The following is a 42,906-nucleotide window of genomic DNA, read 5'->3' on the forward strand; positions in this document are numbered from 1 at the left end:
CCCCAAGCCGCCCCCCAGGAAGCCCTTGCGCCCCGTGCGCGCTGGGCCCTGGCCAGCCTGTCGCTGGCGATGCTGATGCCGTCCCTGGACACCAGCATCGCCAATGCCGCGCTGCCGAGCCTGGCCCAGACCCTTGAGGCGTCGTTCCAGCAGGTGCAATGGATTGTCCTGGCCTACCTGCTGGCCATTACCACCCTGATCGCCAGCGCCGGGCGCCTGGGGGACCAGTGGGGCCGGCGCCGGGCGCTGCTGGCGGGGATAGCCCTGTTCACCTTGGCCTCGCTGTGCTGCGGCCTGGCCCCTGGCCTGGGCTGGCTGCTGGCGGCCCGCACGCTGCAAGGCCTGGGGGCGGCGGTAATGCTGGCCCTGAGCATGGCCCTGGTGGGTGACGCGCTGCCCAAGGCCCGCACCGGGGCCGCGATGGGCTGGCTGGGCAGTATGTCGGCCCTGGGCACCACCCTGGGCCCGGCCCTCGGCGGCCTGATACTGGCCAGCGTCGGCTGGCGCTGGATGTTCCTGGTCAATGTGCCCCTGGGGTTGGTGGCGCTGTTACTGGCCTGGCGTTGCCTGCCGCCGGACCGGCCTGTGGCGTCGGCCAGTGCCTTCGATGTGCCGGGCAGCCTGCTGCTGGCCTTGAGCCTGGGCGCCTATGCCCTGGCCCTGACCCTGGGGCACAACTTGCTGGCGCCGTTGAACCTGGGCCTGCTGGTGGCCAGCGTGGTCGGGGTCGCGCTCTTGGTGCGTGTCGAGCGCCGGGCCGCCGCGCCGCTGTTCCAGCCGGCCCTGCTGCGCCGGCCACAACTGCGCAGCAGCCTGTGGCTGAGCCTGCTGGTGTCGACGGTGATCATGACCACCCTGGTGGTGGGGCCGTTCTACCTGGCCCGGGGGCTGGGGCTCGGGAGCCTGGCAGTGGGCCTGAGCCTGTCCCTGGGGCCGCTGGTGGCGACCCTGTGCGGCGCCCCCGCCGGGCGTCTGGTGGACCGTTATGGTGCCCGGCCGCTGTCCCGGCTCGGCCTGCTGGGGTTGTGTGGCGGCCTGGGCCTGCTGGCGCTGCTGCCCCGGAGCCTGGGGCTGGCAGGCTACCTGCTGCCGCTGGCCCTGGCCACCGCCAGCTACGCGCTGTTCCAGGCGGCCAACAACAGCCTGGTGATGCGTGATGTGGCGCCGCAGCAGCGCGGGCTGACGGCGGGGTTGCTGAGCCTGTCGCGCAACCTCGGGCTGATCAGTGGCGCGGCGGCCATGGGCGCACTGTTCGCCTGGGGCTCGGGGCCGCAGGCCGGCGTCGAGGCAGTGTCCCGTGGCATGCACTGGACCTTTGGCGTGGCGGCGCTGCTGATGCTGCTGGCCTTGCTCAGCGCCGGGCGCAACCGGCTGTCCGAGGACGCCGGCTCGCCCTTCATCAGTCGTCTGCTGGCGCACAAACCCACCTACATGATCCTCGACGACCACGAGATCGAGGACAACTGAACGCAGGACCGCATCGACAAGAACGGTAGCAAGCGCACCCTGTTCAACTGGGCGATGGGCGCCTACATGAGCTACCAGTGGAGCCATGGGCCGCGCTTCGAGGACAGCCATGTGCAGAACCGTGCGATGTCCGGCAACGATCAGTACCTCAAGCACCGTTCGGTCAAGCAGCTGTTCTACGACTTTTCCTGTTCCAACTACCCGTTCTTCGTGCTGGATACCCGTACCCAGCGCTTTGTCGATGATGTGCCCGGCGCCCTGCAGGACAACCACCTGCTGGGCCGACCCTCACTGCACCCGGCCGAACCCGGCCAGTTGGATCGCTTGTGCGCCTGGTTGCGGCATATGCAGGAGGACCGGGGCAACACCCCCAAGTTCGTGGTGACGTCCAGCGTCTTTGTACCCAATGGCGTGGATACCGCGGGCGAGGGCCCGCGCTACGAGCGGCGCAAGAACCAGAGCGACTCCTGGTCGGCGTTTCCCAGCACCCGCAGCACCGTGCTGGAAACCATCGCCCTGTACCAGGTGCAGAACGTGGTGTTCCTGTCCGGCGACATTCATTGCTCGAACATTTCCCGGTTGCAGTTCAGTGGCGGAGCCCAGGGCATCAAGGCTTATGCGGTCACCTCGTCAGCCTTCTATTGGCCGTTCCCCTTTGCCGACGGCGACCCTGCCGGCTACGTGCATGACTCGCGCGCCCCCCAGACCCCGGACAGCTTTGCCCTGAAAAATGTCCCGGGCACCATGGACTACCGCACCTGGGCCTTTACCCAGGCCGACAACTTCGCCCGTCTGGACCTGCACCCCGACACCGCCGAAATGCAGGTGCAGTTCTACGGCACCGACGGCGAGCCCCTGGTGACCCGCAAGCAGGACGATAGCGTCAACGACCAGACGGAGCGGCTGCAACTGATGCCCTGGTAGCGGGGCTGGCCCGGGTGCACCTGCTCTAGTGGCCTGTCACATGGAGTTGGTGCAGATGGCTCACCCGCCCGAGAAACATCATCTGGCGCATGTACATCGCCACGAGCAGGGCCAGGACGCTAAAGCCGTTGAACCCGGGATGCTGGGCCATGGACAGCGCCCCACAGGCGCTGAAGCCGATTTCGATCAGGGCCAGGGCGATACAGCCGGTCAACAGGTTTTGGCAGAGGCTGACCTCCGCCATCGCCTTGACCAGGGTCTTGCCGGCGCCGTCATCTGCCTGGATGACTTCATCCAGTTGCCTGGTCACCGCCTTCCACCTGGCGAAGCTGGAGGATGCCGGGGCATCTGCCAGGCCTACCAGCGCCGCCAGGAACCTGCAGCGGTTCAGCGTAGCGATGGATAGCCAGTCCCAGAGCGGGGCGAAGCCGGTGAAGACGATACCGGACACGTAGCTGAGGATGATCAACACGAACAACAGGGCGCCGCCGAGAATATCGGGGGTTTGCAGCTGTTCGTGGGGGTACTTGAAGGCCAGGACGATCCAGAACGCCATGCCCGGGCAGATCCGCGCAATCAGATCGTAATAGACGCTGGGAATGAGGTTGAGGATCGAGGTGAGCCCGCTGCCGCCCTCGCTCTTGCCAGGCTCTTTCTTGCCCTTGTCTGCTTCGCACATGGCGCTCTCCCTTGCCCAGGAACTCCTGGCTCCTAACTCTTAGTTCAAGGGGGGAGCGTTGTCCACGGAACGGGCTGGACAAGCACTTTCAGTGCTGCCAGGGCAGGGGGGCGCCTCGAACACGCGGTTGGGCGAACACAGGGCCTGGGTGCCCTGTGTCCCTTTGCCGGTCAGTACCCAGGGGCGGCTTACAGCCCCAGTTCCAGCGCCAGCAGGTCCGCCAGTGGCTGGCGGCGGCGGATCAGTTTCGGCTGGCCGTTCTCGAACAGCACCTCCGGCAGCAGCGGGCGGCTGTTGTAGTTGGAGGACATGCTGGCGCCATAGGCGCCGGTGTCGTGCAGTACCAGCAGGTCGCCGACCCGGGCCTGGGGCAGGGGGCGCGGGGTCAGGCATTCGTCGTCCTGGGTGAAGATGTCGCCGGACTCGCACAGCGGGCCGCCGACCACGGTCAGCTGTTGCGGGCGCTCCACCGGGTGGCCGGCGGCGTCCAGCAGGCTCATGCCGTGGTAGGCGCCGTACATGGCCGGGCGCATCAGGTCGTTGAACCCGGTGTCCACCAGCACGAAGTGATGCTGGCCGGCGGTCTTCACCACCCGCACTTCGCTGACCAGGCAGCCGGCCTCGGCCACCAGGAAGCGCCCCGGTTCGATCTCCATGCGCACGCCGTGGCCCAGGTAGGCCTCGATCTCCTGGCGCGCCACTTTCCAGGCATTGGCGTAACGCTGCACGTCCACCGGGGTGTCGCCCTCGCGGTAGGGGGTGGACAGGCCGCCGCCGATGGAGAAGGCCTCGAGGTCGTGGTCCAGGGATTTCACCGCCGCCACCATGGCTGCGCCCACCTGTTCCAGGTGGTCGTAGTCGACCCCGGAGCCGATGTGCATGTGCAGGCCCACCAGGTGCAGGCCATGCTGGCGGATCACCGCCAGGGCTTCGCTCATCTGGTCGTGCCAGATGCCGTGCTTGCTGTTTTCGCCACCGGTGTTGGTCTTGCGGCTGTGGCCGTGGCCGAAGCCCGGGTTGATCCGCAGCCAGACCCGGTGCCCCGGGGATTTCTCCCCCAACTGGCGGAGCATGTCGATGGAGCCGGCGTTGACTTCCACCTGCAGTTCCACCACCCGGGCCAGGGTGGCCTCGTCGAACAGGTCGCAGGTGAAGACGATGCCGGCATCCACCGGGCTGAAGCCGGCCAGCAGGGCGCGTTCGATTTCCCCCAGGGACACCGCATCGACCCGTACCCCAGCCTCGCGGATCAGGCGCAGCAGGTGCAGGTTGGACGAGGCCTTCTGGGCGTAGCGCACCACGTCGAACGCCTGCAACTGGGCGATGCGCGCCTGGATGGTGGCGGCGTCATAGCACCACAGTGGAGTGCCGTACTGGCGGGCGGCGGCGACAAGTTGAGCGGGGGAAAATGGAATGGCCATGGCGAATGCAATCTGTGATCAGTGGGAATGGAGGCAGCATGCCCGTTGGCGGCTATTCAAGAAAATATCTATTCTTTGCCAAGATATTCATATTTGATATGGGCTGGTTGATTAAGCGAGTTTCCCGCCATGGACATCTCCCTGCGGCACATCGAAGTGTTCCGCGCCATCATGCAGGCCGGCAGCGTCACCGGCGCCGCGCGCCTGCTGTTTACTTCGCAGCCCACCGTGAGTCGCGAGCTGGCCCGGCTGGAAACGCTTTCCGGCTTGCGCCTGTTCGATCGTGAAGGCGGGCGCCTGCTGCCCACGGCCCAGGCCCTGCTGTTGCTGGAGGAAGTCGAGCGGGCCTATGTGGGGCTGGAGCGGATCAACAGCGTGGCCCAGTCGATCCGCCGTTTCGAGCACGGCCAGTTGAGCCTGAGCTGCCTGCCGCTGTTCTCCCAGACCCTGCTGCCGCCGGTGTGCAAGCAGTTCCAGGCGCAGCACCCGGGCATCGGCCTGAGCATCACCGCCCAGGAATCGCCGCTGTTGGAAGAGGCCCTCAGTGCCCAGCGCCATGACCTGGGCCTGACCGAAAGCGAGCACCTGCCCCGGGGCACCCAGGGCGAACTGCTGTTCTGCGCCGACATGGTCTGCATCCTCGCGGACGACCATCCGCTGCTGGCCAGGCCACGGCTGGCGCTTGCGGATTTTCGCGGCCAGGACTTCATCAACCTCTCGGGCCTGGATATCTACCGCCAGACCCTGGATGAGCATTTTCGCCAGGCCGGGGTGGATCGCCGGATAGTGGTGGAAACCACCAACGCAGCTTCGGTGTGCGCCATGGTGCGCCAGCGGCTCGGGGTGGCGATCATCAACCCCTTGAGTGCCATGGAAGAGGCCGGGCGCGGTCTGGCGATCCGACCGTTGCAGCTGTCGGTGCCCTATCGGGTGATGCTGATCCGCCCGGATTACCGGCCCTCGTCGAGTTTTGTCGAGGGTTTCAGTGAAGCCCTGCGCACCCAGGCCAAGGCACTGCAAGAGCAGGTCGGGCGGATAGTGCAGGGAGGGCAAGGGGTGAATCGCTCAGGCTGATGGGGGCGTGGCCCAATGTTCAGCTTGTTGGTGAAGAGGGTGCGTTGGCGCTTCAGGGAAACATGTCCCTCTCGTATGGCGGCAGACAGTTACCGAGGATAGCCCTGCGGTCGGCTGATCTTGTGACAAGCCTCAGGTGCAGGCCCGGACCGTAGCGACTCAATCCCCTGACCAGTTCTGGAGTCAAATAAAATGCCTATTGCCATTCACGCACGCAACAACACCGCCGCTGCGCAGCAAGTCGCCATCAGGAATACCGCCCAGGGCAACAACCTGGCCAACGTCAACATACCTGCCCAGGGCAACGTGGTTCTTTATGTCCTGCAAGCGGATGCCAGTGCCGACCTGTATCTGATCTGCAATGCCAATGCTGCCCAGGCTGCCCAGTTGAGCGTCGTCTACCAGGGCCATAGCAGTGTGGTTCAAGACAGCGACTGGGCCCGCCAATGGACGGTCGATGGTGCCGTGGATGGCGTACAGCTGGACCTGGCATAGCGGGAAAAACTCGCTGGCAAAGACCATCCTGCGCACGCCTTGCCCGTAGGAGCCAGCTTGCTGGCGAAAGCGCTCTCACGGGCGCCTTCGCTGGCAAGCCAGCTCCTACAAGGAGGGCGGTTTGCGCGGAGGTTAGCGCTCGATCGCCAGGGCCACGCCCTGGCCGCCGCCGATGCACAGGGTGGCCAGGCCCTTTTTGGCATCACGCTTGATCATTTCATGCAGCAGGGTCACCAGCACCCGGCAGCCCGATGCACCAATCGGGTGGCCGATGGCGATCGCACCGCCGTTGACGTTGACCTTGCTGGCGTCCCATTCCAGTTCCTTGGCCACCGACAGCGACTGCGCGGCGAAGGCTTCGTTGGCTTCGATCAGGTCCAGCTGGTCCAGGGTCCAGCCGGCCTTGTCCAGGCAGCGGCGAGTGGCCGAGACCGGGCCGATGCCCATGATCGCCGGGTCGACGCCGGCGTTGGCGTAGGCAGCAATTTTTGCCAGCACCGGCAGGCCCAGGGCCCGGGCCTTGCTGGCGCTCATCAGCATCACCGCAGCGGCGCCGTCGTTCAGCGCCGAGGCGTTGCCGGCGGTGACGCTGCCGTCTTTCTTGAACGCCGGCTTGAGCTTGGCCAGGGCTTCGGCGGTGGTGCCGGGGCGTGGCTGCTCGTCGGTGGCGAAGGTCAGCGGCTCGCCCTTGCGTTGGGGAATCTGGATCGGGGTGATCTCGTCGACAAAGCGCCCGGCCTCGATGGCCGCCGCGGCTTTCTGTTGGGAAGCGGCGGCGAAGGCGTCCTGGGCTTCACGGCTGATGCCGTATTTCTCCACCAGGTTCTCGGCGGTGATGCCCATGTGGTAGTCGTTGAAGGCATCCCACAGGCCGTCGCTGATCATGGAGTCGACCATCTGGCTGTGGCCCATGCGCAGGCCGGTGCGGGCGCCGGGCAGCACGTAGTTGGACAGGCTCATGTTTTCCTGGCCGCCGGCGATGATCACCTCGGCATCGCCGCAGCGGATGGCCTGGGCGCCCAGGTGCAGGGCCTTGAGGCCGGAGCCGCAGACCTTGTTCAGGGTCATGGCGGGTACCGCGTGGGGCAGGCCGGCCTTGATCGCGGCCTGGCGGGCGGGGTTCTGCCCGGCGCCGGCGGTGAGCACCTGGCCCATGAGTACTTCGTCGACCTGGGCCGGGTCGATGCCGGTCTGGGCCAGCAATTGGCGGATGACCGCGGCGCCCAGGTCAACGGCGGGAATGTTCGCCAGGGAGCCCTGGAAACTGCCCACGGCGGTGCGGGTGGCGGCAACGATTACGACGTCTTGCATGATGGGGCTCCTCAGGCGAACTGCATTTCAGGCACGTGGTCCGGCACGATCAGCTTGCCGGCGGTCTTGCTGACGATTTCCTCGACGCTGACCCCGGGGGCGCGCTCCTTGAGGATGAAGGCGCCGTTCTCGATCTCCAGGTACGCAAGGTCGGTGAGCACGCGCTTGATGCACTGGGCGCCGGTCAGCGGCAGGCTGCAACGGCTGAGCAATTTGGATTCGCCGTCTTTCGAGGCGTGGGTCATGGTGACGATGATGTTCTCGGCACCGGCCACCAGGTCCATGGCGCCGCCCATGCCCTTGACCAGCTTGCCGGGGATCATCCACGAGGCGATGTTGCCCTGCACGTCCACTTCGAAGGCGCCGAGCACGGTCAGGTCGATATGGCCGCCGCGGATCATCGCGAAGGATTCGGCGGACGAGAAGATCGAGGCGCCGATGCGCGCGGTCACTGTCTGTTTGCCGGCGTTGATCATGTCGGCGTCGACTTCGTCCTCGGTGGGGAAGGCGCCCATGCCCAGGAGGCCGTTTTCCGATTGCAGCATGACTTCCATGCCGTCGGGGATGTAGTTGGCCACCAGGGTCGGGATGCCGATGCCGAGGTTGACGTAGAAGCCGTCCTGCAGTTCGCGGGCGACGCGCTGAGCCATTTGTTCGCGGGTAAGAGCCATGTTTGTTGTCCTTTTAGTCGGGCTGGGGAAGGGCGATCACTTGCGCACGGTGCGCTGTTCGATGCGCTTCTCGAAGGTGCCGCAGATGACCCGGTCGACGTAGATGCCGGGGGTGTGGATCTGCGTCGGGTCCAGCTCGCCCGGTTCGACGATTTCTTCCACTTCGACCACGGTGATCTTGCCGGCGGTGGCCGCCAGGGGGTTGAAGTTCTGTGCGGTGTGGCGGTAGACCACGTTGCCGAAGTGATCGGCCTTCCAGCCCTTGACGATGGCGAAGTCACCGGTGATGGACTCTTCCATCAGGTAGGTGCGGCCCTTGAATTCGCGGGTCTCCTTGCCGTCGGCCACCGGGGTGCCGACGCCGGTGGCGGTGAAGAAGGCCGGGATCCCGGCGCCGCCGGCGCGCATTTTTTCCGCCAGGGTGCCCTGGGGGGTCAGTACCACTTCGATCTCGCCGCTGAGCAACTGCTTCTCGAACAGGGCGTTTTCACCCACGTAGGAAGCGATCACCTTGCTGATCTGGCGGTCTTCCAGGAGCACGCCCAGGCCGAAACCGTCGACCCCGCAGTTGTTGGACACCACGGTCAGGTCGCGGGTACCGCGGCGCTTGATCTCGGCGATCAGGTTTTCGGGGATACCGCACAGGCCGAAGCCGCCGGCGATCACGGTCATGCCGTCTTGCAGACCTTCCAGGGCTTCCTCGTAGGACGCCACGCGCTTGTCGAAACCTGCCATTTGCACCTTCCTCTTTCTTGTTCGTTGGCGGCTGGCCAGCCGTTTGCGGGCCAGTGTTGCGCTGCGGGATTGATTTGTTAAGTTGATTTTTAAGGTTGATTGATTGGAAAAGCAGCATAATCCAGGGCGGCATACACCCAAGAGAATGGCAGATGACGGTTAAACAGATACGGGCATTTCTGGCCGTGGCCCACAGTTTGAGCTTTGCCCTGGCCTGCGAACGGCTGCACCTGTCGCAGTCGGCCCTGAGCCTGACGATCAAGGCGCTGGAGGAAGGTCTGGGTGGGCGCCTGTTCACGCGCAATACGCGCAATGTGGCCCTGACCCCGGAAGGCGAGGCCCTGCTGCCCCTGGCGCGGCGTCTGATCGCCGACTGGGACAACGCCGAGGACGAACTGCGCCAGCGTTTCACCCTGCAGCGAGGCCGGGTGACCCTGGCGGCGATGCCGTCCTTTGCCGGCAACCTGCTGCCGCCGATCCTCAAGCACTTTCGGGCCCGCTATCCCCAGGTCAACGTGACGGTCAACGATGTGGTCAACGAGCAGGTGCTGGAGATGGTCCGTGATCGCGAGGTGGAGCTGGGGGTGGCGTTCGAGCCCCAGGACAGCACCTCGCTGGTGTTCACCCCGCTGTACATCGACCGCTTTGTCGCCGTGGTGCCCCGGGATTCGCCCCTGGCCCGGCGCAGCGAGATCGACTGGCAGGCGCTGTTGCAGGAGCCCTTCATCACCTTGCAGCGGCCGTCCACGGTGCGGGTGATGCTCGAAGATCACCTGCGGGCACGGGGCGTGCAACTGCCGGTGGAGTTTGAAAGCCACCAGTTGGCGACCGTGGGGCGCATGGTCGCCAGCGGCCTGGGGGTGAGTGCGGTGCCGGCGTTGTGCGCCCAGCAGATGCGCGAGCTGGGCGGGCACTGCCTGACCCTGCATGATCCGGTGGTGGAGCGGGCCATTGGTGTACTGACCAAGCCGGGGGACGAGCTGTCCACCGCGGCCCAGGCGCTGTTCGACATCCTGCGCGAGGAAAACCTCGGCCAGCGCCTGGCGCTACTCTGAGGCTCAACGCAGCAGACGTTCGGCCAACTGGGGCAGCAACAGGTCACAGGGCTCGCCGAGCTTGAGGTCCAGCAGCTCGTCGGCGCGGGTCTTGCCGAAGTTGATGGCCAGCAGCGGCTTGCCTTGCTCGGCCACGGCGCGGCACAGGCGGAACGCCGAATAGGCCATCAGCGACGAACCCACCACCAGCAGGCCTGCGGCTTCGTGCACGGCGCTCAAGGCCCGGGCCGCGGTGGCCGCGGCCACGTTCTCGCCGAAGAACACCACATCGGGTTTCAATCGCGAGCCATTGCAGTAGGGGCAATGGGGCACCTGGAAGCGTTCCTCGAAGGCCGGGTCCAGCAGGGTGTCGCCGTCCGGCGCCTGCACCGCGTCAACGCCGGCCAGGTAAGGGTTGTGCGCCTCCAGTTGCTGCTGGATGGCCTCCCGCTGGCTGCGCTGGGCGCAGTCCAGGCACAAGACCCGCTGCAGGCTGCCGTGGAGCTCGATGACCTCCAGGCTGCCGGCCTCGTCGTGCAGCGCATCGACATTCTGAGTGATCACCCCGGCGATCCGGCCTGCGGCCTGCAATTGCGCCAACGCCTGGTGCGCGGCATTCGGCCGGGCCTGGCGAATGCGCGGCCAGCCGAGCATGGCCCGGGCCCAGTAGCGGCGACGGGCGTTGGCCTCGCTGACGAACTCCTGGTACATCATTGGCTGCTTGCCGCGGCGCACGCCTTCGCTGTCGCGATAGTCGGGGATCCCCGACGGGGTGCTGATACCGGCGCCGGTGAGGACCATGAAAGGCTTGTCGTGCATGGCGGTGGCGAGTTGTTCGAACGGAGGGGCAGTGGGGCGATCGATCATGGGCTGCGCTCGTTTCCAGTGGCCAGGGACGCTTACCAGAAATAGACGCAAAGCCCTCGTGGCGCCAGTGTTTTACCCAAGATTCAGCGCCGGGGGCTGAACACCGACTTGGGTGATTTGCCAAAGAACCGGGTAAAGGCCGCGCTGAAGTTGCCGGGAAAGCGGTAGCCCACCTGATACGCCGCCTGGGCCACCTGACACCCGCCTTCCAGCAGGCGGTGGGCATGGCCCATGCGGATTTCCAGGAGCATGCGCTGCGGCGTGGTGTGGTAGTGCTCGCGCAGGCCCTGCTTGAGCTTGAACTCGTTGAGACCCACAGCGGCGCACAGGTAGGCCACGGTCAAGGGCTGGTGCATCTGTTCGAACATCAGGTCGCGCACCCGCTGCAGCCGTTCAAGATCGGCGGCCTTCAGGCGCCGGCCCGGGACGGCAGGGGCGGGTGCCAGGGCCTGCAATTGCAAGGACAGCAGGCTCAGGGCGTGGATATGCAGCTCCAGCGTCGGTGGCTGCTGCAGGCCCAAGGGTTGGGCCAGTGCACTGAGATGGCCGGCACTGGCCCGGGAAGTGGGCCCGCAGGCCAACAGTTGCAAGGCGTCCTGGCCCAGCAACTGGTGAGCCCGGGCGGGGCCCAGGTACTGCTGGAGCAGGGCTTCGCCCACCAGCAGGCGCAGTTGCGCCACCGTTTCATTGGCGCCATAACGGCGTTCGCCTCGGCTGGCCTGGAAGGCGGTGACGGTGGTGTGTCCGGCGCGAAACGCCAGGCTCGAACCCTTGGCATCCAGGTAGCCCGAAGTACCTTGCAGGGCGCAGGTGATCACCAGTAAGCGGCCTGCGTGGCAACTGCTGGCCTCCTCGATCAAGGGGCGATTGGGGTGATAGCGCGAGCGCACCAGGGTCAGGCCCTGAGCCAAGGGCAGGCTCTCGAAATGGCAATCGCCCAGAATCTCGGGCAACTGCTGGCGTGACCCGCCGCCCGGGGCCTGGCTGTGCTCGCGTGGTGCGTGGCACGGCAAGCGATAGGACTGGGAAGAACCGGGTGCAACGGCCATGTTCGCGCTCCTGCAATGGATGTTCTGCGTTTGCCATGGGAATGGATCCGTTTCCCATATGAACACGCATGATAAGCATTCTCGCTAAAAAGTAAGCTGTTTCCCAAGCAGGGGCGAGCCTCGCAATCTTGCGGCGCCCCACCTGCAAAGGAGCAAGCAATGAACCTGCAGAACTTGAAAACCGCCGGTCCCCGGGGGCTCTGGCTGCGCACGGTACTGGTGTGTGCCATGGGTCTGCCGATGCTGATCTTCTACGCCATCGGCACCCTCGGGCCCTTGCTGATCGCTGATCTTGGGGTGGCGCCCCACTGGCTGGGCTGGCTGGTGATGAGCGCTTTTGGCCTGGCGGCATTGCTGTCTTTGTGGGCGGGGCCGCTGGTGAACCGGCTCGGCACTCGGCGGGCCCTGGCCTTGCTGTTCTGGGCGACCCTGGCGGGGTATGGCCTGCTGGTCAGCCTGCCGGGATTTGCCGGGGTGCTGCTGGCCCTGGCGATCTGCGGAGTGGCCCATGCCCTGGCCAACCCGGTGACCAATCTGCTGGTGTCCGAGTGTGTCGAGGCTCGTAGCAAGGCCGCGGTGGTGGGGCTGAAACAGTCTGGGGTGCAGCTGTCCGCGCTGATCGCCGGCCTGTTGCTGCCGCCTCTGGCCGGGTCTCTGGGTTGGCGCGCGGCCCTGGCCTGCCTGCTCCTGCCGACCTTGCTGCTGGCCCTGTGGGGGCCAAAGGTGGCGGCGGGCAGCGCAGCGGGCAAGACCATGAGCCTGAAGATTCCCCGGCCGAATTCACGGCTGGCGCTGCTGCTGAGCGTGCAGTTGTGTGTCGGCCTGGTGCTCTCGTCCTTCGTGACCTTTCTTGGGGTATTCGCGGCTCGCCAAGGGATGGCGGTCGGCGAGACCGGAGCCATGGTCGCCGGGTTCGGGGTCATGGGCATCCTGGCCCGGACCTTGTTGACGCCATTGGCGGCACGTATGGCCGAGGAATCCTGGCTGCTGCTGACGTTATTGCTCCTGGCCAGCCTGGCCCTGGCGGTGACTGCCCAGGCCATGCCCCAGGCGCACTGGCCCTTGTGGTTCGGCGCCCTGGGCATGGGCTTGACCGCCGTGGCCACCAATGCCATCGCCATGAGCATGCTGCTGCGCGATCCGGCCTTTGGCAGCCCGGCCGCGGCCTCGGGCCTACTTTCGGCGGGCTTCTTCGTCGGGTTCGCCCTCGGGCCAGTACTGTTCGGTACCGTGCAACAGGGCGCGGCGGGTTTTGCCAGCGCCTGGCTGATGCTGATTGCGGTCCTGCTGCTGGGGGCGGGGCTGAGCCTGATGCTGGTGCGTGCCCGAGCCCTTCAGCCGGCCAGCCCTAGAGCCTGAACACGTTCACCTGCTGCTCCAGGTTTTGCGCCAGTTGCTGCAGGGAGCGGGCGGTCTCGGTGGTTTCCTCCACGGCCTGGCTGTTCTGCTGGGACATCTGGGCAATGCGCTCGACGTTGCGCGCCACATCCTGGCTGGCGGCGGTCTGTTCCCGCAGGGCCAGGGAGATCTGGTCCACCACCCGCACCACATTGCCGGAGGAGGTGCGGATATTGACGATGGCCTCGCCGGCCTGCTGGGCCTGTTCGACGCCGCTTTTCACCTGATTGACTCCGACGTCCATGCTGCTCACCGCTTCCCGGGTGCCCAGCTGGATCTTGTCGACCATCTCGGTGATCTCCTGGGTCGAATTGGCCGTGCGCTGGGCCAGCAGGCGCACTTCATCGGCGACCACGGCAAAGCCACGGCCTTGCTCGCCGGCCCGGGCGGCCTCGATGGCCGCATTGAGGGCCAGCAGGTTGGTCTGCTCGGCAATGCCCTTGATCACACTGACAATGCTGGAGATCTGTTCGGCATGCTGGCCCAGTTCACCGATCTGGGTGGCCGAAGCCTGCACGGTCTCGGCGATCAGGCGCATGCTGCCCAGGGTGTCCTGGATCACGCTGCCGCCTTCCTCGGACTGGCGCCCGGATTCGCTGGACAGGGCATGAGCGTCCCCGGCGTTGTCCGCCACATGGTTGATGCTCACCGTCAGTTCTTCCACCGTGGCGGCCATGGATGAGGCCGAGTGGGACTGTTCCTGGGCCGATGCCGAGAGCTGCAGCGAGGCACTGGAAATGCTCTGGGAGGCGCTCACCAGTTGCTCGGCTCCCAGCTTGATCTGGCTGATCATCGACCGCAGGCGCTCCTGCATGGCGGCGAAAGCCTGCTGCAGCTCGCTGACTTCATCGCGCCCCTGGGTGCTGATGCGGTTGTCCAGGTGGCCGGCGGCGATGGCCTCGGCCACTTCCACGGACTGGCGGATGCGTCCCACCAGGTTGCTCGACAGCGACCAGGCAACGAGCATGGCCAGCAGTGCCGCCAGCATGCCGCCGCCGAGCAGGATCGCCAGGGCCGAAGCCTTGGCGTTGTCCATGGCCTGGCTGCGGGCGTCCTGCAGGCTTTTTTCCGCTTCGCGCAACTCACTGGTGAGCTGGCGCATGGCGTCCATCTTGGCTTTGTCGCGGCCGGCGCTGATCTGCGCCGCCATGGCTTCGGCAGGCCGGCTTCCGGCATTGATCGCCCGGCGCAGGGCCAGGTTGCCCTGGACGTCGTCTTGCAGCCACTGGTCGTGAAGGGCCTTGAGTCGCTCCAGGCGCGCCTGCTGTTCGGGGTTGTCAGCGGTGCTGCTCTTGATCCGGGCGTAGTAGTCGGTAAAGGCTTTTTCGCCTTGCTCCAGAGGTTCGAGGAAGCTGTCGCGGCCGGTCAGGGCATAACCGCGCATGCCGGTCTCGATATTGATCAGGCTGCGCAAGAGGGCGTCGGACTGGTTCAGCACTTCATGGCTGTGGATGGTGCTTTTGACGCTGCTGCTGACTTGATCGAAGCCGCGCAGGGCCGCCAGCACCAGCAGCAGGAGGATCAGCAGGACGACGCCGAAACCGGCATAGAGCTTTTGCGAAATGCTCAGATTGGAAAACATAGGAAGGACCGCTCCTAAACCGTTGACTGAATGCTTCACAGGGGCGTGCCTTGATGAGGCAGCGTGATAGCTCAATGATGTTTAAATGACATCAACGGTCCGACTTTTCCTGTACAAAAAAAGTTTCATGTACAGGAAAATATTTTTGCGGGGCATGCAGAAGGGCGCGCCGAGCATCGCCCCAAGCGGGGCGGCTCGGCGTGCGGCAGGGGTCAGCTGGAGTGGGCGTTGCTGTCTTCTTCGGGGTCGTCGCTTTCGGTCTGCCCCGGCAACTCGGTGATCACGCTGAAGTCGCTGACTTCCACTGCCCCCAGGCCATAGCCCAGCAGGTGGAAGGAGAAGGCCTTGCGGGTTTCCGGGTTGTCGAAGCTGAAGTCCATCTGCAACGGCTGGTCGGGTGTGACCAGCATTTCTTCCGGCAGGCCCAGGGGCACGTCCTGTTCCAGTTCCTTGCCCTTGAGCAGGATGTAGGCATTTTGCTGCGGGTCGGCGGAGCGCACGGTGAAGCGCACCCGGGTCTGGGAGCCCTTGGGCATTTCCAGGTACTGGGCGCCGATCAGGTTGTCGGCCCAGTCGTCCTTGATCTGTGCCTGCAGCGGGATGATCGCCGGGCTGCCGAACTGGTAGTGCTGGTTCAGCGGCGACTGCAGCAGGCTGCGGTCCAGGTTCGCCGCACGCGCGCTGATCTGCCGGGCCCGCAGGCCGCCGTACTGGCCTTGCAGGCTGGCGCTGTCGGCGATGAAACCGGGGCTGGCGTAGTAGCGGCAGCGCTGTTGGAAGTCGCACTCGGTGAAGGTGCCCTGGCCATCGTGGTAGCGCAGCTTGCCGTTGGTGTAGGACATGATTTCCCGGCCCTGGGCATAGTCGCGCAACAGCGAGCGGCCGCTGAGGCTGGCGGGCACCGGCAGGCCGAAGTAGTCCAGCACCGAGGCGCTGAGGTCGACGTGGCCGTAGGTGCCGGACTTGAGATGGGGCAGCAGGTCCTGGTCCGGGGCGAGCATCAGGTTGAAGCCCCAGGACGAAGCCAGGCGCACGCCGTCGATGCCGTGGGACTCATCGGAGGTAATGATCACCAGCGTGTCCTTGAGCACGCCCTTGCGCTCCAGGCCCGTGAGGAACTGGTCGATGGCGTCGTCCAGGTAGCCCACGGCGGCCTGCTTCGGCGTCTCATAGCGCTCCAGGTAGTCCTCGGGCGCCGAGTAGGGCTGGTGGGTGCCGACGGTCAGCAGGGTGAGCATCCACGGCTTCTTGTTCTTCTTCAGCTGGTCGACATAGCCCAGGGCGCCTTCGAAGAAGGCCTTGTCGTCCTTGCCCCAGGGGAACTCCAGGTAGTTGTCGTTCTTGAACCACTCCAGGCCGTGGGTCGAATCGAAGCCGATGTGCGGCATGATCTTGTCCTTGGCCATGAAGCGCAGGCCGGCGCCCTGCAGGTAGTGGGTGTTGAAGCCGAACTTGTGCATCTGCGCCGGCAGGCAGGCCTGGTTGCGCTGGCTCTGGGTGAGCATCTCGACGCCCTTGGGGGTGCCGTTGTCGAGCTTGTCGTAGTCGCCGCAGAGCATGGCGTACAGGCCGCGGATGGTCTGGTGGCTGTGCAGCACGTAGTCCGGGGTGTTCATGCCACGCTCGGCCCAGGCGCTGAGCTTGGGCATCAGGTCTTCCTGGTAGCGGCTGTTCAGGGCTTCGCGGTTGGTGCGGATATAGGCACCGGGAATGCCTTCGAGGGTGATCAGCAGCACGTTGCGCGCGCGGCCTGCGCTGGGCAACAGCGGCTGGCCTTCCAGGTCCAGGCGGGTGAGCCCGGCCATGGGTGGTGGGACATCGGCGACGTCGCCTTGCAGCCAGTCTTCCACCTGCATCTGCGCCTGGCCGGTGGCGGTGGCCAGGGCCTGGTGGGGCAGATTGAACAGTTGCCACTGGTCGGCTTCGCTGGGCTTGAGGTACTGGATGCCGCCGTGGGCCACCAGCAACAGCGCCGGCAGGCTCCAGCTATGGCGCGGCAGTGCCGGGGGGAGCACTCCGCGGTGGGCGCGCTGGACCACCAGCCACAGCACCAGCCCCAGCAACAGCGCCAGGCCCAGGTCCGGGTGGGTCAGGCCGCCGCCGGTGGAGTTGCCGACAAACTGCGGGTCCACCAGGTAGTGCAGGTCGGCGAGGTTGGGCATGCGCCCCACGGCGCTTACCAGCTCGGCGCTGACCAGGGTCAGCAGGGCCCAGACCAGCAGCACCGGCAGCGCCAGCCACCAGGGCCGGCGGTATAGGAGTACGGTCAGCAGGCTGGCGCTGGCCAGGTCCGACAGATAGCCCAGCGGGTTGGACCAGCCCAGGGCCAGGCGCGCGCCCATGGGCAGCAGCAACAGCAGGCCGAACAGGGCGCACAGGGGTGCAAGAGGGTGTTGTAGGCAACGACGGATCAACTTCACAAATAACCTGCCTGTCATCAAATCTTCACGCAAATGTGCGCGATCTTAACAAGAGCTGACGGCAAGACGTTTCTTAATCGTCAAGGAAAGACCTGGGGGCGGGCTTTGCGAATCGCCCTCACTAGACTGTGGAAACCGTGCAAAGCCCCAGCTTATAAGGCTGGCGGCGAACAGGGGCAGGTTTCACACCGCTTGGATTTACTATTTCAGGTTGTTAAAAAAATGTGCCTTGGGTGCTGATGCCGATCAATCAAGGGCAAGCGCTGTAGGGGGGGCAGGGGAGCTTGCTCCGGCACCTATCGCGACCACTTGATGATCAGCCGGGCGAAAAACGCGCCGCTGACAATCACCGCGAACAGGCGCAGGGTCTGCATCGCCAGCACCAGGCCGACATCCGAATGGGTGTCCACCGCGATGATCGCCATGGCGTCCAGGCCGCCGGGGCTGGTGGCCAGGTAGACTGAGAGAAAGTCCTTGCCCATCCACAGGGCCAGCCCCCAGGCAGAGAGGGCACAGAGGGCGATCAGCAGCAGGGCGCCGCCGATCATCGCCGGCAAGTGGCCGAACACATAGCTCAGGGTCGGGCGGTCGAAGCGCAGGCCGATATAGCCGCCGATGGCGCCGTAGGCACAGGCCAGCAGCCAGGATGGCAGGCTGATCTGCAACAGCCCGCTGACCTGCAGCGCGCCGCCCAGCAGCAGCGGCACCAGCAGGGCCCCGGCAGGCACCCGCGAACCCAGGAGCACACCGCAGACGATCGCCACGATGCTCAGGCCAACATTCGGCAGGCTCATGCCGTGCAGGGCCATCTGGCTGGCGTGGGCCTCGCTGCCGCTGGCCGGAGCGCCGATCCAGTGGCTGACCAGGGCCCCGACCATCACCACGCACACCACCCGCACGTACTGCATGGTGGCCACCACCCGTGAGTCGGCGCCGAACTCGTCGGCCATCGACACCATGGCCGAGGCCGCACCGGGCGCCGTGCCCCAGGCCGCGGTGCTGGCGGCAATCGCGCCGAAGCGCACCAGCACCAGGCCCACCAGGGCGCTGAGGCTGACGGTGAGCAGGGTGGCCACCAGCATCACGTGCCAGGACTGGAGCATGGCCGTGAGCACGGCGAGGGTCATGGAGTGGGCGGCGAGCATACCCACCGAGCCCTGGCCCAGGCGAAACGCCAGGCGCGGCACGCGGATGCTGGCACCGCACACGCCAAACAGGATCGCCGTGAGCATCGGCCCGAGAAACTGCCCGGCGGGAATCTCCAGGTACTTGAGCAACTGGCCGCTGATGCCGGCCAGCAACAGCCAGGCCGGCCATTGCAGCGCCTGGGGCCAGGTATTCAGGGATAGACGAAGCGATGGCGACAAGGGACGACTCTCCAAGACGCTGGCCACTCCTGTTGCGGGAGCGGTAAAACCTGCGCCGGAGCAAATTATTGATAGCGCGATTGATCAAGTCCAGTTTCTAATTGTGATCAACTCATAACTATTGTTGATCGATCATGGACCTGCGCGACCTGACCTATTTCGACACCATCGCCGAGCTCGGCCACCTGGGCCGGGCGGCGCAGAAGCTCAACCGCAGCCAGCCGGCGCTGACCAAGAGCATCCAGCGCCTGGAGGAGTCCTTCGGCACCAAGCTGTTCGAGCGTGAAGGCCGCGGCATCAAGCTCACCGCCGTGGGTGAGTTGCTGCAGCGGCGCAGCCGGCAACTGCAGCAGAACATCGCCGAGACCCACCGCGAGGTGCGGGACTTCGCCAGCGGCGTGCTCGGCAACATCCGCCTGGGCTGCGCCGCCAGCATGGCCGAACACCTGCTGCCGCAGATGACCGCCACCTTGCTGGAGCGGGCCCCGGACATCACCTTGAACCTGGTGATCGGCCAGGACGACCTGTTGCGCGAGTCCCTGCGCTCCGGGCGCCTGGACATGGTCATCTGCCCGATGTTCGAAGGCGACCCGCACCTGAGCCACCACACCCTGTTCGAAGACCGGGCGGTGGTGGTGGCCAGCCGCGACCACCCGATATTCGCCACGCCCATGCGCCTGCGCGACTTGTGCGCCTACCGCTGGGTGCTGCCGGGCACCCGGGTGTCGGCGCGACGCTGGATCGACAACGTGTTCCAGAGCCATGAACTGCCGCTGCCCTCGGTGCAGATAGAGACCAACACCATCTCCCTGTTGCCGCGGCTGATCGCCAAGACCGGGCTGCTGAGTTTTCTGGCCCGGGAAACCCTGGACGACTTCAAGGGCATCGCCCACCTGCGGGAAGTGCCCCTGGCGCAAACCTGCATGCGCCGCAGCATCGTGGTGCTGGTACGCGCCGAAGGCTACCTGTCGCCCGCAGCCCAGGCCCTGTTGGATCTGCTCAAGAGCGATGGGCGGCAATTCTTCACGGCGGGTGACGCCCTGTGAGCCAGGGCGGCGCAGAGCATGGGGTCATTCGCCGCGGATGTACTGCTCCAGCTGGCGGATCAGGTCGGCCTGTTCGGCGATTGCTTCCTTGACCAGGTCGCCGATGGACAGCAGGCCCAGCAACTGGCCGTTTTCCACCACCGGCAGGTGGCGCAGGTGGCTGTCGGTCATGATGTTCATGCAGGTGTCCACGCTCTGGTGCGAGTCCACGGTGATTACCGGCGAGCTCATGATCGCGCTGACCGGGGTGCCCACCGAGGAGCGCCCGTGGAGCACCAGCTTGCGCGCGTAGTCGCGCTCGCTGATGACCCCGACCACCACGCCATTCTCCAGCACCGGCAAGGCGCCGACGTTTTTCTCGGCCATCACCATCAGCGCCTCCAGGACCATCTGGTGCGGGGCGATGGTGTGCACTTGCTGGTTGTGCTTGGCCTTGAGTTTCAGCAGTTCTGCGACGCTCTTCATGGGGCGCTCCGGTTGTTCTACGTGGGGCGGCGATGCGCCGCCCTGAGGGGTTTCTAAAGAATCGTAGAGACTCGGCCAACCAGCAAGGCTGAAAACGGCAGATAAACGGCGAAAAACGTCACCCCGAGGATTTTTTTTCACCACGGCCCCGATAAAGGGGCCGTTGCCTTCAGTTGAAGCGGTGCAGAGAAAAACTTTCCAGGTCGATTTCGCTGCAGCCGTCCACGTGCTGCTGGGCCAGGGCTTCGCCAATCGCCGCCGAATGCTTGAAGCCATGGCCGGAGCAGGCGCTGACCACGGTGACATTGGCCAGGCGCGGGTGGCGGTCGATGATGAACCCCGAATCCGGGGTCACGGTGTAGGCACAGACGCTGGCCTTCACCAACTCGGGGGCCAGCCCGGCGATATGGGGGGCGATCAGTTTGTGGAACAGGCGCTGGGCGTCGGCGCTGCTGGGCTGGCGGTCGAGGCTGTCCGGCTGGCTGCTGGCGCTGTACTGCTCGGTGGCGATCTTCACGCTGCCTTCGCCGGGAATCGGCGGGAAGCCGTAGCAGGCGTCCACGTCATCGGCGCTGTGGAGAATGAAGCTCGGGGAGCGGGCCGGGTAGCGCTCGGGCTCATCCAGGCGGAACCAGTACAGCTGCTGGCGGCACACCTGCAACAGCGAATCGAAGGGCGCCCCCAGCAACTGCGCCGACCACATGCCGGCGCTGACGATGACCTGTCGGGCAAACAGCCGCGAGCCGTCGCTGATGATGTGCACCCCGTCATCCTGGGCGTCCAGCTCCAGCACTGTCTGGCCGGTGATCAGGGTTGCCCCCAGTTGCCGGGCCCGGGTCAGTTGCGCATCGATGCAGCGTTCCGGGCGGACAAAGCCGCCGCCGGGTTCGAAGTAGCCCCGGGCGCTGTCATCCAGCGGGGCGAACTGCGGGAAGCGCCGGCGGATCTCGGCGGCGTCCAGCTCCTGGTGCTCGATGCCATAGCGCCGGGCCAGCTCGATGCTGTTGTCGGTGAAGTCCCGGGCCTCTGCCGGGCGCTGCGGGTCGGTGCTGGCGGTCATCACCAGCACCCCGCATTGCTCGAACAACTGCACATCCAGCTCCGCCTCCAGTTCGCGCCAGATCTGCTGCGAACGGATCGCCAGGGGCACATAGGCCGCCCCTTCGCCCACCGCCTGGCGGGTGATGCGGGTGTCGCCGTGGCTGGAACCCAGGTCGTGGGGCGGGGCGAAGCGGTCGATGCCCGCCACCCTTACCCCGCGCTTGGCCAGTTGATAGAGGGTGGCGGCGCCCATGGCGCCCAGGCCTACGACTACAACATCGAAATCCGGTGTGTGCACGGCAAGATCCTTGGGATAGAAGGCTCAGCAGTTATTGATAGTGGCCAGGGTCATGGGCGCGATGATCCGGTGGAACGGCGCCACCGGCAGCATGTACAGGCGCCCCAGGCGGTTGTGCGGGTGGACCACGGTGGACAGCACCACCGGGCGCCGGCCCTCGGCGTCCAGCGGCAGGCGGTTGAGCGACAGGTGCACGTCCAGGTGCTTGTCGCGGTCCACCACCAGCACCTCGTCGGGGCTCTGGGAAATCAGGGTGAAGATACCCACCCGGTCGCCGGGCTGGTAATCCTCGTCGGGGCGCGACAGGTCGATGCGGGTCAGGCGCCCCAGGTCCTTGAGGCCGAACAGCTGCACCACGCGGTTGCGCAGGCCCATCAGGCGGTCGATCCAGGCCGGGGTCTGGCTCATCAGGCACAGCAGGTGACGCATGGCGCTGCGTTCGGGGTCCTCGGCCAGGGTGCGGCGGCAGTCGATGAAGGTGGCACCCGGGGCCAGGGCCGCGATGCTGGAGTCATGGGGCAACGGGCAAGGGTGTACGGCAGACTTCATCGGTGCAGCTCCCTGAAAGTTGGCGGCCTTGGCTTCATGCCGATCAGCCACGCCAGAAGCCGCAAAAAATACCACTTCCTGAGGCGAGGAACCTGCTGTTGTGTAGCGGCCAGTTGCCGCTGGGCAATGGCCGCGCCGGGATTCGGCTGTTATCAGCCCGAAGGGGGCCGGTGCGAGCAGGAACCCTCGGGACCCGCCGGGCTGCTCAGTCCTGGTCCGCGCTCCTGTGTTCCAGCCAGCCAATGCTCTGCTTGCCATAGCCGGTGCTGTCCAGCAGGCGCCGGGCATCGAACCATTGCTGGCCCTCGTGGTTCTGCCATTGCTCGCCCCAGCTGTTGAGCACCTTGAGCCCTTCCTGGCACTGGCCCTGGGGCGTACACAGACGGGCATGTGCGTAGGCCACCAGGCTGTGCCGGTACTGCTCGGGGCATTTTTTCTGCTTGGCGCCGCGATACAGGCAGACGTTGGCAATGATCACCGGGTTGTCGGCATTGATTGCCTGTTTCAGCGCCGGGTACAGGCCGGCGAAGTTGTTCTGCGCGGCCGTTTCCGGCAGGGCGCGGATCTGCAGCTTGTCCTGGAGTTCGAAGAGTGCCCGGCGGCTCAGGCGCCGGCATTCGGGGGGGATGATGATGGCCGAGAAAAAACCGCCGAAGTGCGGCTTGCCCAGGGCCTGGGCGATGCCCCGGGGATCGCGGGTGGTGGCGTAGATGGCCTGGAGTTCGGCCACCTGCGTCGCGCTGGCGACACACTCGGCACAGGGGGCCTTGAGCCGGTTCTGTTGATAGAAGTCCTCCAGCGCTTTGAGTACTGCGCGCTGGGCCTTGAGGTCCTCGGCGCTGATGGCGCCGCTGGGCACGAACTTGTCCTTGAACAGTTTCTCTTCGGAAAAGCACGCCTGGGACACCACGGAGCCCACCATCAGGGCCGCGGTTTCCAGGGTGTAGAGCGGGTCACCGCCCTCGTCGATGTCCTCGTAGGAGGCGACGCTGTCTACCTCGCCCGTGGGTTTGCGGCCAAAGCGCGCCATGTCCAGGGGCGCCGCCAGCTGGTTCTTGTCGATGCGGGTGCAGTCTTCCTTGGCCGCCTGGCACTGGTAGTAGTTGAATACCGCCGCCGCGCTGTGGCTGAAGCACAGGCCCAGGCCCTGTTGCGAGGTCGCCAGCGGCATGTTGCCGATGGAGTGTTCGCTGCCCGGCGCCGGCTTGGCCGTAGAGGGCAGGGCCACCAGCGCCAGCACCGGTGGTGCGGCGCTGGCGTACAGCGGTAACAAGGCAGAAGCCAGCAAGAGCGCACGTAAGGTTGCATGCATGTCGAAGGACCTATGCCGGTCATTGAACGAAGTGGGAGGGGAGCCGTGTCGGCTGAATCTAGCCAAAGTAATGGCTGTCTGCCAGCTGTAGCCGCTGCCGAGCGTTAGCGAGGCTGCGAAAGGGGCCGCAGGACCCTCTGTTGCCGGGATCGCCTATGTCGCTCCAGCCATTCGCGCCTGCGCCAGCGGCTGCAGGGAACGCAAAAAAGGCGCCCGAAGGCGCCAAGGATTCACCCCAACCGAGGGAGCCGGGTGAAGCCGTTCGCAGGAGTGTCGCGGTGGTAAGGCGCGACGTGAACGGAAAAAGGCGAGCGGTGCCCGCCAGCGGCGGGCAGCTTGAGTCATTTGCCCAGCTTGATCCTGGTCCAGCCGCGGTTCATCACGCGCTGGATGGCGATCGGCTGGTCCGGTACTGCGTAGAGGGTGGCCAGTACGGCCTGGGGCGGGTAGGACGCCGGGTCGTTGCGGATCGCTTCGTCCACCAGCGGCGTGGCCGCCGCGTTGGCGTTGCTGTAGCCCAGGCTGTTGGTGACCTCGGCGATGATGTCCGCGCGCATCAGGAAATTCATGAACAGGTAGGCGTTGTCGACGTTGGTGGCGTCCTTGGGGATGGCCATCATGTCGTAGAAGCTGCCGGCGCCTTCCTTGGGAATGCTGAACGCGACCTTCTCCTTGTTGCCGGCCTCTTCGGCGCGGGAACGGGCCTGCAGCACGTCGCCGGAATAACCCACGGCCACGCAGATGTTGCCGTTGGCCAGGTCCGAGATGTATTTGGAGGAGTGGAAGTAGGTCACCGAAGGACGGATCTTCATGAACAGGGCTTCGGCTTCGAGGATCTGCGCTTTGTCCTTGCTGGTCACCGGGTAGCCCAGGTAGTGCAGGGCGGCGGGGAGCATCTCGGTGGGCGAGTCGAGGAAGCTGATGCCGCAGGCCTTGAGCTTCTCGGCGTTCTCCGGCTTGAACAGCAGGTCCCAGGAGTTGGTCGGGGCGTCGGCGCCCAGGGCCGCCTTGACCTTGTCCGGGTTGTAGCCGATGCCGATCGAACCCCACATGTAGGGGAAGGCATGGGCGTTGTCCGGGTCGCTGGCGGAGGCGTTTTTCAGCAGCACCGGGTTGAGGTTCTTCCAGTTGGGCAAGCGGGACTTGTCCAGTTCCTGGTAGACCCCGGCCTTGATCTGCTTGGCCAGGAAGCTGTTGGACGGCACCACGATGTCGTAGCCGGACTTGCCGGTGAGCAGGCGCGCTTCCAGGGTTTCGTTGCTGTCGAAGACGTCGTAGGTGACGTGGATGCCGGTCTCGGCCTCGAACTTCTTCAGGGTGTCCGGGGCGATGTAGTCCGACCAGTTGTAGACGCGCAGCACTTTGTCGTTGGCTTGAGCGCCGGTAACCATTGCGCCCATCAAGGACAGTGAGAGCAGAGTCCTGCCAAGCATTTTCATCACTACAACTCCATTTCTTATTGTGCAGATTGCTGCGTGTGCAACTCGAGGGTTCGGGGTGAGCCTTTTTCGCTAGCAAGCTGGCTCCTACAGGTTTGGGTTATCCGTAGGAGCCAGCTTGCTGGCGAAGAGGCGGTTAGGCCGTCGCAGGTGTTCGTACCGCAGGTTTTTTCGCTGCCGGTGGCTGCCAGGATTCGTTGGCGGTGAAGTCCATGGCCTCCTGGATCGCCCGCTTGCGGGCCGCTTCGGCGCGACGGCCGAAGTACCAGACCAGGAAGGTCACCAGGGACACCGCCAGCAGGATCAGGCTGGCCACGGCGTTGATTTCCGGCTTGACCCCCAGGCGCACCGCCGAGAACACTTCCATCGGCAAGGTGGTGGAACCCGGGCCGGAAACGAAGCTGGCCAGTACCAGGTCATCCAGGGACAGGGCAAAGGACATCATGCCGCCGGCCGCCAGTGACGGCGCGATCATCGGGATGGTGATCAGGAAGAACACCTTGAACGGTCGCGCTCCCAGGTCCATGGCTGCTTCTTCGATGGACAGGTCCAGCTCCCGCAGGCGCGCGGAGACTACCACGGCTACATAGGCTGCGCAGAATGTGGTGTGGGCGATCCAGATGGTGACGATGCCGCGCTCCATGGGCCAGCCGATCAATTGCGCCATGGCCACGAACAGCAGCAGCAAGGACAGGCCGGTGATCACTTCCGGCATCACCAGCGGCGCGGTGACCAGGCCGCCGAACAGCGTGCGGCCCTTGAAGCGGGTGACCCGGGTCAGCACGAAGGCCGCCAGGGTGCCCAGGGCCACCGCGGCAATGGCGGTGTAGCAGGCGATCTCCAGGGAGCGCATTACCGAGCCCATCAGTTGCTGGTTGTCCAGCAGGCCGACGTACCACTTGATCGACCAGCCGCCCCACACTGTCACCAGCTTGGAGGCGTTGAACGAGTAGATCACCAGGATCAGCATCGGCAGGTAGATGAACAGCAGGCCCAGCACCAGCATCAGTTTGGAAAATTCGAAGCGTTTCATGCCCGTGCCTCCATCTCTTTGGCCTGGCTGCGGTTGAACAGCAAGATCGGGATAATCAGGATCGCCAGCATCACCACCGCCAGGGCGGAGGCCACCGGCCAGTCACGGTTGTTGAAGAACTCCTGCCACAGTACGCGGCCGATCATCAGGGTTTCCGGACCGCCCAAGAGTTCCGGAATCACGAACTCGCCCACCACCGGAATGAACACCAGCATGCAGCCAGCAATGATGCCGTTCTTGGCCAGGGGCACGGTGATTTTCCAGAAGTTGTTGAAGTTGCTCGAACCCAGGTCCGAAGCGGCTTCCAGCAGGCTCTGGTCGTGCTTGACCAGGTTGGCGTACAGCGGCAGCACCATGAACGGCAGGTAGGCGTAGACCACACCGATGTACACCGCGGTGTTGGTGTTGAGGATTTCCAGCGGCTGGCTGATCAGCCCGGTCCACATCAGGAAGCTGTTGAGCAGGCCGTTGTTGCTGAGGATGCCCATCCAGGCGTAGACGCGGATCAGGATCGCGGTCCAGGTCGGCATCATGATCAGCAGCAGCAAGACGTTCTGCGCCTCCTTGCTGGCCTTGGAGATGGCATAGGCCATGGGGAAACCCACCACCAGGCACATCAGGGTGCTCAGCAGGGCCACCTTCAGCGAACCCAGGTAGGCCGAGAAATACAGCTCGTCGCCGGCCAGCATGGCGTAGTTGCCGAGGTTCAGCAGCAGCTGGAATTTCTGTTCGGCGTAGCTGTAGATCTCCGAGTAGGGCGGAATCGCCAGGGCCGCTTCCGAGAAGCTGATCTTCATCACCAGGAAGAACGGCAGCATGAAGAACAGGAACAGCCAGAGGAAAGGAATGCCGATCACCAGCTTGCGACCGCTGGGCAGCATACGGAACAGCTTCTGATTGAAAGTGCTCATGGTCGATGTACTCATGCTCGCAGTACCACGCCGCTGTCGTCTTCCCACCAGACGTAGACTTGGTCATCCCAGGTTGGCCGCGAGCCGCGACGCTCGGCGTTGGCCATGAACGACTGGACAATCTTGCCGCCAGGCAGCTCGACGTAGAACACCGAGTGGCCGCCCAGGTAGGCGATGTCGTGCACCTTGCCCTTGGACCAGTTGTAGCGGGCATCGGGCTTGAGGGTGGTGACCAGCATCTTTTCCGGGCGGATGGCGTAGGTCACCGACTTGTCCTGCACCGAGGTGCTGACCCCGTGGCCGACGTAGATCTGCTGCTCGAGGTCCGCGCAGTCGATGATGGCGTAGCCTTCCAGGTCTTCGGTAACGGTGCCATCGAAGGCGTTGACGTTGCCGATGAATTCGCACACCAGGCGGCTCACCGGCGCTTCGTAGATGTCCACCGGGCTGCCGGTCTGGGCGATCCAGCCCAGGTGCATGATGGCGATGCGCTGGGCCATGGTCATGGCTTCTTCCTGGTCGTGGGTCACCATCACGCAGGTCACGCCTACGCGCTCGATGATCTCAACCAGTTCCAGCTGCATCTGCGAGCGCAGCTTCTTGTCCAGGGCGCCCATGGGCTCGTCCAGCAAGAGCAGCTTGGGGCGCTTGGCCAGGGAGCGGGCCAGGGCCACGCGCTGGCGCTGGCCACCGGAGAGCTGGTGCGGCTTGCGCTTGGCGTACTGGGTCATGTGCACCAGCTTGAGCATTTCCTCGACCCGGGCGTCGATCTCGCTGGCCGGCAGGCGATCCTGCTTGAGGCCGAAGGCGATGTTCTGGGCCACGGTCATGTGGGGGAACAGGGCGTAGGACTGGAACATCATGTTGATCGGCCGCTCGTAGGGCGGCATGTCGGTGATGTCCACGCCATCCAGCAGGATGCGGCCTTCGGTGGGGCGCTCGAAGCCGGCGAGCATGCGCAGCAGGGTGGATTTGCCGGAGCCGGAACCGCCCAGCAGGGCAAAGATCTCGCCTTGGTGGATCTCCAGGGACACATCGTCCACGGCCACGGTTTCATCGAACTTCTTGGTCACGCGGTCGATCTTGACCAGGACCTTCTGCGGGCTCGGAGTGCCTTCGAGGGCCTTGCGGTAAGTGCTGGAGGCGTTTGCCATGTGAAACTCCCAACAGGTGTCAGCAGCCCGATCAATTCGGCCGGGCCTAAAGGTTGATTGCCAGCCCGCAGTGAGTGCGGGCTGATTCGGCGCTGCCTCCCTGGCGGCCTGACGCTATTTGTTGTTGTGGTCTTGCCGTGTGTTGCTCACGCTGGACGACGGGCGCGCGCAGGCGCGCTCGCCGCGGGGCAGGGCGTGATGAATCGTCTGGGTTATGGCCGCGGCCGGTGGTTCAGCGCCGTTGTGCGGCCCGTTGCCGGCAGGCGTCGCCAAAGGCCTGGAAGATCCGCAGGTAGGCCGGGTTCGACAGCACCTGCCATTCCGGGTGCCACTGCACGCCGAAGGCGAAGGCCTTGCTGTGTTCCACCGACAGCGCCTCGATCAGGCCGTCCGGGGCCACGGCCTCGACCCGCAGGCCGGGGGCTAGGCGGTCGACGCCCTGGCTGTGGATCGAGTTGACCTGGATCTCGCCGCCCAGGCCCATGGCCTCGAACACACCGCCGGGCTGGATCGCCACCGGGTGCGCCGGGGCGTACTGCACTTCGATGCGCGGATCGTCGGCTTCGCGGTGGTCCATGTAGCCCGGCAGTTCATGCACCTTCTGGTGCAGGCTGCCGCCGAAGGCCACGTTCATTTCCTGGAAGCCGCGGCAGATGCCGAGCACCGGCACGCCGGCGGCAATCGCCGCGCGCAGCAGGGGCAGGGTGGTGGCATCGCGCTGCGGGTCGTGGGCGGTGCCCGGCTCGCTGGGAGTGCCCTGGTAATGGAAGGGTTCGACATTGGATGGCGAGCCGGTAAACAGCAGCCCATCCACTTGCCGCAGCAGATCGTCGATGTCGATCAGATCCGCCAGGGAAGGAATGATCAGGGGCAGGCCCTCGGCCGCGACGCTGACAGCACGCAAGTACTTGTCGCCGCTGACGTGGTAGGGGTGCAGGCCGATCTCTTTGACGCACGCAGTAACGCCGATCAATGGCTTGAATGCCATTTTTATCACCTCGAAATTCACGCTGGAACGAGTTTTTCCAGAGCTTATCCTCGTTGATTTTAATTAACAACTTCCATGTAAAAAATTCTAAACATTATCTGCTTGAAACCCGCAGGCGGCGCGGATTGCGCGGCGTATCGACCTTTGGTGAGGCAAAATAATTGACGAATGGTGGCTGCTGTTGGCTATTGACTCCGGTTTTTCTTTCGGGTTGACTGCTGGCGTGTCACAGCAGTGAACATAATAATTAACACAATAGGTGCATCATGTCGGTCCCCCCGCGTGCCATTCAACTCAATGAAGCCAATGCCTTCCTGAAAAAACACCCCGAGGTTCTCTACGTCGATCTGCTGATTGCAGACATGAACGGTGTGGTGCGCGGCAAGCGCATCGAGCGCACCGCGCTGCACAAGGTCTATGAGAAGGGCATCAACCTGCCCGCCTCGCTGTTTGCCCTGGATATCAACGGTTCCACGGTGGAAAGCACCGGCCTGGGCCTGGACATCGGCGATGCCGACCGCATCTGCTACCCGATCCCCGGCACCCTGAGCGTCGAGCCCTGGCAGAAGCGCCCCACCGCGCAACTGCTGATGACCATGCACGAGATCGAAGGCCAGCCATTCTTCGCCGACCCCCGCGAAGTGCTGCGCCAGGTGGTGAGCAAGTTCGACGAGATGGGCCTGACCATCTGCGCGGCCTTTGAACTGGAGTTCTACCTGATCGACCAGGACAACGTGAACGGCCGTCCGCAGTCGCCCCGTTCGCCGATCTCCGGCAAACGTCCGCATTCCACCCAGGTCTACCTGATCGACGACCTCGACGAGTACGTCGACTGCCTGCAAGACATCCTTGAAGGCGCGAAAGAGCAGGGCATTCCGGCCGACGCCATCGTCAAGGAAAGCGCCCCGGCGCAGTTCGAAGTCAACCTGCACCACGTCAGCGACCCGATCAAAGCCTGCGACTACGCAGTACTGCTCAAGCGCCTGGTGAAGAACATCGCCTACGACCATGAAATGGACACCACCTTCATGGCCAAGCCCTACCCGGGCCAGGCGGGTAACGGCCTGCACGTGCACATCTCGATCCTCGACAAGCAGGGCAACAACATCTTCGCCAGCGAAGACCCAGAGACCAACGAAGCCCTGCGCCACGCCATCGGCGGCGTGCTGGACACCCTGCCGCAGCAGATGGCCTTCCTGTGCCCCAACGTCAACTCCTATCGCCGTTTCGGTGCGCAGTTCTACGTGCCGAACTCGCCGACCTGGGGCATCGACAACCGCACCGTGGCCGTGCGCGTACCCACCGGTTCTGCCGATGCGGTGCGCATCGAGCACCGGGTGGCCGGCGCCGACGCCAACCCTTACCTGCTGATGGCTTCGGTACTGGCGGGCATTCACCACGGCCTGACCAACAAGATCGATCCGGGAGCGCCGGTTGAAGGCAACTCCTACGAACAGAACGAACAAAGCCTGCCCACCAACCTGCGGGACGCCTTGCGTGTACTGGACGACAGCGAAGTGATGGCCAAGTACATCGACCCGATGTACATCGACGTGTTCGTGGCCTGTAAGGAAAGCGAGTTGGCGGAGTTCGAAAACTCCATCTCCGACCTGGAATACAACTGGTACCTGCACACGGTCTGATGACCGTGTCACTTCCTGCGTTGAGTATTTGCCATGACTAAATCCCGCAGCGACTGGGAGCAGCACTTCCAGTCCCTCAGCCTCGAAGGCCGTGCCTTTATCGACGGCCAGTACTGCGCCGCCGCCAGCGGTGCCACCTTTGAATGCCTGAGCCCGGTGGACGGGCGCTTCCTGGCCAACGTTGCCAGCACCGATCAGGCCGATGCCGATCGTGCGGTGGCGGTGGCGCGCCAGGCGTTCAACAGTGGCGTCTGGTCGGGCAAGGCCCCGGCCGAGCGCAAGCGCATCCTCACGCGCTTTGCCGAACTGATCCTTGAGCACCAGGAAGAACTGGCGCTCCTGGAAACCCTGGACATGGGCAAGCCGATTGGCGACTCCATGGCCATCGACATTCCGGCCACGGCCAACGCCATCCGCTGGAACGCCGAAGCCATCGACAAGCTCTACGACGAAGTGGCGGCCACGCCCCACGACCAGCTGGGCCTGGTGACCCGGGAACCGGCAGGCGTGGTAGCGGCCATCGTGCCGTGGAATTTCCCGCTGATCATGGCCAGCTGGAAATTCGCCCCGGCCCTGGCGGCGGGCAACTCGTTCATTCTCAAGCCGTCGGAAAAGTCGCCGTTGACCGCGATCCGCATCGCCCAGCTGGCCCTGGACGCCGGCATCCCCAAGGGCGTGTTCAACGTCCTGCCGGGTTACGGCCACACCGTCGGCAAGGCCCTGGCCCTGCACATGGATGTGGACGTGCTGGCCTTCACCGGCTCCACCGCCGTGGGCAAGCAACTGCTGGTGTACTCCGGCGAAAGCAACATGAAGCGGGTGTGGCTGGAAGCCGGTGGCAAGAGCCCCAACGTGGTGTTTGCCGATGCCCCGGACCTGCGCGAAGCCGCCGAGGCGGCGGCCGCAGCCATCGCCTTCAACCAGGGCGAAGTCTGCACCGCCGGCTCGCGCCTGCTGGTGCAGCGCTCGATCCGCGAGCAGTTCATCCCGCTGCTGGTGGAGGCCCTCAAGGGCTGGAAACCGGGCCACGCCCTCGACCCCGAGACCCGGGTCGGCGCGGTAGTGGACCAGCGCCAGCTGGAGAACGTGCTGCGCTACATCGACATCGGCAAGGAGCAGGGCGGCCAACTGTTGGCCGGCGGTGTCCGCACCCTGGAAAGCACTGGCGGCCTGTATGTCGAGCCGACGATCTTCGACGGCGTGACCAACGCCATGACCATCGCCCGGGAAGAGATCTTCGGCCCGGTGCTGTCGGTCATCAGTTTCGATACCGAAGAAGAAGCGCTGCAGATCGCCAACGACAGCATCTTCGGCCTGGCGGCCGGGGTCTGGACCGCCAACCTCAGCCGCGCCCACCGTTTTGCCCGTGGCCTGCGGGCCGGCAGTGTGTGGGTCAACCAGTACGACGGCGGCGACATGACCGCGCCGTTCGGCGGCTTCAAGCAGTCTGGCAATGGCCGCGACAAGTCGTTGCACGCCTTCGACAAATACACCGAGCTCAAAGCGACCTGGATCAAGCTCTAACTCTTATAACAACAGCGGCGGCGGGCCTGGGCCCGTACCCGCTGGGGAATTTCTCATGCAAACCTACGTGAACAGCTACTACGCGGCGACCCGCAACCAGACCACCGACTACCCGCAACTCGAAGAGTTGGTGGAGTGCGACGTCTGCGTGATCGGCGCCGGCTACACCGGCCTGTCCTCGGCCTTGTTCCTGGCGGAAGCCGGCTACAGCGTCACCGTGCTGGAAGCGGCCAAGGTCGGCTTCGGCGCCAGCGGGCGCAACGGCGGGCAACTGGTCAACTCCTACAGCCGCGACGTGGACGTGATCGAAGAACGCTACGGCGAAAAAAGCGCCGAAGTGCTCGGCAGCATGATCTTCGAAGGCGCCGACATCATCCGCCAGCGCATCCAGCACTACGACATCCAGTGCGACTACCGCCCCGGTGGCATCTTCGCCGCCCTGAACAACAAGCAGCTCAAGGGCCTGGCGGAACAGAAGCGCAACTGGGAGCGCCTGGGCAATAACAACCTGAAGATGCTCGACAAGGCGCAGATCGACCGCGAAGTCGGCACCAAGAACTACATCGGCGGCCTGCTGGACATGCAGGGCGGCCACATCCACCCGCTGAACCTGGCCCTGGGCGAAGCCAGCGCCATCATCGGCCTGGGCGGCAAGATCTTCGAACAGTCGGCGGCGGTGGAAATCACCTACGGCGAACCCAACGTGGTGCGCACCGCCAAGGGCGTGGTCCGCGCCAAATACCTGCTGATCGCCGGCAACGCCTACCTGCAGCAGGACCTCGACCCCCGCGTGACCCGCAAGAGCATGCCCTGCGGTTCGCAGATCGTGGTTACCGAGCAACTGCCTGAGCAACTGGCCCGCAGCCTGATCAGCAACAACTACTGCGTGGAAGACTGCAACTACCTGCTGGACTACTTCCGCCTGACCGGCGACAACCGCCTGCTGTACGGCGGTGGCGTGGTCTACGGCGCCCGGGAACCGGACGACATCGAGCAACTGATCCGGCCGAAGATCCTCAAGACCTTCCCCCAGCTCAAGGACGTGAAGATCGACTACCGCTGGACCGGCAATTTCCTGCTGACCATGTCGCGCATGCCGCAATTCGGCCGTATCGAAAAGAACGCCTACTACATGCAGGGCTACAGCGGCCACGGTGTTACCTGTTCACACCTGGCGGGCAAGCTGATTGCCGAAATGATCCGCGGCGACGCCGAGCGCTTCAACGCCTTCGCCTCCCTGCCGCACATGCCGATGATCGGCGGGCGCACCTTCCAGGCCCCGTTGACCGCCATGGGCGCCGCGTACTACGCCCTGCGCGACCGCTTCGGCATCTGACGCCACCTCGCTCCTACAGCCCCCACTCCTGTAGGAGCGAGCTTGCTCGCGAAGCTCCGGCCCTTGACCCACTCCAGGAAAAGCCCCGCAAAGCCCCAGAAAACCGGCACTCCATCACCCGGCCTTCACGCCCATCGCCAGTCTTTACAGCTTGCCTGTCAAACATGTTTAAATAGCCGCCTTTTCAGGCTCCAGGGCAGCCAAATCGCGACGTTCGCGACCCAACCGCCGCAAAAATACCCTTAAGTACTTCTCACATAAGGCTGTTATGGACACGGGCACCCGACTCAAACTCGTTCGCGAAAGCTACAAACTCTCCCAGCGCGAGCTGGCCCGTCGTAGCGGCGTAACCAATGCCACCATCTCCCTGATCGAACAGAACCGCGTCAGCCCCTCCGTCAGCTCCCTGAAAAAGCTGCTGGAAGGCATCCCCATGTCCCTGGCCGACTTCTTCACCTTCGACCAGCCGCCCCGTGAGCACCAATACGTGTTCCGCGCCAACGAACAGCCCGACCTGGGCCGCGACGGCCTGCGCCTGTTGATGATCGGCGCCCCGGTGGCCAACCGGCAGATGCGCTTTCTGCGCGAGCAGTACGCCCCCGGCGCCAGCTCCGGCGAAGAAGCCATCGTGCATGCCGAAGGCGAGGAGTGCGGCCTGGTGACCCGCGGCACCGTGGAGTTGACCGTGGACGGGCAAGTCAGCGTGCTCAACCCGGGGGATGGCTATTACTTCCCCACCACCTTGCCCCACAGCTTTCGCAACATTGGCCAGGATGAGGCGGAAATCATCAGCGCCAACACCCCGGCGAACTTCTAAGGGGCCGGGTAACTGATCCGGCTCGACCTGCTGCAACCCTATCCAGCCTGCGCCTTGTGTCGCGGGCTTTGTTTTTTAGACCGGTGACTGCGCGTTGCCGGCAATGCCTGGAGCGGGCGCCGTTCAGGTAAGGAAGACCCATGATCAAGGACAGACGACAAGCATTCCTCAGCGCAGCGCGCCTTGCGAACTTCTTCAGCAACTACCAGCACAGCGTGGAGTTCTTTGCCGAAAACACCTTTGAGTCCGACTCCGAAGCCCAGGAAAAGTCCCTCAGGGCCCGGCATTTCCAGAAGTGGATCTTCAAGGAAATCCTCATCCGCTACACCGCCGGCCACAGCATCGACCTGCTGATTCCCCTGCTGGAAACCCTGGTGGACAGTTACGAACACCTGCAAAGACAACTGGCCCAGTACAACCAGATTCCGAACATCACCCCCTTGGCGATCGACGACTGGCTCGACCAGTACCAAGAGTGCGTCCAGGTGTTCAGCCTGTGCATCCTGCTGCACCGCACCGACCTGCTCCAACGCTTCGTGGCCCTGATCGACCCCGCAGGCTACGCCGGGGACGACACCCTCTACGAAGACCTGCTGAGCAAACTGCTGCCCGACCGATATGACGTCGATGACTGGTACCACGACGTCTACACACCGCTGATACAGGCCATCTACGCCGACGACCCGACCGAGGCCAGCGACCTTCTGCAGCAGTACTGTGACGACTGGTACCCCGCGTTCGAACAGGCGCCCTGGCACGACAGCCACCTGCAAGGGGACGAGGGCAGCTATTGCGGGTATTGGGCGTTCGAGGCGGCAGCCATCGCCTTTCTGTATGGCCTTGATGACAGCGGGGTCGAGCATAGGGTCTATCCCAAGGATCTGGTGGCCTATGCGAGGAACCTCCGGCCGAGCCACCCGAAACGTGTAGCGCCGGTGGTGGCGGGGGAGACCTGTAGTAAGGCCGGTTATTGGTTTACCCCGGCGGAGCCGGAGTCGCGGCGCTACTTTGCGCAGGGGGAAGTGATGCCGGCGTTTGAGGGGGGAGCGGTTTGGTATTGGGTGGCGCAGGGGTAGGGGTGGGCTGCCATTCGTTGTAGCGTTTTCCAACGCTAGTTTCTGGTCGAGTGCAGAAGGGGCTGCTATCGACTCAATGGCATCCTGAGAGAAATCTCGGCCATCCGAGTAAGGCTTCAAATCGCAGGACAAAGAGCCTGCGGGCGGTTCAACTGCTGCTCGGCCATTCGACGCTGGAGAGCACCGTTCGATATCTGGGTATTGAGACCGATGACGCCCTGGAGAGGGCGAAGCAGACTGAGGTTTGACCATGCATAGCGACGGCCGAAGACGGGCCGTCGCTAACCGGTACCGATCAGTTATTTAATGAAACTTTGAAGAGACTCGGACTGTGAAACTCAAGAAAACGATAGCTGGTGACATCGTATTGATCCCTGTAGAAGGAGGATTTAAGCCAGCCAAGGTTTTGTATGTATCAGAGCGACACAAAGACACCATTTTGCTTGGAATATATAAATTTTTTTCTACTGAACAAAGACTTCCGGACGAGTTACCTGACAGATTTGATCTCCTGCTTTACACATCAAAAGCACCTATTCAAAACAAACGCTGGCACTACGTTGGGCACGAGGATTTAAGAAGCACTCAGACAGACCTAGATCTTAGAGTTGTAGCTGGGGAGCTGTGGAAAGGTGATGTTCATATCGGCGCTGCATCAGACGAAGATAGAAAAAGCTTGCCTGAAATGCTGGTAGTGGGAGCTGGGCTAGTTGAAAAAAAGGCCACTGCATTGAACTGAAGAACGCAAAAGGATCTACAGGCCGCGGTTCTACTGAACCGCCTCTTGATACTCAATGACTGCATTTGGCCGATTTCTACCGTTCGTGACAGGCCGCAATCGGCCAGGATCGGACATTTGGAGCGGGGAGATAATATCGTCGCATTTCTTCCCGACTTGGCAATTCGTCGACGCGCTTTTACACACTCAGATCTGGGAAACTAGGGTTTAAAAATCAACTAGCCTCTTTTTTCTAAGTAGGTGCCAATGGTTACTCCCCACGATCTTCAGGGCTTTGATGTTGGATGGATCGCCACTGATGCCATCGGGCAGGTTGCGCTTTTCACTACGGCTGGTCCGGGGCCGATTCCTGACTCCGCAATTCCCTCCGTCGAGCACTCCGAAGAATGGGTCTGTTCATTGCCGGAGGTGTCCGATGTAAGTCTGGTCACCTCCATGTCTAGCGCAAACGCTTTCGTTGCCTTTGCCAAACGTGGATTGTTTGCATACGACTGGTCGGACGTTCATCGCGATGCACACCAAGCCTTGAACGGATATGAGCTGCAATACCGTCCACTGAATCCATTAAGACTTTACGACTTGCCTGCCCCTTTGCGGGCATTGGCTGAGCTTACCCGGCTATCTAGCGTAACGTTCGGAGTATCTATCGTAGTGATAGGTGATCAGATTTCTTAGCGATTGTTCGACGGTTAACGCTGTTTTGTGTCGATTGCTATCGGCTAGAGCAGAGAAAGTCAATCTGCCCCTCTGTTCCAGTGCCTTTTTCTAAAAGTTGAAACGTTGGTCAAACACGGTCTGCTCGCCCACTGTCACGCTGCATTGGCGGGCCACTTCAACCGGCATCACCTTGCCCAGCATCGGCGCCAGCGACTTGTAGAACGCCTTGTCGCAGGCGTCGTCTTTGCTGAAGGCTTGGGAGTTGCCGGCCGCGTCTGCCGTAATCCGGCAGCCTGCCACCAATTCGGTGGGCAACTCGCTCAATGGCACTGTCTTCGAGCCGGAGCCCTGCAACTCGATCAGCTCCTTGCATGTGCCCTTGGCCGGACCTTCCTTGATGGTTTTGGCGAAGGCGACGCGTTGGTAGTCAGTACCGGTGAACAGCACCTGGTCGTTAACAGTGACTCGGTATTGTGAGGGTTTGAAGGCGATGGTCTTGATGCAGAACTGCGTAGTGACCGGTTTCCCATTGACCTCAGAGGTGGCCGCTTTGCAACCTGGGGTGGCCTGGGTGAAGGAGGTATCGGGCGAGCTGGCACAACCGGCCAGTGAAAGCAGACACACACCCAACAGCATTCTTTTCATGGGACTTCCTGTGCTCAAACACACCGCCTCCAGCAGGCGGCTCCGGACGCGGATCATACCAGCGACCTGTTGGCCAAAGGCGCAGAAAGGCAAGGAGGCCCTTTAACTCGGCTACCGAATCCCATCTCGACAGTTGTCTGCTTCCGGCCCAGGCGGTGTGAAGAGCCCAAGTAAAAATCGAAACCCGCGTTTCTACATGAAAGCTGAACTGGAGTGGTCGCCCCAAGAAACACGGACAGATTTGTTTCTCTACCCTAAACGTCCGCTATTGGCTGTTTTTAATTATGAGCGTGTCTCTTTATGTGGGTAAGCGCTGCAATCAGTCGTTCTTGAACCCCGGCAGCCCCTGGGCTTTCCGCCATTCCTTCACTGTCTTAGTAACACCCTCGGCGGAGTTATCCGCACCGGGTTCAGGGTGGAAAATCAGGTCATAGCCATCTGGATGGCCTGAGAGTTTGCTGAACTTTTCAAGCAACTCACCCAGCTCATCGTCCGTCCCGCCCTTGTTGACCACCCGTATGTTTCTGACGAAGGAAATGAATTCGGTTTCGGTAAAATCAGAAGTATCTTCCACGTTGTGCCTATTTTTTCTTGTGAAGATTAATGTGATTTTGTGGGTTTTTAACCCTCAAGCTTTCTGCGTCTTATACCGCCTCAACGTCCACAATGCGCTCGAGATGGTGTCTGAATGGCTCTCACTTTGTAGATTCTTTGATTGACCGCTTCTGGCTGCGGATGCAACCGGTCGATGCAACTTGCCTAGCGATGGCTGCAATCTGCTGCACGCCTTGGGTGAGAGAACCATGGGGCATGGCTGATCCTGCGTACACCCCGGCTGAGTTCTGAAAATACGAAAAAGGCGACGCAATGCGTCGCCTTTTTACTGGAGGGGGGCATGCCTTTGCCGAGGTCTCAACGACTTACCACCAGTCCGTAACCAAATCCCAGATGCTACTGACCACATAGGCCGCGCCTACTGCGACGGCTGCGGTTGCCACCGCCGGGGCAAGGGCTGTGCCTCCGACGATACCGACTGTGCTCAATCCCACAGCCGTCATGCTGGAAACTCCACCCGTAGCCGCGAAACCGGCAACGGTGCTGACTGCCCCCTTGGCCAGGGCCTGTCCAGCCAATGATCGGGCTACGTGATTGGCTGCGGTCTTGGTTGCCTGGCCGGCCAGTATTTTGCCTGCGGCCGAGGTCCCCGCTTTAGTGAGTAGAACCTTGGTCGTTTGTTCGGCCGTTTGCTTTGCTACTTGGCGCATCAGCAGATGGGTTACGAGGTTGCTACTCAGGCGTTCGGTCGCGGCGTTGATCTGTTCGCTGGAGTGCCGGTCGGTGGCGCACCAGGTGGCAAAATGCTCGCAATTGTTGAACAGAAGATTGTATTCATCCTCGCCCAGCCTGGAGCGCGCTCGACGACAGATTTCGGGCCCGCGGAAGTAGACCTTTTTGTAGGTCTTGATTCGCGCTTTCTTGTTTTGCAGGAAGGCTTCAAGAGAGGTCGACTCGATACATCCCTTATGAAGACCCGAGCCCATACCGGAATAGTGGATCACGCGATTTCTGCCGACAAAAATCCCGTGGTGGGTATAGAGACCTCGACCAACAATCAGATGAGTTCCAGTGGGGTACATGTCCAATCAGGCTCCAGTGATGTGCTTTTGAAGGCGGCACTCGCAAGCGTTCCGGTGATATCGAGGGGCTTGATCCGTGCCGCAATCTTCATGCAGGCATTTCCAGCTGTTCATGGGCGTATCGCCAAGATTGTCGCCCCGAGCATAGGTTGCATCATAAACATCGGGCCCCAGTGGTTGCCATCAAAATGCCGCTATTTACGTTGCGTCTTTTCGCGGGCTGGGCGCTTCGGGTATCACTGCGGTATGTGCGCTCGAAAGCACGGGTATTGGGTAGCGCAGGAGTAGGGCGTCCTAACCCTTGTCGCCATGCACCAATATCCGGCCGTCATACCCACAGCTGATCCAGCCACCGGAGCGGGTGGGGAGCACATCGGTTGCAAAGTTGTCGTGTGAGCCGATGCTCACCCCCTGTCGTGAGGGCAGGTTCCAGCGCTTGACGAATCCGTCCTCGCCGCAGGTCAGCAGCATGTGTCGCGCCTCGAAGCGCACGCGCCGCACAGGCCCGTCATGAGCGGCAAGGCAATCCAGGAGCGCGAGCATCGGTTCGGTCGCTAGCAGGTGCACCGCGCCGTCGAGATCACCAGCGGCCAAGGTGACGCTGCCATCGGCGTCGATCCAGCTCGCCAGCGTCCTCAGGGGGCGGCCCAGATCGAGCACTTGTACGCAGTCCTGCTCCTCGGGTTGCCACAGCCTGACGGTTCCGTCCTCCGATGCGCTGGCGAAACCACCGTTGGCCGTAGGCGCGATCGCCCAGACCCAGCAGGCGTGGGCCTGACGCTTGTCCGTGGCACCTGTCGCCAGGTTCCAGACTGTCACGCGACCGTCAGCAGCCCCGGTCACGAGGCGGTCAGCGCCTAACCTTGCCGAGGAAAGGACGGCCGAATCCGATGTGCCGATCAACCTTGACTTGCCGGTCGCCAAGGACCAATGCCGGACTGTTCGATCCCGCGAGTGAGAAACAAGCTCGCCAGGCGCCACGTCCACCAGACCCAGAATGGATTGTGTATGTCCGTCAAGCTGGCCCAGGCACCGGCCCTCGCGATCCCACAGCCGGATGGTTGCGTCACGCCCGGCGCTTGCCAAGCCCCTGTCGCCAAGGTCGGCAAGCGCCCATACGTAACCGCGGTGGCCCGGCTGGAAGGGGCCGTCGACGTGCAAGGATTGCTGTGGCTCGTACATCAGGTCACTGCGCATGACGTATTTTTGGCCAGCGTCCACTAAGGCGCCGGCGTGCCAGAGGGTGTGGTCGAATACGATCAGGCTGCCCTTTCGGGGGCGCAGCCTGAGCGTGGAATCCCGGTTCGACATGGCGGCGGACCGTCCCTCAAAGAACACGGTCTCTCCGCCGCTGAATGCATCGTCGTTAAGATAAATCATGAAAGTCAGGCGTGACTGTTGGTGCTGGCGATGGTGTACACCATCCTGATGGGCGCGGAACTGGGTGCCGGGCCGGTAGCGGCAGAAGCGCAGCCGCTCATTGATGCCGACCGGACGCCAGCCGTCCTCATCGATCACCGTCCCGAGCCTCGGCATCCGCAAGGCGCAGTGCTTCAAGCGTTCGAATAGCCGCCCGGCCAGAGCTGGGTCGTCTGCCACGATCCGGTCATTATCGCGGTAGGAGGACGGGTAGTCAGACCCTGCGCTGGCGAATCCGCACTGCTCCGTGGCTTCTATCAACGCTTCGCACTCGCTGGCTGAAAGAAACTCGTGCACCAGGACACACCGCACCCGGTCACCCAGCGGTAGCTCGACCGAGGCCGACGGAGCAGTGGCCCCCACCATCAGTTTTTCAGCGAAGGAATTCATCATGATCTCCAAAGTTGGTCTGATAACCAATATTTGGAAAGCTAGGGTGTGGCGAGGTCGATGTCAATGCTAAGCTGGTCGCGCAACCAACATTGGAAAGGTGACATGGCACGGCGCTCGAACACTGATGAAAGACGCGGTCAGATCGTGGCGGCACTCCAGGCCGTCATGGCCAAGGCCGGCTACGCTGGCGCAACCGTAGCGGCCATCGCCCGGCATGCGGAGCTAGCGCCTGGCCTCGTGCACTACCACTTCAAGGACAAGCGCGAGATCTTGGTGGCACTGGTCGACTCACTGGCCGGCTACGCCCATCAGCGCTACGAGTCCCGGGCCGCTGAGGCCCAGACCGCCGAGCAAAGGCTTCAGGCCTACATTGCAGCACACCTTGCCTACGGTTCGGACGCGCAGCCCGATGCGGTGGCGGCATGGGTGATGATCGGCGAGCAGTCGGCCCACGACCCAGACGTGCGTGAGGTCTATCAGGCCGTGCTAGCGGCGCAGATGAAGCTCCTCAAGGGCCTGCTCCGGCAGCGGTTCGCCGAACGCGGACGCCGCGTCCGAGGGCTCGACGCGCTGGTGGCGGGCATTACATGCTTTATCCAGGGGGCGTTCACGCTGTCCACCACGGCGCGGCCATTGCTGCCGACGGCCTTCGCCGCACCGACGTTGAGCGCCTGGGTCGAGCGTTACATTGATGGGGAGGAGGAGCGATGAGGGGAACACCTGAAGGGCGCAGCCTCTTCCCGGTCGGCGCGCACAGCGCCCCCGAGGTGCCTGACGGTGTGGATTTCGCCGCCTGGGCGCGCGTCTGGGCGGAGCTTGGCGTCGGATGCCCGGCGCGAGCAACCTATGAAGAGCTCCTTCGACGCTACCGCGAGCCCCATCGGGCATATCACAACTGCCAGCATTTGCAGGAATGTCTCCAGGTGCGCCGGCTCATCAACGCTGCTTGCCACGCCCCCGCTGAAGTCGACCTCGCACTCTGGTTTCATGACGCCCTATACGACCCCCTTCGCAGCGACAACGAGCTACGCAGTGCGCAATGGCTGGACGACGTGGCACGCGATAGCGGCCTGGGGGATGAAATCCGGCGCAGGCTTTACGGCCTGATCATGGTGACGCGACACGACGGCGCTCCTGCGTCGGCAGACGAGGCCGTGTTGGTGGACACGGATCTGGCGATTCTTGGGGCATCGGCCGCGCGGTTTGAGGAGTACGACCGCCAAGTCCGTCGCGAGTACCGATATGTGCCGCTGTTTGTCTACCGCCGAAAGCGGCGCCAGGTCCTGGAGGGCTTCCTGGCACGCGGACGCATCTATACGACCGGCCCATTCTTCGATGCATTCGAACAGCAAGCGCGCGCTAATCTTGCACGCGCCATCAACCGCCTCGACTGAGGAGCGCTCCCAGGTTGCCTTGGTGAGCGGCGGCAATCGGCCACCAGCGGTCAATCCAAGAGTCTACGAAATTGGGGGCTATCCGGACGCACTGTCGAGGCGGCGTCCGACGCATAAACATTCAGGGTTAACACCCCGCGAAATCACAATGACCTTCACAAGGAAAAATAAGCACAGCATGGAAGATATCTCTGATTTTACCGAGGCCGAATTCATTTCCTTCGTCAAAGACATCCGGGTCGTCAACAAGGGCGGGACGGCAGATGAGCTAGGTGAGTTGCTTGAAAGGTTCAGTAATCTCGCAGGCCATCCAGATGGCTACGACCTGATTTTCCACCCTGAGCCCGGTGCGGATCATTCCGCCGAGGGTGTTACTGAGACAGTGAAGCAGTGGCGCAAAGCCCAGGGACTGCCGGGATTCAAGAACGACTGATTGAGGCGCCAGTGATATCAATCTAAGGCTTGGCTCGATCCCACCGACAGGCTGCCAACCGGCTGATATTCGTTGCACTTGTCTGACCTTGGTCGATGTCGCCGTCGGCGTTCAGGTAGATATCGGTAGTGGGCCATTGCGGGCTGATGCTGATGCAATGATTACGCCTGGTGATTTTGCTCCACCACGAAAACTCCATAAAGAACTCCTCGTCCGGGAACAGTGCGCCATGATCGGTTGCGCCGCCTCCGGGAAGCATTCCTCCTTTATCAATCCGATCCTGGACATTCCAGATGTACCTGAGCGCGTCCTGGCCTGAGGGCGAGTAGTGGACATTCACCCTTGGCAACGCGAAGTCCCAATGAGTAGCCAGCCACAACAGTAGCGCTATCCAGAGCAACGTTACGTACCAGGGCCGGCGCGTGCCTGCGTGGCGGGGCAAGAATTTCATCTCCATCCCTTG

The 42,906-nt window shown here is 63.5% G+C and carries 40 protein-coding genes and 1 pseudogene; 17 read left to right on the top strand and 24 right to left on the bottom strand.

Features of this window, described 5'->3' with window-relative positions; translation table 11 throughout:
• Both A9971_RS07285 and A9971_RS32775 read left to right on the top strand, forming a co-directional pair.
• Window positions 1-1,467: MFS transporter (locus A9971_RS07285; protein ID WP_183001968.1), on the top strand; the 1,467-nt coding region annotated here is incomplete at its 5' end.
• Window positions 1,468-1,533: 66 nt separating this feature from the next.
• Entirely contained in the window at window positions 1,534-2,391 is an 858-nt protein-coding gene (locus A9971_RS32775; RefSeq protein ID WP_220802912.1) for an alkaline phosphatase D family protein, read from the top strand.
• A 25-nt stretch (window positions 2,392-2,416) separates the two neighbouring features.
• Here the strand turns inward: A9971_RS32775 and A9971_RS07295 are convergent, their stop codons facing one another.
• Together A9971_RS07295 and lysA are read right to left on the bottom strand one after the other, a co-directional pair.
• A complete protein-coding gene (locus tag A9971_RS07295) occupies window positions 2,417-3,070 on the bottom strand; it encodes a hypothetical protein (RefSeq protein WP_183000402.1) in 654 nt (217 codons plus the stop codon).
• Window positions 3,071-3,258: 188 nt separating this feature from the next.
• Window positions 3,259-4,491 carry a diaminopimelate decarboxylase gene (lysA, locus tag A9971_RS07300; RefSeq protein ID WP_011060616.1) on the bottom strand — a complete coding sequence of 411 codons (1,233 nt, stop codon included), beginning with the start codon at window positions 4,489-4,491 and terminating at the stop codon, window positions 3,259-3,261.
• A 129-nt stretch (window positions 4,492-4,620) separates the two neighbouring features.
• Here lysA and A9971_RS07305 point away from each other — a divergent pair, with 129 nt between their 5' ends.
• Together A9971_RS07305 and A9971_RS07310 are read left to right on the top strand one after the other, a co-directional pair.
• Window positions 4,621-5,565: a LysR family transcriptional regulator gene (locus A9971_RS07305; protein WP_015635101.1), complete on the top strand. Its 945-nt coding sequence runs from the start codon at window positions 4,621-4,623 to the stop codon at window positions 5,563-5,565.
• Between the two features lie 192 nt (window positions 5,566-5,757).
• A complete protein-coding gene (locus A9971_RS07310) occupies window positions 5,758-6,060 on the top strand; it encodes a hypothetical protein (RefSeq protein WP_015635102.1) in 303 nt (100 codons plus the stop codon).
• 132 nt (window positions 6,061-6,192) lie between these two features.
• Here A9971_RS07310 and A9971_RS07315 read toward each other — a convergent pair whose 3' ends face one another.
• The 3 genes from A9971_RS07315 to A9971_RS07325 are packed head-to-tail and all read right to left on the bottom strand — an operon-like array spanning window position 6,193 to window position 8,777.
• Window positions 6,193-7,371 (bottom strand): acetyl-CoA C-acetyltransferase, encoded by a 1,179-nt coding sequence (locus tag A9971_RS07315; protein ID WP_077935048.1) that lies wholly within the window; start codon window positions 7,369-7,371, stop codon window positions 6,193-6,195.
• Between the two features lie 11 nt (window positions 7,372-7,382).
• On the bottom strand, window positions 7,383-8,042 hold the full coding sequence (locus A9971_RS07320; RefSeq protein ID WP_011060620.1) for a CoA transferase subunit B: 660 nt from the start codon (window positions 8,040-8,042) through the stop codon (window positions 7,383-7,385).
• Window positions 8,043-8,078: 36 nt separating this feature from the next.
• A complete protein-coding gene (locus A9971_RS07325; protein WP_011060621.1) occupies window positions 8,079-8,777 on the bottom strand; it encodes a CoA transferase subunit A in 699 nt (232 codons plus the stop codon).
• 152 nt (window positions 8,778-8,929) lie between these two features.
• Between A9971_RS07325 and A9971_RS07330 the strand changes: the two genes are divergently transcribed.
• Window positions 8,930-9,832: a LysR family transcriptional regulator gene (locus A9971_RS07330; protein WP_015635104.1), complete on the top strand. Its 903-nt coding sequence runs from the start codon at window positions 8,930-8,932 to the stop codon at window positions 9,830-9,832.
• Window positions 9,833-9,835: 3 nt separating this feature from the next.
• Here A9971_RS07330 and A9971_RS07335 read toward each other — a convergent pair whose 3' ends face one another.
• Both A9971_RS07335 and A9971_RS07340 read right to left on the bottom strand, forming a co-directional pair.
• Window positions 9,836-10,678, bottom strand: a complete 843-nt coding sequence (locus A9971_RS07335) for an NAD-dependent protein deacetylase (RefSeq protein WP_183000403.1) — start codon at window positions 10,676-10,678, stop codon at window positions 9,836-9,838.
• An 83-nt stretch (window positions 10,679-10,761) separates the two neighbouring features.
• Window positions 10,762-11,727, bottom strand: coding sequence for an AraC family transcriptional regulator (locus tag A9971_RS07340; protein ID WP_183000404.1), 966 nt, complete (start codon window positions 11,725-11,727; stop codon window positions 10,762-10,764).
• A gap of 159 nt (window positions 11,728-11,886) precedes the next feature.
• Between A9971_RS07340 and A9971_RS07345 the strand changes: the two genes are divergently transcribed.
• Complete coding sequence (locus A9971_RS07345; RefSeq protein ID WP_183000405.1) at window positions 11,887-13,086, top strand: CynX/NimT family MFS transporter; 1,200 nt, start codon at window positions 11,887-11,889, stop codon at window positions 13,084-13,086.
• On the opposite strand, the gene A9971_RS07350 is transcribed toward A9971_RS07345, so the two are convergent.
• From A9971_RS07350 to A9971_RS07360, 3 genes are all read right to left on the bottom strand, one after another.
• Window positions 13,076-14,707, bottom strand: coding sequence for a methyl-accepting chemotaxis protein (locus A9971_RS07350; RefSeq protein WP_183000406.1), 1,632 nt, complete (start codon window positions 14,705-14,707; stop codon window positions 13,076-13,078). The genes A9971_RS07345 and A9971_RS07350 overlap by 11 nt on opposite strands.
• A gap of 212 nt (window positions 14,708-14,919) precedes the next feature.
• On the bottom strand, window positions 14,920-17,145 hold the full coding sequence (locus tag A9971_RS07355) for an LTA synthase family protein (RefSeq protein ID WP_123473154.1): 2,226 nt from the start codon (window positions 17,143-17,145) through the stop codon (window positions 14,920-14,922).
• 278 nt (window positions 17,146-17,423) lie between these two features.
• The gene (locus tag A9971_RS07360) at window positions 17,424-18,494 is read right to left on the bottom strand and encodes an AbrB family transcriptional regulator (protein WP_041752151.1); all 1,071 of its coding nucleotides are present in this window, start codon (window positions 18,492-18,494) and stop codon (window positions 17,424-17,426) included.
• 134 nt (window positions 18,495-18,628) lie between these two features.
• On the opposite strand from A9971_RS07360, the gene A9971_RS07365 reads away from it, so the two are divergent.
• On the top strand, window positions 18,629-19,540 hold the full coding sequence (locus A9971_RS07365) for a LysR family transcriptional regulator (protein ID WP_011060629.1): 912 nt from the start codon (window positions 18,629-18,631) through the stop codon (window positions 19,538-19,540).
• 24 nt (window positions 19,541-19,564) lie between these two features.
• Here A9971_RS07365 and A9971_RS07370 read toward each other — a convergent pair whose 3' ends face one another.
• From A9971_RS07370 to A9971_RS07410, 9 genes are all read right to left on the bottom strand, one after another.
• Window positions 19,565-20,005, bottom strand: coding sequence for a CBS domain-containing protein (locus A9971_RS07370; protein ID WP_011060630.1), 441 nt, complete (start codon window positions 20,003-20,005; stop codon window positions 19,565-19,567).
• A gap of 169 nt (window positions 20,006-20,174) precedes the next feature.
• The gene (gene solA, locus A9971_RS07375) at window positions 20,175-21,344 is read right to left on the bottom strand and encodes an N-methyl-L-tryptophan oxidase (protein WP_125063136.1); all 1,170 of its coding nucleotides are present in this window, start codon (window positions 21,342-21,344) and stop codon (window positions 20,175-20,177) included.
• A 24-nt stretch (window positions 21,345-21,368) separates the two neighbouring features.
• Window positions 21,369-21,893: a DUF2867 domain-containing protein gene (locus A9971_RS07380; RefSeq protein WP_011060632.1), complete on the bottom strand. Its 525-nt coding sequence runs from the start codon at window positions 21,891-21,893 to the stop codon at window positions 21,369-21,371.
• A 205-nt stretch (window positions 21,894-22,098) separates the two neighbouring features.
• The gene (locus A9971_RS07385) at window positions 22,099-23,205 is read right to left on the bottom strand and encodes a hypothetical protein (protein WP_259652310.1); all 1,107 of its coding nucleotides are present in this window, start codon (window positions 23,203-23,205) and stop codon (window positions 22,099-22,101) included.
• Between the two features lie 341 nt (window positions 23,206-23,546).
• Window positions 23,547-24,644 carry a polyamine ABC transporter substrate-binding protein gene (locus A9971_RS07390; protein ID WP_015635115.1) on the bottom strand — a complete coding sequence of 366 codons (1,098 nt, stop codon included), beginning with the start codon at window positions 24,642-24,644 and terminating at the stop codon, window positions 23,547-23,549.
• Window positions 24,645-24,780: 136 nt separating this feature from the next.
• Entirely contained in the window at window positions 24,781-25,677 is an 897-nt protein-coding gene (locus A9971_RS07395; protein WP_011060635.1) for an ABC transporter permease subunit, read from the bottom strand.
• Entirely contained in the window at window positions 25,674-26,555 is an 882-nt protein-coding gene (locus tag A9971_RS07400) for an ABC transporter permease subunit (RefSeq protein ID WP_162865010.1), read from the bottom strand. Before A9971_RS07400 ends, A9971_RS07395 begins: the two co-directional genes overlap by 4 nt.
• 44 nt (window positions 26,556-26,599) lie before the next feature.
• Entirely contained in the window at window positions 26,600-27,742 is a 1,143-nt protein-coding gene (locus tag A9971_RS07405; protein WP_053150662.1) for an ABC transporter ATP-binding protein, read from the bottom strand.
• Window positions 27,743-27,974: 232 nt separating this feature from the next.
• On the bottom strand, window positions 27,975-28,730 hold the full coding sequence (locus A9971_RS07410) for a gamma-glutamyl-gamma-aminobutyrate hydrolase family protein (RefSeq protein ID WP_011060638.1): 756 nt from the start codon (window positions 28,728-28,730) through the stop codon (window positions 27,975-27,977).
• A gap of 266 nt (window positions 28,731-28,996) precedes the next feature.
• On the opposite strand from A9971_RS07410, the gene A9971_RS07415 reads away from it, so the two are divergent.
• The 7 genes and pseudogenes from A9971_RS07415 (at window position 28,997) to A9971_RS07445 (ending at window position 35,865) form a co-directional block, all read left to right on the top strand.
• Complete coding sequence (locus A9971_RS07415) at window positions 28,997-30,373, top strand: glutamine synthetase family protein (protein ID WP_011060639.1); 1,377 nt, start codon at window positions 28,997-28,999, stop codon at window positions 30,371-30,373.
• A 33-nt stretch (window positions 30,374-30,406) separates the two neighbouring features.
• On the top strand, window positions 30,407-31,897 hold the full coding sequence (locus A9971_RS07420; RefSeq protein ID WP_125063139.1) for an aldehyde dehydrogenase: 1,491 nt from the start codon (window positions 30,407-30,409) through the stop codon (window positions 31,895-31,897).
• Between the two features lie 55 nt (window positions 31,898-31,952).
• Window positions 31,953-33,233 carry an FAD-binding oxidoreductase gene (locus A9971_RS07425; protein WP_011060641.1) on the top strand — a complete coding sequence of 427 codons (1,281 nt, stop codon included), beginning with the start codon at window positions 31,953-31,955 and terminating at the stop codon, window positions 33,231-33,233.
• A 268-nt stretch (window positions 33,234-33,501) separates the two neighbouring features.
• Window positions 33,502-34,050: a cupin domain-containing protein gene (locus tag A9971_RS07430; protein ID WP_011060642.1), complete on the top strand. Its 549-nt coding sequence runs from the start codon at window positions 33,502-33,504 to the stop codon at window positions 34,048-34,050.
• A gap of 140 nt (window positions 34,051-34,190) precedes the next feature.
• On the top strand, window positions 34,191-35,126 hold the full coding sequence (locus A9971_RS07435; RefSeq protein ID WP_077933842.1) for a PoNe immunity protein domain-containing protein: 936 nt from the start codon (window positions 34,191-34,193) through the stop codon (window positions 35,124-35,126).
• A 122-nt stretch (window positions 35,127-35,248) separates the two neighbouring features.
• Window positions 35,249-35,374, top strand: a pseudogene (locus A9971_RS33120) (integrase); the annotation flags it as partial.
• 83 nt (window positions 35,375-35,457) lie between these two features.
• Window positions 35,458-35,865 (top strand): hypothetical protein, encoded by a 408-nt coding sequence (locus tag A9971_RS07445; RefSeq protein ID WP_183000407.1) that lies wholly within the window; start codon window positions 35,458-35,460, stop codon window positions 35,863-35,865.
• 765 nt (window positions 35,866-36,630) lie between these two features.
• On the opposite strand, the gene A9971_RS07450 is transcribed toward A9971_RS07445, so the two are convergent.
• The 4 genes from A9971_RS07450 to A9971_RS07465 all read right to left on the bottom strand — a co-directional run bounded on the left by A9971_RS07450 (window position 36,631) and on the right by A9971_RS07465 (window position 40,613).
• Entirely contained in the window at window positions 36,631-37,167 is a 537-nt protein-coding gene (locus A9971_RS07450; RefSeq protein ID WP_148071263.1) for a hypothetical protein, read from the bottom strand.
• Window positions 37,168-37,486: 319 nt separating this feature from the next.
• Window positions 37,487-37,741, bottom strand: coding sequence for a bacteriocin immunity protein (locus tag A9971_RS07455; RefSeq protein WP_053157707.1), 255 nt, complete (start codon window positions 37,739-37,741; stop codon window positions 37,487-37,489).
• Window positions 37,742-38,087: 346 nt separating this feature from the next.
• Window positions 38,088-38,804, bottom strand: a complete 717-nt coding sequence (locus tag A9971_RS07460) for a lecithin retinol acyltransferase family protein (protein ID WP_073698956.1) — start codon at window positions 38,802-38,804, stop codon at window positions 38,088-38,090.
• A gap of 294 nt (window positions 38,805-39,098) precedes the next feature.
• Window positions 39,099-40,613, bottom strand: coding sequence for a 2OG-Fe(II) oxygenase (locus A9971_RS07465; protein WP_183000408.1), 1,515 nt, complete (start codon window positions 40,611-40,613; stop codon window positions 39,099-39,101).
• 105 nt (window positions 40,614-40,718) lie between these two features.
• Between A9971_RS07465 and A9971_RS07470 the strand changes: the two genes are divergently transcribed.
• The 3 genes from A9971_RS07470 (at window position 40,719) to A9971_RS07480 (ending at window position 42,443) form a co-directional block, all read left to right on the top strand.
• Complete coding sequence (locus A9971_RS07470; RefSeq protein ID WP_183000409.1) at window positions 40,719-41,327, top strand: TetR/AcrR family transcriptional regulator; 609 nt, start codon at window positions 40,719-40,721, stop codon at window positions 41,325-41,327.
• Window positions 41,324-42,010: a hypothetical protein gene (locus A9971_RS07475; protein WP_053157713.1), complete on the top strand. Its 687-nt coding sequence runs from the start codon at window positions 41,324-41,326 to the stop codon at window positions 42,008-42,010. The genes A9971_RS07470 and A9971_RS07475 overlap by 4 nt, the downstream gene beginning before the upstream one ends.
• A gap of 178 nt (window positions 42,011-42,188) precedes the next feature.
• Window positions 42,189-42,443 carry a bacteriocin immunity protein gene (locus A9971_RS07480; RefSeq protein WP_041117385.1) on the top strand — a complete coding sequence of 85 codons (255 nt, stop codon included), beginning with the start codon at window positions 42,189-42,191 and terminating at the stop codon, window positions 42,441-42,443.
• A gap of 22 nt (window positions 42,444-42,465) precedes the next feature.
• On the opposite strand, the gene A9971_RS07485 is transcribed toward A9971_RS07480, so the two are convergent.
• On the bottom strand, window positions 42,466-42,906 hold a 441-nt coding region (locus A9971_RS07485), incomplete at its 5' end, for a hypothetical protein (protein ID WP_310889327.1).

Source organism: Pseudomonas sp. UME65, from assembly GCF_014170225.1.
GTDB lineage: Bacteria > Pseudomonadota > Gammaproteobacteria > Pseudomonadales > Pseudomonadaceae > Aquipseudomonas > Aquipseudomonas protegens.

Bases quoted from the DNA above. Each gene is read 5' to 3' on its own strand.
- A9971_RS32775 (WP_220802912.1), top strand. From the start codon at position 1,534: ATGAGCTACCAGTGGAGCCATGGGCCGCGCTTCGAGGACAGCCATGTG.
- A9971_RS07295 (WP_183000402.1), bottom strand. From the start codon at position 3,070: ATGTGCGAAGCAGACAAGGGCAAGAAAGAGCCTGGCAAGAGCGAGGGC.
- lysA (WP_011060616.1), bottom strand. From the start codon at position 4,491: ATGGCCATTCCATTTTCCCCCGCTCAACTTGTCGCCGCCGCCCGCCAG.
- A9971_RS07305 (WP_015635101.1), top strand. From the start codon at position 4,621: ATGGACATCTCCCTGCGGCACATCGAAGTGTTCCGCGCCATCATGCAG.
- A9971_RS07310 (WP_015635102.1), top strand. From the start codon at position 5,758: ATGCCTATTGCCATTCACGCACGCAACAACACCGCCGCTGCGCAGCAA.
- A9971_RS07315 (WP_077935048.1), bottom strand. From the start codon at position 7,371: ATGCAAGACGTCGTAATCGTTGCCGCCACCCGCACCGCCGTGGGCAGT.
- A9971_RS07320 (WP_011060620.1), bottom strand. From the start codon at position 8,042: ATGGCTCTTACCCGCGAACAAATGGCTCAGCGCGTCGCCCGCGAACTG.
- A9971_RS07325 (WP_011060621.1), bottom strand. From the start codon at position 8,777: ATGGCAGGTTTCGACAAGCGCGTGGCGTCCTACGAGGAAGCCCTGGAA.
- A9971_RS07330 (WP_015635104.1), top strand. From the start codon at position 8,930: ATGACGGTTAAACAGATACGGGCATTTCTGGCCGTGGCCCACAGTTTG.
- A9971_RS07335 (WP_183000403.1), bottom strand. From the start codon at position 10,678: ATGATCGATCGCCCCACTGCCCCTCCGTTCGAACAACTCGCCACCGCC.
- A9971_RS07340 (WP_183000404.1), bottom strand. From the start codon at position 11,727: ATGGCCGTTGCACCCGGTTCTTCCCAGTCCTATCGCTTGCCGTGCCAC.
- A9971_RS07345 (WP_183000405.1), top strand. From the start codon at position 11,887: ATGAACCTGCAGAACTTGAAAACCGCCGGTCCCCGGGGGCTCTGGCTG.
- A9971_RS07350 (WP_183000406.1), bottom strand. From the start codon at position 14,707: ATGTTTTCCAATCTGAGCATTTCGCAAAAGCTCTATGCCGGTTTCGGC.
- A9971_RS07355 (WP_123473154.1), bottom strand. From the start codon at position 17,145: ATGACAGGCAGGTTATTTGTGAAGTTGATCCGTCGTTGCCTACAACAC.
- A9971_RS07365 (WP_011060629.1), top strand. From the start codon at position 18,629: ATGGACCTGCGCGACCTGACCTATTTCGACACCATCGCCGAGCTCGGC.
- A9971_RS07370 (WP_011060630.1), bottom strand. From the start codon at position 20,005: ATGAAGAGCGTCGCAGAACTGCTGAAACTCAAGGCCAAGCACAACCAG.
- A9971_RS07380 (WP_011060632.1), bottom strand. From the start codon at position 21,893: ATGAAGTCTGCCGTACACCCTTGCCCGTTGCCCCATGACTCCAGCATC.
- A9971_RS07385 (WP_259652310.1), bottom strand. From the start codon at position 23,205: ATGCATGCAACCTTACGTGCGCTCTTGCTGGCTTCTGCCTTGTTACCG.
- A9971_RS07390 (WP_015635115.1), bottom strand. From the start codon at position 24,644: ATGAAAATGCTTGGCAGGACTCTGCTCTCACTGTCCTTGATGGGCGCA.
- A9971_RS07395 (WP_011060635.1), bottom strand. From the start codon at position 25,677: ATGAAACGCTTCGAATTTTCCAAACTGATGCTGGTGCTGGGCCTGCTG.
- A9971_RS07405 (WP_053150662.1), bottom strand. From the start codon at position 27,742: ATGGCAAACGCCTCCAGCACTTACCGCAAGGCCCTCGAAGGCACTCCG.
- A9971_RS07410 (WP_011060638.1), bottom strand. From the start codon at position 28,730: ATGGCATTCAAGCCATTGATCGGCGTTACTGCGTGCGTCAAAGAGATC.
- A9971_RS07415 (WP_011060639.1), top strand. From the start codon at position 28,997: ATGTCGGTCCCCCCGCGTGCCATTCAACTCAATGAAGCCAATGCCTTC.
- A9971_RS07420 (WP_125063139.1), top strand. From the start codon at position 30,407: ATGACTAAATCCCGCAGCGACTGGGAGCAGCACTTCCAGTCCCTCAGC.
- A9971_RS07425 (WP_011060641.1), top strand. From the start codon at position 31,953: ATGCAAACCTACGTGAACAGCTACTACGCGGCGACCCGCAACCAGACC.
- A9971_RS07430 (WP_011060642.1), top strand. From the start codon at position 33,502: ATGGACACGGGCACCCGACTCAAACTCGTTCGCGAAAGCTACAAACTC.
- A9971_RS07435 (WP_077933842.1), top strand. From the start codon at position 34,191: ATGATCAAGGACAGACGACAAGCATTCCTCAGCGCAGCGCGCCTTGCG.
- A9971_RS07450 (WP_148071263.1), bottom strand. From the start codon at position 37,167: ATGAAAAGAATGCTGTTGGGTGTGTGTCTGCTTTCACTGGCCGGTTGT.
- A9971_RS07460 (WP_073698956.1), bottom strand. From the start codon at position 38,804: ATGTACCCCACTGGAACTCATCTGATTGTTGGTCGAGGTCTCTATACC.
- A9971_RS07465 (WP_183000408.1), bottom strand. From the start codon at position 40,613: ATGAATTCCTTCGCTGAAAAACTGATGGTGGGGGCCACTGCTCCGTCG.
- A9971_RS07470 (WP_183000409.1), top strand. From the start codon at position 40,719: ATGGCACGGCGCTCGAACACTGATGAAAGACGCGGTCAGATCGTGGCG.
- A9971_RS07475 (WP_053157713.1), top strand. From the start codon at position 41,324: ATGAGGGGAACACCTGAAGGGCGCAGCCTCTTCCCGGTCGGCGCGCAC.
- A9971_RS07480 (WP_041117385.1), top strand. From the start codon at position 42,189: ATGGAAGATATCTCTGATTTTACCGAGGCCGAATTCATTTCCTTCGTC.